The following is a 57,296-nucleotide window of genomic DNA, read 5'->3' as shown; positions in this document are numbered from 1 at the left end:
AGAATCCGAGCGCGCCGACCGCGCCGATCGCCACCGCGACACCCGACCGAAGCGGGCTCCGCGCCCAGATCCCCAGCACGAGAACCGTGTACAACGGCATCAGGGCGGTCAGCGACCAGATCAACAGCAGGCTCGCCTCGGGCCCGTTGGCCTGGAGATTCGCGTAGTACTCGGGGAACGGGGTGCCGTCCAGCGGGTCGAATGCGAAGAGCCACAGCACAGTCGGCCACCAGGCGAAGACCGGCAGGAACAGGGCGGCACTCACCAGCGACTGCTTGACCGCGTTCCCCCGGTCGGTGTGGCGGATCGCGACCATCGACGGACCGGACCCGGGTCCGAGACCGAACTCCCCACCAGCGAGCGTCTCGCTCATACGGGAATACTAGGGCGATCGTCCAACTCGCACGGCCGAAATCGCAGCAACGTCACGGATGTGACCCGAACGGATGACAGAAACGTTCGGGGGATTGACCGGTGGCTCAGCCGTTCCGGCGGCGTCGCCCGCCCCCGGACGTCTCGGCCTGCGAACGCAACTGGTTCAGGAGTTCCGAGACCGGCAGCCCCGCCGAGTGCGCCGATTCCGCGTCGTCGTCGGAGGCGCGTCGGCGGCGGCCGCCACCGTAGGACTCCGCGGCCCGGCCACCGGGCGGATTCTCGTGCCGGCCCGCGGCCGAGAGGAACGCGGGCGGTTCCACGTCGTCATCGGTGTCGGTGGCGTCTGGGGCCTCGGCGTCGGGTGCACCGGCGGGCGTGCCGGTTGCCCACTCATCGGTCGGGGTGTCGTCGGTGTACAACGGTTGATCCGCGGCGCCGACCTCGGCCGCCGTGTCGGCGGCCGGCGTATCGGCGGTCCGAGGTGCCGACTCCTCGGCGCCGTCACCGAGGTAGAAACCGCCGGAGAACGGGAGCGACGCGGACTCGGCGGTGCCCGTGCCGGCGGAACCGGCGGTCGGTGTGGCCGCCTCCGTGGCATCGGGAGCGTCGGTGTCGACGATCTCGGCGTCGGACACACCGGCGTCTGGCACGTCGGCGTTCGGGACATAGGTGCCGGGCGCCTCGTCACCGCCCGGCCTGTCACCGGCGCCGACCTCCTCGGGCGGGACCTCCGTCGCGATACGACCCGAGATCGGATCGTCGGTGACGATCGGGATCACCTCGGTCATCTCGTTGGGGTCGACCGGACCGGTGTGCCGCCCGTCGTCTGTGGTGGGAGCGGTGGCCGCGAAGTCGCGGGCGGCGAGCACCCCGTCGTCGGCGTAGGTCGCGCCGTAGGAGGACACGCCCCCCAGGTCGCCGGTGAAGTCACCACCGAAGGAAGCGCCGGCCCGACGTCCTGTCCCGGACTCGTCGTTCAGGCCCGAGGCCAGTTCGCGCATCTTCTCGCTGGACAACGCGACCCGCTGGTCCGGGAGCGGCTCGCCGAGGAGCATCTCCAGGCTGGAGCGCAGCGCCAGGACCTGAGCCTTCAGTTCGGACAGTTCTTCGTTGGACTCCGCGGTCACCTCTTTGCGGATGGTCGTCTCGACGTCGAGTTCGTACTGACGACGCGCCGCGATCTCGCGTTCGAGCTGCAGTTCGTAGACGAGACGAAGGTCCCGGCTCTTCGCCTCCGCACTCTCCGCCTGCCGTCGGAACTTCGTCACCAGGATCGCGCCGATGACGGCCGCCCACAGCGCCGCGATGACCGCCAGCGAGCCGGTGATCGACAATCGGTCGGTGAAGACCATGAGGATGCTGGCCACCAGGGCGAGCACGATCAACAGGCCGAGCAACCACTGAGCCGGTGACCGACTCGACCGGCGCGAGTCGGCGGCACGGCCGTTCGAGGTCGTCATGATCGTGAATTTACCCGCTGTGAGTACATTCGGACGTCAGGCGGGTGCGGAGTTTCTCAGATAGTCCGCATGTTAGGCGACACATCTGCGACCCCACCGCCGGTCGCGGCAACCGTCACGAATCGCCCACCGCAGACGGGTCGTCGGGGGTTCGGCAGCAGTACTCCAGCCACAGCGCCGCGGCGACGAGGACCACGCCGCCGACGAGTCCGACGATGGCACCCGGCCGGTCATGGTCGGCGGCGGCCAGGTCGTGTTGCCCGAGCAGGAACGCCAGCAACCCCAGCCAGACGCCGACGGCGATCGCACCGAGGATCGCAGAAGCCTTGGCCAGGGCCAGCACTCGCGCCGCCGTGAGCGGATGAAGCTGCCCCCGCGCGCGACCCACGTCTCGGGATTCGACGCGGGAGCGGACGACGAAGGCGATGACGATCTCGAGTGCCGCAAGCACATACAGCACCACACCGGCGAGCAACGGCAACGGCGGGAAATCGGAATAGTTGTACCGCACCAGGATCCACGCGACGACGGCGGTGACCGCCGCGATCGCGGCGAGATCGCGGACCCGGGTGGGACCGAGGCCGCTCTGCTCGTCGTCCTGATCCGGCCGCCGCGGCTCCGGCGCACTCACGAGTCGGCCCCGGTCAGACGGCCGACCGCGCGCACCGCATCCCGCTCGGTGGCGTCGAGCCCCGCGACGAGGTCGGCCACCGCACGGACACCCGCCGGTGTCCACAGGGTGGCGGCGGGCTCGATCTCCAGCCACGGGACGAGCACGAAAGCCCGTTGCGCCGCACGGGGATGGGGCAGCGTCAGGTCCGGGTCGTCGGCGACCACGACGCCGCCCGCGTCGGCCACGGTGATCACATCGACGTCGAGAGTTCTTGGCCCCCAGCGGATGTCCCGGGTCCGTTCGGCCGCGCGCTCGAGTTCGAAACCACGCTCGAGCCAGTGCCGGGCATCGTGCGGGCCCTCGACGACGAGCGTGATGTTGCGGAAATCGTCCTGTTCCACCCCGCCCCACGGGGGCGTCGAATAGACGGCGGACACCGCGATCAGCTCGTCGGCGAAACCCTCGACGACCGAACGCAGATATGCCATCGGGTCACCGACGTTGGACCCCGCCGAGAGGACCGCGCGGCTCATCGTGTCCCCATGCGGGAACGACGGGTCACCACCGCGACGTCGTCGAAGGTCAACGGGATCGGCGCCGACGGTTTGTGCACGGTCACCTCGCACGCGCTGATGCGCTCGTCGGTCATGATCGAGTCCGCGACCTCCGCGCCCACCGTCTCGATGAGGTTGCGCGGTTCGCCCCCGACGATGTCCGCGACCTGCTGCGCGAGCGCACCGTAGTCGACGGTGTCGGCGAGGTCGTCGGACTCCCCGGCGGCCTGCAGGTCCAGCCACAGCACGACGTCGATGAAGAAGTCCTGGCCGTCGGCCCGCTCGTGGTCGAACACACCGTGATTGCCACGGACCTTCAGGCCACGCAGTTCGATCCGGTCAGCCATTCGATTCTCCTACCGGTGATGAGGTTCGGGAACCGCCGGCGCGCCAGGCCGCGGCGACCGCAACCGCGTCGCGGCTGCCGGCGACATCGTGGACACGCACGCCCCAGGCGCCCGCGGCGGCGGCGAGCGCCGACACGGATGCGGTGGCCGCATCACGCCCGGCGGGCGGGCGGTCCGCGCCGTCGCGGCTCAGCAGCGTGCCGAGGAAACGTTTGCGAGAGGCGCCGACCAGAACCGGGAAACCCAGCCCGGTGAAGGTGGGCAGCGCGTGCAGCAGGGCCCAGTTGTGTTCGGCGGTCTTGGCGAAACCCAGACCCGGGTCGAGGATCAGGCGGTCGGCGTCCACACCGGCCGACACCGCGGCGTCGACCTGGGCGAGCAGCTCCCCGCTGACCTCGGCGACCACGTCCCGATAACCCCCGACATCGCCGCTGCGGTGGGTGAACCGGCGGTCGGGGCTGTCGCCGGCCGGACGCCAGTGCATCAGGATCCACGGCACCCCCGCATCGGCGACGACCCGCGCCATGTCGGCGTCGGCACGCCCACCCGAGACGTCGTTGACGATCGCCGCGCCCGCCTCCACCGCTGCGGCAGCCACCGGCGCACGCATCGTGTCGACCGAGACCGCCACGCCGCGAGCGGCGAGCTCGCTGATCACCGGTACGACGCGCGCCGCCTCGAGTTCGGGATCGACCCGGACCGCACCGGGGCGGGTGGACTCGCCGCCGACGTCGATGAGGTCGGCACCCTGCTCGATCAATTCGAGTCCGTGCGCGATCGCCGCATCGGCATCCAGGTACCGGCCACCGTCGGAGAACGAGTCCGCGGTGACGTTGAGGACACCCATCACGAGGGTCCGGTGCACTCCCCCGCGAACGAGGACCGGGTGCGCCGTCGTCACCGGGTGATCAGGTCGAGGGCTTCGCCGCGAGACACCGCACTGGTCTTGAAGATGCCGCGGACCGCGGACGTCGTGGTCGTCGCGCCGGGCTTGCGGATCCCCCGCATCGCCATGCACAGGTGCTCGGCCTCGATCACCACGATGACCCCGCGGGGTTCGAGCCTGCGCATCATCGCGTCGGCGATCTGACTGGTGAGACGTTCCTGGACCTGCGGGCGCTTCGCGTACAGGTCGACGAGCCGGGCCAGCTTCGACAGCCCGGTCACCCGACCGGAGGTACCGGGGATGTAGCCGACGTGAGCGACCCCGTGGAAGGACACCAGGTGGTGTTCGCAGGTCGAGTACATCGGGATGTCCTTGACCAACACCAGCTCGTCGTGGTCCTCGTCGAACGTCGTCGCGAGGACGTCGTCGGGCTCGGTGTAGAGACCGGCGAACATCTCGCGGTAGGCGTTCGCCACCCGGGTGGGCGTGCGGATGAGGCCCTCGCGGTCGGGGTCCTCGCCGACCGCGAGCAGCAATTCACGCACCGCGGCCTCGGCACGCGCCTGGTCGAACTCCGATCGAGGTCCGGCGAGTACGGCGTCCTGCCGCTCGTTGATGCTCATCCGGCCACTTTACGAACTCGGCCGCGAGTCGTCGTCATCGGCGCGGTGTCCCCACCCGTTGGTGTCGCCGTTGCGGCCCGGCCGCGGCTCGGGCTCGGGTGGCCAGCCGGGTGCCGACCAATCCCGCGGCGCACCGTAATCCGGACGCGTTCCACCGCCGTAGGACCCGCCCGATCCGCTGCGCCCCGCGCCCGGATCCGGGTACTGCGGGTTGGGGTAGTTCGGGTTCGGGTACTGGGGGTTGGGGTACTGGGGGTTCGGATACTGGGGTCCCGGATGAGCCGGCGGATACCCGTGGTCGGGGTACCGGGGTTCGGGGTTGCCGCCCTGCGCCGGCGGTGTCGGTCCGCCCGGTGTCCCCGGTTCGGGGTACATCGGCGGATAGTTCGGGACCTGACCCGGGACCTGCGGGGCACCCGGGTAGCCGGCTCCCACCGGTTCGGGGATCTTGGCCTGCTCCGGCGGCGGCCACGGCTCGCCCCGTTCGATGGCGAGCTCGCCCGGGGTCTTCACCGGCGGCTTGTCGCTGGGGGTGCGCTCGCCGAAATCGTTGAAGGTGGTGATCCGCGGACGCTTGTCGACGTCGGAGAAGATCTTCTCCAGATCCTTGCGGGTCAGCGTCTCCTTTGCGAGGAGTTCGGTGGCGAGGACGTCGAGGGTGTCCCGGTACTCGGTGAGGATGGCCCACGCCTCGGTGTGCGCGGCCTCGATGAGCCGGCGCACCTCGTCGTCGATCTCACTCGCGATCTCCGCGGAGTAGTCGGAGTGCGACCCCATGGACCGGCCCAGGAACGGGTCGCCCTGGTCCTGGCCGTAGCGCACCGCGCCCAGTCTGGAGCTCATGCCGTACTCGGTGACCATCGCACGCGCGATCTTCGTCGCCTGGTCGATGTCCGACGACGCGCCGGTCGTCGGCTCGTGGAACACCAGTTCCTCGGCGGCACGGCCGCCCATCGCCATCACGAGCCGGGCGATCATCTCCGAGCGGGTCATCAGGTCCTTGTCCTGCTCGGGAACGGCCAGCGCGTGACCGCCGGTCCGTCCGCGAGCCAGGATGGTGACCTTGTAGATCGGATCGAGATCCGGCATCGCCCACGCGGCCAGGGTGTGACCGCCCTCGTGGTACGCGACCACCTTGCGCTCGTGCTCGCTGATGATCCGGGACTTGCGGCGCGGCCCGCCGATGACCCGGTCGACCGCTTCCTCGAGCGCCTCCGCGGTGATCGTCTGCTTGTTCTCACGCGCGGTGAGCAACGCCGCCTCGTTGACGACGTTGGCCAGATCCGCGCCGGACATCCCCGGTGTTCGCTTGGCGAGACCGTCGAGATCGGCACCGGAGTCGATCGGCTTGCCCTTGGCGTGGACCTTGAGGATCGCCCGGCGACCCGCCATGTCGGGGTTGCCGACCGGGATCTGACGGTCGAAGCGGCCCGGTCGGAGGAGGGCCGGGTCGAGGATGTCGGGACGGTTGGTCGCCGCGATCAGGATGACGCCCGAGCGGTCGCCGAAGCCGTCCATCTCGACCAGGAGCTGGTTGAGGGTCTGCTCACGCTCATCGTGACCGCCACCGAGGCCCGCGCCGCGCTGGCGGCCGACCGCGTCGATCTCGTCGACGAAGATGATGCACGGACTGTTGTTCTTGGCCTGCTCGAACAGATCGCGCACACGTGACGCACCCACGCCGACGAACATCTCGACGAAGTCGGAGCCGGAGATCGTGAAGAACGGGACGCCGGCCTCACCGGCGACCGCGCGGGCCAGCAGGGTCTTGCCGGTTCCGGGCGGGCCGAAGAGCAGCACACCACGCGGGATCTTCGCGCCGAGCGCCTGGTAGCGAGCCGGGTTCTGCAGGAAGTCCTTGATCTCGTAGAGCTCTTCGACGGCCTCGTCCGCGCCGGCGACGTCGGCGAAGGTCGTCTTCGGCATGTCCTTGGTGAGCTGTTTGGCCTTCGACTTGCCGAAGCCCATGACCCCACCGCGTCCACCGCCCTGCATGCGGCTCATCACGAAGAAGAACAAGCCGAACAGCAGGATCATCGGCAGCACGAAGATCAGGATCTGCCACAGGACGGACTGCTCGTTGACGTTGGTCGTGTACGGGGTGCCGGTGCCCTGGACGGCCTCGAAGACCTGGTCGCCTGCCTGCGCCGGGTACTTGGCGCTGATCTTGTCGGCGTCGGCGTCGTTGACCTTGATCGGCGACTTGAGCTCGATCCGGAGCTGCTGCTCGCGATCGTCGATGCTGATGAACTTGGTGTTCTTGTCGTTGAGCTGCTGCAGTGCGACGGAGGTGTCGACGCCGCGGTACTCCCGACCGGAGTCGCTCATCACGCTCCAGCCCCAGAGGGCGAGCAGGATGAGCGCCAGGATGGCGAGGTTGCGGAAGACTGTCTTACGGTTCATGCCAGTTGGTGGGGGTCGAGCGGGCTCGCGGGTTCAGTCCCGGTGCCGACGCCGTTCCCATGTCCTTCCCGTCGACGTACACATTGAGGCTACCGGTCAACGATCACGCTGGTGAAACCGTTCCCTCGCAGGTCGGGCGCGTGAGTCACGCGGGAAGTCGCGTCAGTGCGTGTACACCGACGGCTTCAGGCGACCGATGTAGGGCAGGTCGCGGTACCGCTCGGCGTAGTCGAGGCCGTACCCGACGACGAACTCGTTGGGGATGTCGAAACCGACGTCGGCGACCCTGATCGTGGAGCGCACGGCGTCGGGCTTGCGCAGCAGGGCGCACACCTCGAGGCTGCGCGGCGAACGCGTGGCGAGGTTCTTCATCAGCCAGGACAGCGTCAGGCCCGAGTCGATGATGTCCTCGACGATCAGCACGTCACGTCCCTCGATGTCGCGGTCGAGGTCCTTGAGGATGCGGACCACACCCGACGACGACGTCGACGACCCGTAGCTCGACACCGCCATGAACTCCATCTGCGATGGGATCGGGAGCGACCGCGCGAAGTCGGTCATGAACATGATCGCGCCTTTGAGGACACCGATCAGGACCAGATCCTCGTCGATGTCGGCGTAGCGCGACGCCACGGACTGGGCGAGTTCGGCGGTGCGCTGCTTGATCTCTTCTTCGGTGATCAGGACAGCGTCGATGTCAGCGGCGTACGGATCGGCAAACTGCACGGTTCCAGCTTGTCATGTTTTCCCGACGCCGCGACGAACGGGTACCTCGGCGGGGCCGGCAGCCGTCGATCAGAGAAATGACGAAAGGCGACCTGCGGTTTTTCCAAGAATCACCTGCTCACACCATTCATCTCCTTTCACACCGACATTTCGCGAAATTGCTATGCGGATAACAGTCACATAACAACTCATCACACGGGCACCATTCCGCGGGGATGCGTTTCGATGTGGATCAAGCGTCTGACATTCTCGAAAGCAGAGAGCTGAGCACCAGACCTCTGAATCCCCTCCCTTCTCACGCCCTGTCCTGTGTGGACAAGAAGGAGCATTTAGTGTTCCCCACTTCGCGTACCCCCCTGCGCAAAAAACGCCTGAGCGCGATTCTGGTGCTGGTCACCGCTGTCGTCACAGCCTTTGCCGCGACGGCCGAAGCTGCACCTCAGCGGGCCCCGGCCGCGACATACGACGCGTCCTGGAATGCCTCGGCACTCACTCTCACCGTGCACAACGCATCGGTGAGCACGGACAACGGGAATCTGACGATCCGGGATATCGCCGGCGCGGAACTCTTCCGGATGCCGCTCACCTACCGCAACGAATTCCGGCAGTTCCCGATCGACACCCGGACCGCGGGGAACAAGGTCACGCTCATTCCGTCGCGGGACGCCGCACGTTCGTCGGCGCTCAATCCGACCGAGGTCGAGAAATTGCGCGGCGTGGCTCGGCACAATGTCGCGGCTCCGCAGACGCGGCAGGAACGCGACGATCAGGCTCTCGAGCGATTCCAGTCCCAACTCCGCACCGGCACATCGGTCGGGACATTGGTCGGAACGGTCGTCGGTGGAATCGTCGGCGGTGTGATCGGTTGCGTCATCGGACTCGTCGCCGTGGTGGTGGGCTGCCTCGTGGGCGTCGCGCCGGCAGCCGCGATCGGCGGCATCGCCGGCCTCGCACTGGGCGGTGGAGGCACACTGATCGGTGCCGGAATCCACTACTTCGAGACGATCAACTCGCCCTTCACGCCTCCGCGTCGATAGCCGCGGAACCCACGACGACGGTCCGTCTCACCTCGGGGTGAGGCGGACCGTCAGTGTGTCGCCGGACCGGATGACGACACGACGCACCCCGGGGTCGCCACCCACGGCGATCTGGGTCCGGTCGGCGGTGGCCGTCGCGTCCAGGAGGTCGGCGACGGCCGAGATGACCCGGTGGGTCGGTTCGGTCGCCCCGATGTCGAGCAGCCAGGCGCGCAGCACACGCGTCCGGATCGCCGGCGGCGCATCGAGCAGTGGCCCGATCGCCAGGCCGTCGTCGCGCCCGCACTCGGCCAGCACCCGGGCCGCCCAGTCGTCGAGCGCGTCGTTGTCGGCCCGAACCCCCGCGGCGGTACGACACAGCGCCTCGACGACCCCACCGTGCAACGTGTCCTCCAACAACGGGAGGACCTCGGAGCGAAGCCGGACGCGAGTGAATCGCGGGTCTCGATTGTGCGGGTCGTGGTGGGCAGCGAGTCCCAGTTCGGTGCACGCCGCCAGGGTCTGTTGTCTGCGGACCCCGAGAAACGGCCTGCCCCAGGGGTTTTTCCAGACGCGCATACCGGCGATCGACCGTGCCCCGGAACCACGCGCCAACCCGAGCAGCACGGTCTCGGCCTGGTCGTCGGCGGTGTGGCCGAGCAGAACCGGACGGTCACCGCGGGCCGCGTCGAGCGCCGCGTATCGGGCGTCGCGCGCGGCGGCCTCGAGACCTCCACGGCGTCCGACCCGCACCGGCAGGACCTCGACTCGGGCACCCAGGGCACCCGCCGCGTCGGCCGCGGTCCTCGCCACCTGGGCGGAGCCCGGCTGGAGCCCGTGATCGACGACCAGCGCGGTGACGTCGAGGCCCGCGCCGACGGCCGCCGCGGTCAGCGCGAGCGAGTCCGGACCGCCGGAGAGTCCCACGCAGACCTCGGAACCGAGCCGGTGAGCGGCCGCGAAATCCGCGACCGCCTTTCTCACAAGACCCGCTGAATCCATGCCCGCGGGTCGTCGATCTCGTTCGGCAGCGGCATCGTGTCCGGTGAGGTCCACACCGTGTTGAACCGTTCCATGCCGACGGCCTCGACCACCGCGTCGACGAAGGCCTTACCGCGGATGTACTGCGCGAGCTTGGCATCCATCCCGATGAGGGCCCGGATGAGTCGCTGCACCGGATTCTGCGGTGCGGTGCGTCGTTTGTCGAAGGCGGTGCGGATACGTGCCACCGACGGCACGTGCGCCGGACCGACCGCATCCATGACGTGATCGGCGTGCCCCTCGAGCAGGGTGCCGAGGACCATCATCCGCTGGAAGGCGGCATGCTGCTCCGGACTCTGCAGCAGCTGCATCGCCCCGATCACACCCTTCTCGCGCGGGCCGTCGGAACCCCTGAGCGCCTTGGTCATCCGCGTGACGATCTCGGTGGTCGACTCGCCGGCGTCGGAGGTGAGCACCGCGACGTTGTCCTGCATGTAGTCACGTAGCCACGGGTTGGCCGAGAACTGCACGCGGTGGGTGACCTCGTGGAGGCACACCCACAGCCGGAAGTCCGACGGGATCACCTTGAGCTGACGTTCGACGTTGATGATGTTCGGCGTCACCACCATCAGCACTCCGGGTTCGCCGGTCTCCGGATCAGGCGTGAACGGATCGTACTGACCGAGGATCGCGGTGGACAGGAACGCGAGCAGACCACCGGCCTGCAGTCCGCCGAATCGTGCCCCGAGTCCCGGGGAGCCCGCGTCGGCGGATTCCTCGTCGGAACCGAGCATCGATCGCATCGACAGGGAGGCGGCGTCGATCCAGCCGGCCCGGTCGAGGACCCGCGTGGTCGGTACGCGCAGGCCGTCGGCCAGACCCGTGACCTCTCGGACCGGGGCCTCGGCGCGGGTGGCGGCGTCGGCCAGTTCGGCGCGCGCCGCCTCGTAGGTGTACGCGGTCGTCTTCGGGCCGGGGCGGGCGAGTCGTTTCGCCGTGGACGCGGCCAGCGACCAGTCGATCTGCGAACCGATACCCGGTCGGCGTTCTCGCTCGACGGTGTCCTCGGCGCCCGATTCCGGCGTCGTCCCGGTCTCGGTTCCGGCTTCCGCTGCCGCCGGCCCGGCGATTCCTGACGTGGTCATCGGCACCCGCACTCTCTCAGTTGACCCACCACCGCATCGAGGGCGGGTCGCGCGTCCGCCGGCGAGGTGCCGCCGGACATCAGGGCGAACGACAGCACGCGGCCGTCGACTGTCTGCACTATGCCCGTCAACGAACTGACCCCGGTCAGTGTTCCGGTCTTGGCACGTGCCCACCCCGCGCCCGGGTTGTCGGCGGCGTCGAACCGGTCGGCGAGTGTGCCGGTGCCACCGGCGATCGGCAGCCCGTCGAGCATCGGGCGCAGGGCCGGTTTGGCGGGACCACTCGCGGCCGTCATCACCGCGTCGAGCAGTTCCGGCGTGGTCCGGTTCGCGTAGGAGATCCCGGACGCGTCGTGCAGTGTCGTACCGGCCCACTGGCCCGGGAACTCCGACGAGAGCACCTGCTCGATCGCCTCGACCCCACCCGCGTGGGTCGGCTGCCCGCCGCGATGCACGGAGAGTTCGACGGCGAGCGTCTCGGCGAGCACGTTGTCGCTGTAACGGAGCATGTCGTTGACCCGGGTGACCAGCGGGGCCGACTGGACCTTCGCGATCACGCGCTCGTCGCCGGATCCGCTCGAAGCGGTACCGCGTACCTCGGTGACCGGCCCCTCGACACCGAGCGCGGCGGCCAGCGCCTCGCCGGCCATGATGCCGGGGGTCGCGGTGCGGGGCGAGTACTCGTCCAGCGGCTCCAGCCGGGCACCGTCGACCATCAGTGATTCGATCGGCGCGATGTCGCCGCCCTGGATGTCCCGCCGGTCCCAGGTGGTGTCCATCGTCGGCCCGGAGAACGCGCCGAGGTCGACGGCCACCGAGGTCACCGGGATCTCGGTCTCCTCGATCTGGCGCGCGAGGTCGGCGATGCGTCCCGGATCGGTGTAGAAGGTGTCGGTTCCGGCGGGCTGGGCGGACAGGGTGGGGTCACCCGCGCCCCGGAGGACGACCTGCCCGTTGCTGCCGGCCACCACCGTCGTCGTCAGTCGCTGATCGTGCGGCACGGCCTCGAGGACGGCGGCGGCGGTCAGGATCTTGGCGTTCGAGGCGGGAATGCGGGGACGGTCGGGGGTTCTCGTCCAGAGGACCTCACCGGTGAGCGAATCGCTGATCTTGCCGCTGAGCTCGCCCAGCGCGGGATTGCGCAGTGCGGGCGTGATCGCTCGCAGGACCCCTGGCGGCGTCGGCTCCGGCGCGGTGTCGACCACCGGGTCGATCCGCGGGTCGACGGCGACCGCGGCGGGTTGCGGCGGCACCCCGGGCGGGAGTTCCGGCGCCCGGTCGATGCGGAGCGCGATCACGACCGACGCCGTGGCGACGAGGGCCAGGATCACCACCGCGGTGATCGTCCACCACAGAAGTCTCCGACCGCGACGACCGCCGTTTCGGGTGGATGCGCCCACAAAGCCTCCGGGTCTCTCACGGTTCACGGTCGATGGAACGGGCCCGGATGTACGCACAACGAGGGGTACGAACATCGAGGTCGCCGGACCAACAGTATCGTTGGGGCAGCGTGCGGGCGTTTCGGCCCGACGCGGCATCCCCGATCAAGACTGCCAGGAGGAACTGTGGAATTCGATGTGACCATCGAGATCCCCAAAGGTGGCCGCAACAAGTACGAGGTCGACCACGAGACGGGCAAGGTCTACCTCGACCGCTACCTGTACACCTCGATGGGCTACCCGGCCGACTACGGCTACATCGACGGCACCCTCGGTGAGGACGGCGACCCGCTCGACGCGCTGGTCCTGCTCCCCGAGTCGGTGTTCCCCGGCATCATCGTGCGCGCACGGGTCGTCGGCATGTACACGATGACCGACGAGGCCGGCGGTGACGACAAGCTCCTGTGCGTCCCGGCCAAGGACGTGCGCTGGGACCACATCAAGGACATCTCCGACGTGTCCGAGTACGAGCTGGGCCCCATCGCCCACTTCTTCGAGCACTACAAGGACCTCGAGCCCGGCAAGGAGGTCCAGCCGGGCGGGTGGGTCGGTCGCGACCAGGCCGAGAAGGTCGCTCAGGAAGCGATCGACCGCCTCGCCTCGCATCCCGACGCGGCCAACGAGCCCTCGCGGGGCTGACGCCGTCCCGCGTCGCACCATCGTTACGACGGCGGCACCCGGGTGGTCTCCCAGGAGATCCCGCCCGGGTGCCGTCGTTTCCGGTCACCGCGCCTGCCGGCAGCCGTCAGTCGATATGAGGGAAAGCCTTCGTGCGCTTGCCTTCCCGGATCAGAATGGTCTTCACTTCGGTGAACTCCTCGAAACCGGCGTTGCCCATCTCGCGGCCGTAGCCGGACTGCTTCATCCCGCCCGCGGGGAGTTGCGGCCCACCGTCGATCGTGGTGTTCACCCAGACCCGCCCGCTGCGCAGTTTCTTCGCCACCGAGAGCGCCCGGTCGATGTTCTTGGTCCACAACGAGCCCGAGAGTCCGTATTCGGTCGCGTTCGCGAGCGCCACGGCCTCCGCGGCGTCGGCGAACCTGGTCACCGTGAGCACCGGACCGAAGATCTCCTGGTGGAATTCCGGCGAGACCTCGGTGACGTCGAGCACGACCGTCGGCTCCACGAAATGCCCGGACGCGGTGTCCTCTCCGAGCGGAACCCCGCCGCCCACCGCGATCCGCCCGCCGTGGGATTCCGCAGAGGCGATGTGGGCCCGGACCTTCTCGAGGTGACCGCCGTGGATCATCGGGCCGACGTCGGTGGACCCGTCGAGCGGATCACCCACCCGAACCTGCCGCGCGGCCGCGACCAGTCGCTCCACAAACTCGTCGGCGATCGAATCCTGCACGAGCAGACGCGATCCCGCGACGCAGCATTCGCCGTTGTTGAAGAACGCACCGAACAGCACCCCGTCGAGGGCGTCGTCGAGGTCGGCGTCGTCGAAAACGATGTTGGCGGCCTTGCCCCCGAGTTCCATCGACAACCGTTTGGCCGTTCCCGCCGACGCTGCGGTGATGGCGTGACCGGTCGCGGTGCTCCCGGTGAACGACAGCAGGTCGACGTCGGGACTCTCGGCCAACACCGCCCCCACATCGGCGCCGTAGCCCGTGACGACGTTGACGACGCCGGCGGGCACACCCGCTTCGACGAGGATGCCCGCGAGTTCGAGCGCCGTGCCCGAGGTGAACTCGGACGGTTTGACGACGGCGGTGCATCCCGCCGCGAGTGCGAACGGCAACTTCTGGGCGAGTAGGAGCAGCGGGAAGTTCCACGGCAGGATCATGCCGGCCACCCCGGCGGGTTCACGGACCACCAGCGCGGTGGCCCCTTCCCCCAGTCCGGTGTGCGCCTCCCCGTGCGCCGCCATCGCGAGCCCGGCCGCGTATTCGAAGAGCTCAGCGCTTCCGGCGACATCACTCTCCGCATAGCGCAACGGTTTTCCGGTCTCTTCGGCCTCGATGCGTGCGAGACGTTCGGCATTCGCCCGCATCAGGTCGGCGACCCGCAGCAGGGTGCGGGCCCGGTCCATCGACGTCGACGCCGGCCACGGACCGTCGTCGAAGGCGCGCCGCGCCGCCGCGATCGCGCGCAGGGTGTCGGTGCGGTCGCCGGCGGCGTAGACGGCGAGCTCGCGTCCGTCGACCGGGCTGTGCCGGACGATCGTGGATCGATCGTCCGCGTCGTCGAAGGCCCCGTCGACGAAGATCCCGTATCGACGGATGGTCGCGGGGTCGGCGGCGGTGGTCATCTGCATGTGGAACTCCTGGTCGAGAGGGTCGAGATGAGGGGAACGGTGCGACGGGCCCTTGTCAGTGCTCGTGGATCAGCACGCCGCGCAGGTTCTTGCCCGCGTGCATGTCGACGTAGGCCTCGTTGATCTGGTCGATCGTGTACCGCGCGGTGATCAGTTCGTCGAGCTTGAGCTGACCTGCCTTGTAGTAGTCCAGCAGCGCCGGGATGTCGCTGGTCGGGTTGCAGTTGCCGAACAGCACGCCGCGGATCGTCTTGGCGTAGGTGACGATCTCGAGCGGACTGATCGGGATGCCGGGCTCGTTCTGGCCGATCGAGACGAGGGCCACGCGGCCTTCCTTGCGGACCGCCGAGAAGGCCTCGGCGATCAGCGCGCCGTCGACGACGCCGACCGTGATGACGGCCGAGTCGGCGCCCTGCCCGTTGGTGACCGATTCGACGAACGGGACGGCTTCGGCGATCGAGGCGAAGGCGTGCGTGGCACCCAGTTTCATCGCCTGCTCACGCTTGAAGTCGACGGGGTCGACGGCGACGACGTAGGCGGCACCGGCGTGGTGTGCGCCCTGCACCGCGTTCATCCCGACTCCGCCCGCCCCGATGATCATCGCGGTCTCGCGCGGCCGGACATGAGCGGCGTTGACGGCGGCGCCCCATCCGGTGGCGACGCCGCAGGAGACGAGGCAGGCGATGTCGAAGGGCAGGTCGTCGTCGATCTTCACCGCCTGCGACTCGTCGGTGACCAGGTGGTCGGCGAAGGTGCCGAGTCGCTGCATGGCGCCGATGGGCTGACCGGACGTACGGCTGAAGCGCGGATTGCCCTCGAGGCCGAACCCGTTCTCCATCCCCGCACCGGTGTCGCAGATGTACTGCATGCCTTGGGAGCACCACCGGCAGCGACCGCACGCCGGCAGATAGGCCGTGGCGACATGGTCACCGACGGCCAGTCGCCGCACACCCGGACCCACGGCATCGACGATGCCGGCGCCCTCGTGCCCGCCGACCATCGGCAGCGCGTTCGGGATGTCGCCGGTGACGAGGTGGTCGTCGGAATGGCAGAGACCGGATGCCATGACCTTGATGCGGACCTCGCCCGGACCGGGCTCGGCGAGGTCGAGGTCCTCGACCTTCCACTTCCCGCCGATGGCGTCGATGACGGCTCCGCGAACTGTTCGAGACATGGTGTGTACCTCCAGAGATGGTCTATTTGATGATGGCGAGTTTGCTGCGATCGAGGGTGAGAACGACGATCGCGATGACCACCGCGCCGTACACGATCTGTTGATAGTTGGGATCGACGCCGGCCACCGAGCCCCCGACCCGGAGCACCGTCACGATGAGGGCACCGACGATGACCTTCCACGCACTACCGATTCCGCCGGTGATCGCACATCCCCCGACGAGGACGGCTGCGATGGCGGGCAAGAGCAGGGCGTCGGCGAGTTGCGGTGCGGCACTCTGCTGCTGAGAGGACAAGACGATCGCCGCGAGACCCGCGAAGAGCCCCGACAGCGCGAAGGCGAGGACGCGAACACCCCGGGTGCGGATACCTGCCATGAGGGCCGCCCGCTCCCCGAGTCCCACAAGGTGAAAGATGTTGCCGCGCGGGTGGTAGTGCATGAAAGCCCAGATCGCGGCAGCGATGAGCACTCCGATCCACACCGCGAGCGGCATGCTGAGGAAAGTGACCGAACTGAGCCAGAAGATCGCGCCGTAGTTGGTGTCGATGTAGATCGTGGTGGACCCGGACAGAGCGAGCGCGATCGCCCCCCAGAAGCCGAGGGCGCCCAGGGACACCACAAAGGACGGCACCTGTCCGATCGTGGTGAGCAGACCGGTCAGGGCGCCGATGGCTGCCGTCGCGGCCGCGGTGATCAGCATCGCCAGCGGACCGGTCGCCCCGATCGTCTGCGCGAGGATCACGGTGCCCAGCGAGCACACGGCGGCCACCGAGAGGTCGATGCCGCCGGTGAGGATGACGAACATCTGCCCCAGTCCGAGCAGCAGGATCGGCAGCGCTTGGGCGGTCACCACCGAGAGGGCGGTCGTCGAGAAGAAGTTGGGTTCGGCGATCGTGACGAGTCCGAGCAGGACAAGCAGCAGCGCCGGCGGCCCGGCCGTCCGCATCGCCGCCGCGGACGGGAGTCCTCCGGGCATTGTGAGGCTGCGCGACGGGAGCGGTGAGGTCATCGTTGTCTCGGCCATGTCACATCATCTTCTCGAGTAGCTCGATCTTGGTGGGTGGTTCGGTGGCGACTGAGTCGTATTCGGCCGTGACCCGCCCATCGCGGAGGACCACGATGCGGTGCCCGAGGCCGATCGCCTCGTCGAGGGTGTCGGCGAGTACGAGGACTCCCACGCCGCGCGCGGACAGGTCCCGGATCAGCCGGTAGACATCTTCTTTCGCGCCGATGTCCAGTCCGCGAGTCGGGTGGTCGAGGATCAACACCGACAATCCGTCATCGCGTATCCATTTGGCCAGCACAGCTTTCTGCTGGTTTCCGCCGGACAGCCTTGCGATGTCGAGGTCGGGGTCGTCAGGTCGGATGTGCAGCTGCCGAATCCACTCGCGGGCCTCGTGCCGAGTGGCCGCGGCCCGTCCCCGGCGCCCGCGCGCGGGATGACTGAGGCAGATGTTGTCGGCGACCGAGGCGCCCGCGACCAACCCCTCGGAACGGCGCTCGGCCGGGAGATAGGCGACTCCGGCTGCCACTGCTTGTCTGGGTGACGCCGGGAGCAGACCGGAACCGCCGATCGACACCGTGCCCCGCGCCGGCTCGGCGCCGAAGATCGCCCGAGCGAACTCCTCTCGGCCCGACGACGCGACGCCGACCATGCACACGACCTCGCCGGGCCGAACGGCCAGGGAGACATCGTGGACACTGCCGGACACCGTGACGTTCCGGGCGTCGAGGACCGGGGGCGCCTCCTTCACGGGTTCACGTCTTCCGGTGCAGTAGATCTCGTCCGCGGCCTCCTTGCCGATCATCATCGCGTAGAGCTCTCGCTCATCGACGTCCTTCGTCGTGCGTTCGCCGACGAGTTTGCCGTCTCGCAGCACGTAGACGCGGTCGGAGAACCGCAAGACCTCGTCGAGCCGATGTGACACGAAGATCACCGAGCCGATCTCACGCAGCGCCATCACGCGACGGTGCAGGATCTCGATGTCGGCCGGCTGCAGCACCGACGTCGGCTCGTCGAGGACGAGAAGGGGTGCGTGTCCCGACGAACGATCGCTCACCGCACGGGCGACCTCGATCATCTGCCGCTCGGCGAATCCCACGTCCTCGGTCGGGGTATCGGGAGCCACGGTGGAATCGACCAGGTCGAGCATGGCCTGCGCCGCCCGGCGACGGGCGCCCCGGCGGATCAGCCCGAGCCGGGCGAACTCCGATTCCGATCCGAGCGTGAGGTTTTCGGCGACGGTCAGGTTCGGCAGGAGTGACTGTTCCTGGTGGACGACGCCCACGCCGTGACGGGCGGCATCGGCCGGGTCGGCGAAGACGAGCTCGGTGCCGTCGACCCGCATCACACCGGCGTCGGGACGATGTACCCCGGCGAGGATCTTCAGCAGAGTGGACTTGCCCGCGCCGTTCTCTCCGATGAGGCCGATCACCTCGTGTTTGTGCACGGTCAGCGACACATCGTCGAGGACCACATTCGGTCCGTAGCGCTTGGTGATTCCGTCGAGTTGGAGCAACGGTGTCATTTCACGACCCTCAATCGGTTGCGGGCGGGCCATCCGGTCGCGATCACCGCGGCGATGATGATCACACCTTGAGCGCCCTGCTGGATGTAAGGACTCGCACCTGAGAGCAGCAACCCGTTGCCCAGGACCACGAGGAGCAGGATTCCGACGAGTGAGTGCAATGGTCCGCCGCGGCCGCCGCTGAGGAGCGTGCCGCCGACCACGACCGCCGACAGGGTGAGGAACAGATTGCCCGAGCCGACACCGACGTCGCCGACACCGAGGCGGATCGTGGCGAGCACTCCGGCCAGTCCCGACATGAGCCCGGCGATGGTGAACAGCACGATCTTCGTCCTGGTGACATTGATGCCGGTCACCTTGCTGACCCCTTCGTCGCCGCCGACCGCGTACGTCTGCGTTCCGAGGGAGGTGCAGCGACACAGGAACCAGGTCAGCAGGAGCGCAGCGACGGCGAAGACGACGATGATCGGGATGCCGAGCCAGGCGCCCTGCGCCCACTCCCCCAGCCCCGCGTCCGCCAGTTGCGGTGTGCTGGTGCCGAACAGCACGGTCGCGACGCCGAGCCCCACGAACCAGGTGCCGAGGGTGACGAGAAACGAGGGCACCTTCGCGACCGCGTGGAGGACACCGTTCACGAGGCCGAAGAGCGCTCCCACCCCGATGGCGATGATCACCGCGAACAGGCCCAGATCGTTCCCGTTCACGCTGTTGGCCGCCAGCAGGACGAACGTCAGTCCGCTGGCCGCCATCACGCCCTCGATCGAGAGGTCGACGCTGCCGATCAGGACGACGAGCGTCGCTCCCATCGCGAGGATCAACGGGATCGCGGCCTGCTGGATGATCGCGTTCAGGTTGCCGAGTGTGAAGAACGAGTCGGCGGTGAACGAGAAGACGACACACAGTGCGACGAGCGCGACGAGCGGACCCACCGAACGCCCCCAGCGGGACAGCAATACCGACTTCTGGTCGTGCTCATCGGGAGCCGGCGGTCCGGCCTCCCCGGTCTCCGGCGGCACCGAAGTTGACGTGGTCATGTCGGGTCACTCCTCATTGCTCAGTGAGTCGGGATCGATCGGTCCGACGATGCGCGAGAACGGATCTCGAACCGATTCCACGATCTCTTCGTCGGTGGGGCGCTCGAGGTACCGAGCAGCGTTGTCGCTCGTGATCAAGGTCTGGTCGACATAGAACTCACGCTGCAGGCGCGACAGGTCGGACACCTTCAGCTGCCCGGTCGCCACCTGGTGGCAGATCGCGAGTCCCATCGCGCCGTTGAAATAGGGGTCGGTGGTGTAGGTCGAGACCATCTCGCCGGCCTCGATGGCCTGGAGCCCCTCGGGTGTGGCGTCGGCGGCACTGGCGACCTTGATCTGGCCGGCCTTGCCCTTCTCGCGGACGGCCTGGAGTGCCCCGAGCGCCATCGAGTCGGTGGCGGCCCAGATCCCGTTCACCTTGTCCCCGTACTTGTTCAAGAGAGTCTGGGTGGTCGTGTAGGCCTTGTTCCGGTCGAAGTCGGCCGGTTGGTTGTCGAGCACCACGACACCCGGGTGCCGCGCGATGCCCTCGGTGAATCCCTGGTAGCGCGTCTTGCTGATGTCGTTGGCCAGCAGCCCCTGGATCGCGATGACACCACCCTGGCCGCCGATGCTCGCTCCCAGGACGTCGCCCGTGTCAGCCCCTTCTTTCACGCCGTCGTAGCTCACGTACGACGCCCATCCGTCGCCGACGTCCCAGGGATGCAGGTCGGCCGGCTTGCTCCACTGGGTGACCGCACAGCCGCCGCTGTTCTGGACCGCGCGCACGATCGCCGGGGTGTCGGCACTGGTGTTGGGGTTGATGTTCAGCAGGACCTTCTTGCCGGTGGCCAGTACGGACTGCAGCTGCGACAGGGCGTTCTGGGAGTCGCCGCCGTACACGATCACCTTGAGATCGACGCCGACCGATTCGGCGTAGGCCTTGCTTCCCTCCACCCAGGCGGCTTCGTACGGATTGGTGAGCGAGCGCACCTCGGACACCATCAGCAGATCGTCGGCACCCGTGGTCGACCCGTCCTGCGAGCCGCAGCCGACGAGGGCGGCCGCGCCCAGGGCGGCCGCGACGACGAGGGTCGCACATCGCCGCAGTGGTCGAACGTGGTGAGTGTGTGGCATGAAGACTGCACCTCCTGTAAGCGTTTTCTACAGTGATCGGGAACACATGTCAAGATCGTGGGGATGCCGACCACTCAACCGTGCAGATAGCGACATCGACGCTGTTCAGCCCGGTTCGGCGACCGCCGGTCGGCATGGGCGGACGCACCCTCGCGGCAGACGCGCACGACCGCTCCCCAGGTCGCGCTGATAGCGCTTTCTCGACGCTGTCGCCGGTGTCTCGCCGAACGCTCAGCCCGCGGACCGGAGCAGCGACCGGCTGATGATCAGGCGCTGCATCTCGCTGGTGCCCTCGTAGATCTTGGTGATCCGGGCATCGCGATACAGCCGCTCGACCTCGTAACCGCGGATGAACCCGTTGCCGCCGAACACCTGCAGCGCTGCGTCGGCGTGCCGAACACACGATTCGGAGGCGTTGAGCTTGGCCATCGAGCACAGCACCTCGGCGTCGTCGTCACCGGAGTCGATGGCCCGGGCGGCAGAGACCGACAACGCCGTGGCGGCCTGCAACTCGGTGGCGATCGACGCCAGGGAGAAGGAGATGGCCTGGTTGTCGGCGATCGCCCTGCCGAACTGTTGCCGGTCGAGAGACTGTCGCACCGCGGCGTCGAGCGCCGCACGACTGATACCCAGGGCCAGACCCGAGATCCCGAGCCGCCCCTTGGCCAGGACCTTCATCATGTAGCCGAATGCCTGCCCCTCCTCACCGAGCAGCGCGGACTCCGCGAGTTCGGCATCGTCGAAGACGAGGCCACCGACCTGGGAAGCGCGTTGTCCCATCTTGTGTTCGTGGTATGCCCGACTCACCCCGGGAGTGTCGACATCGACGAGAAAGACCGAGATCCCGCCGCGCTTCCCCCGCTCCGGATCGGTCACGGCCAGCACCACCGCGAAGTCGGCGACCGGTGCGTTGTGGATGTAGATCTTCTCGCCGCGTAGACGCCACCCGGTCGAGGTTCGTTCCGCTCGCGTCGTGATGGACCCGAGATCCGACCCCGACCCGGGCTCGGTCAGCGCGTAGGCGCACCGCTTCTCGGCGCTCAGCATCGGGAGCAGGTACTCCTTCTTCTGATCATCGGTGCCGTAGGTGTTGAGGAGTGTGCCGAGGATCTCGACGAGACCGCATTGGTCGGCGATCGAGGCGTACCCGTACGAGAGGGATTCCATGACGAACAGGTAGTCGAGGGCGGTCCCTCCCGCGCCGCCGTCATCGTGCGGAACGGTGATGCCGAAGAGACCGATCTTACCCATTTCGGCGTAGATCTCTTCCGGAAAGCGTTCGGTCTCATCGAGTTCGGCGGCGATCGGGCGGATGCGTTCGTCCACGAACTCGGCGACGAGCGCACGTTCGTCGGGTCCGAACACAGAGGTCGGGATGCGGCTGTGCGCCGTGCCGGGTGCGAAGGTCATGTACTCACTCCTTGGTGTGATGGGCGATGCGGCCGTCGGTCAGGAGACCGCGCAGGCCGCGACCGACTCGAGCAGGTCCGGGTCCATCTGGGCCGGGGAGTCGATCAGCGGAACAAAATCCATGTGGGACAGGATGTCCCGTTCGATGTCGACACCGGGTGCGACCTCGACCAGCTCGAGGCCTCCGTCCACCAGACGGAACACGGCACGCTCGGTGACGACGAGGACGCGTTGCCCTCGGGCAGTGGCATGCGGACCGGAGAACGTCACCTGCTCCACGGTCCGGACGAACTTGCGAAGCCGGCCCTCCCGGCGGATGCACAATCGCCCGGCGACGACGTCGACGTCGAGGCCATCGGCAGTGAACGTGCCGCAGAAGATCACGGAGTCGGCACTCTGGGAGATCTCCACGAATCCCCCGGGACCGTTGATCTCACCGGCGATCCGACTCACGTTGACCGATCCGGACGCGTCGATCTGCGCCATGCCGAGACACGTCGTGTCGATCAGCCCGCCGTTGATGAGATCGAACTGGGTGGTCGACGAGTGTACGACTTCGGGATGGATTGCGGCGCCGAATAAGTCACCGGACAGGGGCCGTCCGCCGATGATGCCCTGTTCGATGAGGACCGTGTTGTCGTCGGAGCGGCCGGCCGCAACCAGCGCGTCGATGACGAGCGACGGGATACCGAAGCCGACATTGAGGACTCCACCCCTACCGACCTCGGCAGCCGCGCGACGGGCGATGATCGCTCGCGCCCCAGACCGCGACGACGCCGAGATCGCATCCGGAGCGGGCGCCCCGGACCGGCAGAGCCGGTCGTCGTACTCCCCGGCGTGCGTCTGCCACTGCCCCGGGACCTCGACGACCATGTCGACGAGCGGTGCCGGCAGGTGGACCACATGGGGGTCCAGTACGCCGTCGCTGATGTTCTTGACCTGTGCGATGACCAGTCCGCCGGAGGCGCGAGCGGCCTGCGCCACCGATGTCGCGTCGAGCTGAGCGGCCTCGCCGGCCCATCCGATATTGCCGTTCCGATCCATCGTGTCGCCGCGCACGAGTGCAACGTCCACCCGAAACGGCTTGTAGCGCAGATATTCCTGTCCATCGAACTCGACCAGCTCGACGAGTTCGGCGGCCCCCCGCGCGGTGAACCGCCCGCCGCCGCACCGGGGATCGGCGAACGTCCCCAGGCCCACCGTGGTGATGAGGCCCGGCCGACGGGCTCCGATCTCGCGGAACAGCTGACTGATCACCCCACCGGGCAGCGCGTAGGCCTCGAGTTGCTCACGGCGCGCCAGCTCGCGCAGTTCCGGCGACCAGGTCCACAGACCGCCGATGACCCGGGACACCATGCCGGGGTGCGCGAACCTTCCGGTCCCGCCACCCATCCGATCACCCATGCCCAGGGCGTAGACCACGGTGAGGTCGCGCGGTTCGCCGGCGCCGAGGAATCTGGCCTCGAGGGCGGCCAGGAGCGCCTCGGGTTCGAGGATTCCCCCGCCCGCGCCCGTCATCGCCACGGTGGCGCCGGTCGGGATCGAGGCTACCGCCACATCTGCGGAAGTCACCACCGGCCGACGTGTGCCTCTACTACGCATTGATGAACGCTTTCTGTGTGGTGCCGCAACATACATACTGCTCGATGTTGTGAAGCGTATCTCACTGTAAGCGCTTTCTCAAGAGGTCCGCTGGGTTTGTCGGCGGTCCCTCGCAGCTCAGCCGCGAAGGATGCGCGCCGGGCCGGTCGAGTGTCGGAGTACGACCTGCGCCGACAACGGTTCAGGCGAATCGGGCCGCGCGTCGGAGTCGAGCATGATGCGCATCAGATCCCACGCGCGCCGCCCGAGCTGCGCCTTGGGAGACGTGACCGTCGTCAACGCCGGAGCAATGTGGCGCGCCAGGACGATGTCGTCGAAACCGGTGACCGAGATGTCCTCCGGCACCGACAGGCCGGCGTCGCGCAAGGCCGAGATGGCACCGATCGCACTCAGATCGTTGAAGCAGATCAACGCCGTCGGATCATGCTCGAGCGCTTCCGGAACCGCCGCATGTGCACCTTCGACCGTGCCGTCAGCGCTGACGTGCGTCACCTGCAGACCGAATCCGACCGCGCTCTGCACCGCGCGCCACCGTTCCCTGTTCTGCCAGGCGAATTCCGATCCGCCCAGGTAGACCGCACGGGTGTGCCCGAGCTGAGCCAGATGACTGCACAGCTGCATCATCGGACTGAAGTTGTCGGCGACGACCATCGGCAGGTCGACGCCGAGTTCGATGCGGTTGACCAGGACCGCAGGGGCCTCCCGGCGTGCGAGCTGCTTGAGCCCCGCGGTCGGGATGCGACTGGACAGGAGCATCAGCCCGTCGACCTGTCCGAGCAGGTCGAGAGCTGTGTTCAACTCCTCGTCGGGGTCACCGTTGGAGTCCGCGACGAGCATCCGGTAGCCGTTCTCCGCGGCGCCGCGGTGCATCTCGTTGACCACGTCGAAGAAGTAGGCATTCGTCAGGTCCGGCAGGATCACGCCGATGTTCCGCAGACTGCCGAGCGCCAGACCTCGTGCGGCGCGGCTCGGGCGGTAGGCCAACTGATCGGCCGCCTCGTGGACCCGGTCGGCGAGCTCCTGCTTCACCTTGGAGGAACCGCTCATCACGCGAGAGACCGTGGCGATGGAGACACCGGCGGCCTCGGCCACCGTCGCAATTGTCGGCCGCGACCGAGACCCCTCCGGGCGCTGTGTGGACATGGTGGTGTCGTCCTCCTGATCGGCAGAAAATGGCGGGTGGTGCTGATCGATCCGAGAAAGCGATTCCTGATGCTCAGGAGGATGGTAGCGGTTCACCGATCGAGGTCAGGGCTGCCGCCGCGGCGGCAACCGTCTCGGCAGCGGGCATCTTCCACCAGCGACTGCTGAGCACCTCGACCTCGACCAGGCCGGGGTAGCCCGCCGCTCGGCAGTCGGCAACGAAGGCGGCGATGTCGATCGCCCCCTCTCCCGGCATCCCCCGGCTCGTGAGCTCGTCGTCGATGGGCGTACACCAGTCGGCGAGCTGCACCGACAGCATGCGGTCGCCGGACCCGATGATCTGTTCGCGCAGATCGGTTTCCCACCACACGTGGTAGGAGTCGACGGCGAGGCCGACCAGCGGATGCCCGATGCTCTCGGTCAGGGCGGCAGCCTCCCGAAGCGAGGTGATCGCCGAACGCGTCGCCGCGAGCATCGGATGGAACGGCTCGACCGCCAGGGCGACCCCCGCCTCGACCGCGTGCGGGATCAACTGCTCGATACCCTCGCGGATCTGCCGCCGCGCGGAATCGAGATCTCCGGTGAGCGGTGGACCGCACACGAGCACAAGACAGTCGGCACCCAGCGCTTGGGCCTGGTCCACGGCACGGCGGTTGTCGTCGAGTCTCTCCCGACGCAGCGATTCGGTCGGCTGGGGGAACATGCCACCGCGGCACACGCTGGTCACTCGTAGCCCCGCGTCGTCCAGCCGGCCACGAGCGTCGCGGAGATCAGGGCCCTCGAGGACATCACGCCACAGGCCCACGCCGCCGAACCCGTACCGGACGGCGAGGTCGAGCACCTCGTCGAGCGACGAACCGCGGATGGTCGCGGAATTGAGGCTGCACTCCGACAATCGCACGGCGTCAACCGATCCCGTGGACGCCGAAGTACGCGGCGGCTCGGCGTGCGGTGCTCTCGGGATCGACGAACAGTCCGATCCCGTCGGCCTCCCGCACGAGGTCGGCCAGATGGACCAGGGTGCGCCCGACCTCGAAGCCGCCGATCATCCGGAAGTGCGACTGCTGACCATTGAGGTACGCGAGCCATGCAACACCGACCTTGTAGTACTGCGTGGGCGCGGCGAAGATCAGCCGGGAGAGCGGCTCGGTCGGGGCGAGGATCGTCCGGAAACCCGCGACGTCACCGGCGTCCAGGCGTGCAAAGGCCGCCGACGCGTACGGCCCCAGCGCCGCGAATGCGCCCAGCAACGCGTCGCTGTGCCCGTCGTCGTCGCCGGCGATCATGTCGACGTAGTTGTAGTCGTCGCCGGTGTAGACCCGCACGCCGTCCGGGAGCCGTTGTCGCAGCCTGACCTCGAGCGCCGGATCGAGCAGTGACACCTTGATGCCCCGGACCCGCTCGGCGTGCGCGACGATGACGTCGACGACGGTGTCCATCGCCGTATACGGGTCTCGGTGTCCCCAATAACCGTCCAGTGCGGAATCGAAAACCGCTCCCAGCCAATGCAAGACGACCGGACGCCGCGCCTGCGCGAGCACCTTGTCGTACACGGCGAGGTAGTCGTCGGGTCCACTCGCCGCGGTCGCCAGGTGTCGGCTCGCCATGAGCACGCAGTCACCTCCGGATGCTTCGATCGCCGAGAGCTGTTCGAGGTAGGCATCGGCGATCTCCGTGGTGGAGGGTCGCTCCGTGGTGATCTGATCAGTGCCGATCCCGACCACCACACGTCCACCGAGGTGCCGGGCCTCGTCCAGTGTCCGCGAGGCGAGTTCCCGCGCGCCTTGCCAATTCAGGCCCATGCCGCGCTGCGAGGTGTCCATCGCCTCGGCGACCCCCAATCCGAGAGACCACAGGTCACGCCGTAACCGCAGGGTTGCATCCCAGTCGATCTGGTCGCCACCACCGGCCGCGGACGCCCGTCGGGGATCGGCGACGACGTGGGCTGCTGCGAAGACGTCGCGACTCCGTGGCGGGGTCGCGACCGTCGCGAGGGTCGCCGGTGCTCCGAGGAGATGCACCGAGGTACCCGTGGCCGTCGGCAGGGTCAGCGTGGTCATGACACTCCTGTAATCGCTTTCTTGCGGATTGACACACGAAGCCTATACCCTCTGAATATCGAGGTAAAGACCGTTCGTCTTCGCAACCTCGGTCCAGAAAACAGTTTCTAGGCGGTGTGCCGAACCCACCGCCATCCCCCGACGAAAGGGCTTCGATGGCCGACACGCAGAGGGGCGGGGCTCGCGAGAGCCTGGCCGGTAAGACAGCGATCGTCACGGGCGCCGCGGGCGGCATCGGATCAGCGATCGCGGCCGGTCTGACCCGCGAAGGGATGCACGTCGTGGGCCTCGACGCCGACGGGCGGGTCGACGACCTGATGGGATCGATGGGCGGCTCGGCGGTGTGCGGTGACCTGACCGACGCCGCGGTCAGCCAGGCCGCGATCGACGCCGCGATCACCCGCACCGGGCGGCTCGACGTGATCGTGAACGCAGCCGGGATCCAGAAGCGGACCGACGCGATCGACATCTCCGACGACGACTTCGATCGGCTGCTCGAGGTGAATGTGTCGTCGGCGTTCCGGCTGATCCGCCAGGCCACCAAGAGCCTTGTCGAGACGAAGGGCAGCGTGGTCAACGTCGCCTCCCTGTCCGCCGACCGCGCCGTACCCGGGATCGTCCCCTACGGCGCGACGAAATCCGCACTGACACAACTGAGCAAGGGGCTTGCCGTCGAACTGGGCAAGTACGGAATCCGGGTCAATGCCGTGGCCCCGGGTTACATCGAGACCGCGATGACCGCAGATGTACTCGGCGAGGCCGAGTTCCGCGATGCCAAACTCACACGCATTCCGCTACAGCGCTTCGCCGACGGTGACGACGTGGCCGACGTCGTGACGTTCCTCGTCTCGGACGCCGCACGGTACGTCACCGGCGTCGTCCTGCCGGTCGACGGCGGCTACTCGATCACGTGAACCGACAGGTCCCGGCGGCCACGCCACCGGCTGAGGCCTCGCGAGCCCCGGCACCGTGGCACGTCGTCGTCGCGCCGGATTCGTTCAAGGGCAGTGCATCCGCGCACGAGATCGCGACGGCGATCACCACCGGCTGGCAACAGGCCCGCCCATCCGACCGTCTGACCGTGCTGCCCCAGGCGGACGGTGGCGAAGGGACGCTGTCGGCGATCGCCTCGTCGACGGCGGACTCGCGCTGGCACGTCGTCGGCAGACCGGTGTGCGGACCAGACCGCCGGCCCGTCGAAGCCCGCTGGCTCGAACTGCCCGGTTCGGTCGCCGTCATCGAACTCGCGGAGTCGAGCGGCCTTCCCCTGATGGCGCACCCGGCACCGACCCGGGCGACGACCCGCGGGCTGGGACAGGTGATCATGGCCGTTCTGAGCACCGGCGCACGTCGAATAGTCGTCGGCCTGGGCGGATCGGCATCGACCGACGGCGGGGTCGGGGCCCTGCTCGAACTGGGCCTGCGCCTCTATGACGACGACGATCGGCCGGTCCACGTCGTCGATGCGCTCGATCTCGAACGCGTGACCCGAATCGACTCCACCGGACTCGCCGCCCTCCCACCCGATGGGGTCGAGATCCTGACCGACACGACGGCCACATTGTGCGGACCGGCCGGGGCGGCACACACGTTCGGCGCACAGAAGGGCGCCGACCAGCCGACGCGTCGGGCTCTGGACCGTGCGTTACACCACTTCGGCGGTGTCATGGCAGACCATTTCGGGATCAGCGCAACACAACCCGGCGCCGGCGCCGCGGGCGGAACCGGCTTCGGACTCCTGGCGTGGGGAGCGACGCAGGCCCCCGGGGCACTGCGGGTCAACGAGCTCACCGGATTGACCGCGGCACTGCCCACCGCAGATCTCGTCATCACCGGCGAGGGCTGCTACGACCGCACCTCGTCGACCGGGAAACTCGTGGGAACCGTCCTCCGGCACTGCGCCGAACGAGGTGTGCGTTCGCTGGTTGTGGCCGGACGGTTCGACGCCCGCCCGCCGGACCTCGCGGTGGAACTGTCGGCGGTGGCCGGTTCGGCGGAGGCCGCCATGGCGGATCCCACCGCGCACGCGGCCGCGGCGGTCAGGGGGGTGGCCACGTCCGTCAACGAAGCGAAACCGATTTCTTGATTCCCGTTGCAGCCGGCCCGACGCCGGCGGCCGCCGGGCCGAGCCGATGAGGAGTACGACGACATGACCGACCCGATCGCAACCAACTCCACTCCCCTGAGTCTGCACGTAGGGGACACCGCGACCTTCACCAAGACCGTCGGCGAATACGACGTATACGGATTCGCGGGCATCACCGGCGATTTCGCGCGCAATCACATCGACCGCTCGTACATGGAGGCCGGTTCCTACGGCGAGCGCATCGCCCACGGAGTCCTGATCCTGGGTCTGTCCTCGACTGCGTCGACCGAGATCGCGGCACGTGCCGGCGAGCGCGCGGTGTCCTACGGCTACGACCGTGTCCGCTTCGTCGCGCCGGTCTTCCTCGGGGACACGGTCACCATCACCTACACAGTCGACCGGATCGATGATGCCGACCAGAAGTCGTACTCGTCGATCGTCGCGACGAATCAGCGCGGCGAGACCTGCATGGTGGCCACCCATGTCCTGAAGTTCCTGCCGCACAACGATTCCGCATCCTGAGCCGTCCGCCTCGACGACCCACCCCGACCACCCGATCCGTCCGTCCCACCAGGAGAGCTCGTGCACACACCTCGAATCCTCACCGCCCGCCAGGCTGCCGACCTGATCCACGACGGCGACACCATCACGGTCAGCTCTTCGTCGGGTCTCGGCTGCCCGGACGCCGTCCTCGCCGGTATCGGCACACGGTTCGACGAGACCCGTTCGCCCGCCGGGATCACCAGCGTTCACAGCATTGCCGCGGGCGACATGTGGGGGATCAAGGGCATCGACCATCTCGCCCGTCCCGGCCTGCTCCGCCGCGTCGTCGCCGGTTCCTATCCGTCCGGTCCGTCGAGCGCCGACCCCCCCGCGATCTGGCAGATGATCGAGAACAACGAGGTCGAGGCCTACAACCTTCCGTCGGGCATTCTGTTCCAGCTCCATCGGGCCGCGGCCGCCAAGCAGCCCGGGGTGCTGTCGCAGGTCGGCATCGACACCTTCGTCGACCCCCGCGTCGGAGCCGGACGGATGAACACCATCACGCCGAACGCCTACGTCCGGGTGCAGGAGATCGACGACCAGGAGTGGCTGTTCTACGAGGCGCTGGTTCCCGACGTCGCCGTCATCCGCGCGACCACCGCCGACACCCACGGCAACCTCACCTTCGAAGAAGAGGCCTCGCCCCTGGGTGCGCTCGACCTCGCCTACGCCGCACACAACAACGGCGGGGTGGTCATCGCGCAGGTGAAGTACCTGGCCGAGGGCGGCAGTCTCGCACCGCAGGCGGTCCGGGTACCCGGCATCCTCGTCGACGCCATCGTCGTCGTGCCCGATCAGCTACAGACCACCCAGACCCCGTACGACCCCGCCATCTCGGGTGAGCTGCGACGCCCACTGAGCACCCTCGACCCCGTCCCCTTCTCCTTGGAGAAGATCATGGCGCGTCGCGCCGCTGCGGAGTTGCGATCCGGCGAGATCGCCAACATAGGCTTCGGCGTCTCGGCACTCGTCCCCCACGTTCTCGTGGAAGAAGGTCTTCCACAGGCAGTCTCGTGGGTGATCGAACAGGGCGCGGTCGGCGGTGTCCCGCTGCTCGACTTCGTTTTCGGCGTATCGCAGAACCCCGACGCGATCATGCAGAGCTCGGATCAGTTCACGCTGTTGCAGGGAGGCGGGTTCGAGCATTCGCTGCTCTCCTTCCTCGAGATCGATCGGCACGGCAACGTCAACGTGCACAGCCTGCCCAAGCGGCGTCATGTCACCGCGGGCCTCGGCGGCTTCGTCGACATCACCACGGGAGCACCCTCGATCGTCTTCGTTGGCTCGTTCACCGCGGGCCGTCGTGACATCGGGATCGGGAACGGCCGGCTGGACATCCGAGCCGACGGTCCGCACACCAAACTGGTCGCCGACGTCGACTCACCGACCTTCTCGGGCCGGCGAGCGATCGAGAAGGGTCAGCGGGTCCTCTATGTCACCGAGCGTGCGGTCCTCGAACTCCGGCCGGCAGGCATCACCGTCGTCGAGATCGCCCCCGGCGTGGATCTACAGCGCGACGTACTCGACCGCTCGGAGTTCGAGCTCCTCGTCGACCCCGACCTGCGCACCATGGCCTCGGGCCTGTTCTCGCCGGACCGCATGGGGCTGATCCTCGACCTCCAGCCTGCGCATTCGCGCATCCGCGCGCTGGACTGAGGACACCCGGACCGAGGCCGGGCCGTCAGGCCACGCGGTGCCGCTGCTCGGCGAGAACCGGCAGGATCTGTTCGCGGATGCGCACTTCGGTGGCCGCGCCGTCGATCGGGACCAGGATCACCGCGTCGGCGACCTCGGCCGCGTAGATGTCGCGGACCAGCGTGATCAGTCCGTGGGTGGTCCCGATGTAGCGGATGGTCCCGGAGCTCGCCTCCGACGACGCGACCACCGCGTCAGCGGCCGCCGCACGCGCCGACGCGGCATCCGGCGCGACGGCCACCTCCACCTCCAGAGCGACAACGAATCTCGCTTGATCGTGGCTGCCGGCCCGGAGCAGGGAACGCGCCCGCTGCGCATCGCGAAGGGTCTCGCGTCGCACGACGATCGGAAATGTCTGTGCCAGTTCGTCTCCGGCGACGGCGACCTGAAACCCCGGCCGGCCGATGCTGATCGGGGCCGTCGGTGCGGATGTCGGTGCGGGGACCACGGTGCCGCGGTCTGCACGTGCGTCGAGTTCGATGGTCATCGTGTCACCCCTCGTTCGAGTTCGGTCGGATCGTCTGTTCGGTCAGTGCTTGCGGTCAGGGCGCGTAGCGCGTCGAGCAGCCGGTCGATGTCATCGGAGGTGGTTCCCGCGCCGAAACTCGCGCGAACCGCGCCGGCCGGATGACCGAGACGTCTGAGCAGCGGGTGGGCACAGAACCGGCCGTCGCGCACACCGATGCCGTGTTGTGTACTCAGATACTCCGCGACGACCCGCGGTGCGATGCCGTCGACGGTGAAGCCCGCGATGCCGACCCGATCGGTGGAGTCGGCGAAGATCCGCAACGGCCGCACCCCGTCGATCGCGGCCAGTCCCCCGTCGAGACGCTCGGACAGGCGCGCCTCGTGCAACCCGATCGCCTCCGGCCCGAGGTCGGCGAGTGCGCGACAGGCCCGGGCGATCGACACCGCGCCGAGCACGTTCGGCGATCCGGCCTCGTGGCGGGCGGCCCCGGTGTGCCAGGTGACCCCACCGGCACTCGGACCCAGGTCGACGTCGGCGGTCGCACCGCCGCCGGCAAGGTAGGCATCGGCGGCGTCGAACCAGTCCCGGCGGCCGATCAGGACTCCGGCGCCGAAGGGCGCGTACGCCTTGTGTCCGGAGAAGGCCAGGTAGTCGATGCCGTGACTGACGATGGACACGGGTCGGTGCGCGACGAGCTGCGCGGCGTCGACCAGGATGCGGGCCCCGTGCCGGTGGGCGATCGACGCGAGCCGGCCGATCGGCAGCACCTCGCCGGTGACGTTCGACGCCGCGGTGACCGCGAGCAGCGAGGCCGGCGCCGACGCGAGCTCGGCCTCGAGCGCGACCAGGGTGTCCTCGATGGTGTCGCAGGCCGGGACGACCCGGGCCCGGTTGCGACCGTCGCGCGGCGCGCACCACGGCAGCAAATTGGCGTGATGCTCGATGTCGAGCACCACGACGTCCCCGGGGGTGATGTGGGCGGCGAGGTTGATGGCGTCGGTGGTGTTGCGGGTGAAGACGACGGTGTCGTCGACCCGCCCGCGGACGAACTCGCGCACGGTCTCCCGAGCGGCCTCGTACCGGGCGGTCGTGACCTGCGACAGATGGCCGGCACCGCGGTGAACACTCGCGTACTCGCCGAGCCCCTCGGCGACCGCGGCGGCCACCGAACTCAGTGCCGGCGCACTCGCCGCGTAATCGAGATTGACGTATCGCGTCGTCCCGCCGCCCGCCAACGGTACGGTCACGTCGGCGCCGACGACCGGGGCGAGACCGGGAACGGCCGGGCGCGCACGGTGGTCGAGACCGACGACGTGGGCATCGACAGACTCGCGGCCGACAGTTCTCGGTGCTGACAGGACAGCGGTCATGGCAGGAGCTCCTCTGAATTTCCGCGCTTGCCGCGTCCGGTCGGTACGCGGCCAGGTCGTCACCCGGAGCACCCCACCGCGGAGGAGGGTTGCCGACCAGCGAGCCGGGGCTTGTCACTGGCACTCATGACCTACGAACCAGAGTCGTCGATGCCGCGCAGACGTGTCAATTTTCACTCAGCGTGATCCGAAGTTAGGGCACACTTACCTGTAGCGTGTCAGGGGTGTCAGCGACTGATGTGTTCGTGTTGTCCCGCCCGCACGGCACCGTGCGGGGCCGGGGCGCCGTCCGGGGTTTCACCGATGTCGATGCGGCCTCGGCCGCGCTGCGTTCCGGCGAGGTCGGCGCGCTGACCGGCGCGATCCCGTTCGATCTCGCCGACCCGGCCGCGCTGGTGGTGCCCGAGGTCTTGGACCTCGACGACGCACCGCTGGCCGGCGGACCGCCGCTGTCGCGAATCCCGCTGTCGACCACCCTGCACCCCACCGCGGATGAACACCGCGAACGGGTGGCGCACGCCGTCAAACGCATCGTCGCCGGCGACGTCGGCAAGGTGGTCCTCGCCCGCAGCGTCGACATCGTGCTCGACCGAGAGGTCGCGCCAGGCGAACTCCTCGACGCCCTCGCGGGCGGGAACGCCGGGCACAATGCGTTCGGCGTCGACCTCGGCGCGGCCACCGGCTCCGGGTCGTGGTTGTTCGGTGCGAGTCCCGAAGTGCTGCTGCGGAAGTCGGGATCGGTCGTCACCTGTCACCCGTACGCGGGGTCGGCGCCCCGATCGCCGGATCCGGTCGTCGACCGCGCGGTCGCCGACGGATTGTTCTCCTCGGCCAAGGATCTCGCCGAACACGCGTTCGTCGTGGATCATCTGCGGGACCGGCTGTCGCATCTGTGCGACGACGTCGACGCGCCGTCGACCCCGCGCCTGCAGTCGACCGGTGAGGTGTGGCATCTCGCCACCCCGATCCGCGCGACGCTCCGCGACCCCGCCACCACCGCACTGGATCTCGCGCTTCTGCTCGGACCAACCCCCGCCGTCTGCGGCACACCGAGTGATGTTGCGGCACAGATCATCCGAGAGGTCGAGGGGGAACGCGGCTTCTATGCGGGAGCCGTCGGCTGGTGCGACGCCGCCGGCGACGGCGAGTGGATGGTGACCATCCGGTGCCTCGAACTCGAGGCAGATCGTCGCAGCCTCCGCACGTGGGCCGGGGGCGGCATCGTCGAACACTCCGATCCCCAGGGCGAGCTCGAGGAGACCGCGTTCAAACTCCGGACGGTGTTGAACGCGTTGGGGATCGACGGCCTCGACTAGCCGCGCCGGCTCAGCCCAGCGCCTGGTCCAGATCCCCGAGCAGGTCGTCGACCCCTTCGAGCCCGACCGACAGCCGCACCACCGAGTCGCTGAGGCCGATCGCCGCGCGTCCGTCGGGCCCCATCGCACGATGCGTGGTGGTCGCCGGGTGGGTGATCAGCGACTTCGAGTCACCGAGATTGTTGGAAATGTCGACGATCTGCAGGCCGTTGAGCACCTCGAAAGCGCGCTTCTTGCCGTCGATGCCGTCGTGGTCGTTGAGCTCGAAGGTCACCACGGTGCCGCCGCCCGACATCTGCGACTTCGCGAGATCGTACTGCGGATGTGATTGCAGGAACGGGTATTTCACCCACCGCACGCGCGGGTCGGCCTCGAGGAACTCGGCGATCCGGAGCGCGGAGGACACCGAGGCGTCGACGCGTAGGCGCAGTGTCTCCAGACCCTTCACCAGCGTCCAGGCGTTGAACGGACTCAACGCGGGACCGGTGTGGCGCATCAACTGCTGGACCGGCCCGTCGATGTACTCCTTGGCGCCGAGCACGGCGCCGCCCATGACGCGGCCCTGTCCGTCGATGTGTTTGGTGCCCGAGTACACGATGACGTCGGCGCCAAGATCGAGACCACGCTGCAGCAACGGCGTGGCGAAGACGTTGTCCAGCACCACCTGTGCGCCCGCGGCGTGCGCGAGTTCGGAGACCTTCACGACGTCGACGAGGCTCTGCATCGGGTTCGACGGCGTCTCGAAGAACACGGCGTCGGTGGGCTTGGACAGCGCCCGCTCCCACTGTTCGAGGTCTTCACCGTCGACGAATTCGGTCTCCACACCCCACCGCGGCAGGATCTCGTTGCACACGACGAAGCAGGAACCGAACAGGCTGCGTGCGGCGACGAGCCGGTCACCGGCCTTGAGCAGCGCCCCGAGTGCGACGAACACCGCGGCCATACCGCTCGCGGTCGCGAAACACGCTTCCGCACCCTCGAGTTGACGCAGACGCTCCTGGAACATCTCGACGGTCGGATTGCCGTAGCGCGAGTAGACGAATCGCTGGTCCTCCCCGGTGAAGGCACGTTCAGCCGCCTCGGCGGAGTCGTAGACGTAACCGCTCGTGAGGTAGAGGCCCTCAGAGGTCTCGTGGAATCCGGAGCGCGACAATCCACCGCGTACCGCGATGGTGTCGGCCGACAACCCTTCGGGCAGCGGGCGACCCACGGGCAGATCAGGACTCACGATTGCCTCCACGGCAGGTTCTCGGCACGCCAGCCCGACGCGCCGCGATGGTCGTTCTCGTCGAGGGCACCCTCGAAACCGTCGACGATGTTGTAGGCCTTGCCGATTCCGTCGGCGGTCGCGGCTTGCGCAGCGCCGATCGACCGATGCCCGGAGCGGCAGATGAAGATGACCTCTTGGTCGTCGGACACGCCCGAATCGCGCAGCTGTGCGACGAAGTCGTCGTTACGACGCCCCTCGGGAAAGGTGGTCCACTCGGCGAAGATCGTGCGCTTGCCCAGGATCTCGAGGTCGGGCACGCCGACGAACGACCATTCGGCTTGCGTCCGACAGTCCACCAGCACCGCGTTCGGATTGCTCTCGAGCTTCTCCCACGCCTCACGGGGGGTCAGGTCACCGGCATAGGTCATGAGGAACACACCTTCCATTCGCCGTTCTCGCGCACCACGATCGTGTCGACGACGTTCACGTCGTCGGGTGTCTTGTCATAGTGCCAATGAACCTTCGCGGTCGCCCGGTCACCGTCGACGACCAACTCCGTGATCTCCGGGATCTCGATGTGACCGTTGCGGGTCAGGGTTTCCCGGTTGTCCTGCACGAACCGCTCTTCGGAGATGAAATCGGCCGCCTCGACGTCGGCGGCGCAGGTGTTCGCCCGGTACTCGGCATAATTCGGGCCGTTCCGCGCGGTGTAGACGTCGTTGATCGCGTACTGGACCTGGGCCGAGTCGCCGGCCCGGTCCTCGGCGGGACGGGTCACATTCGACAGCACGACGCCGAGCACGACGAGGCCCACGACGCCCGCCGCGACGAAGAACGGCCATGCGTTCTTCCACGACGGGGGCCTCTGGTCACCCTCACCTGCAGCTTCGGCCATGGCGGGCAGTCTATCGAGCGTCCCGGGACCGGTTGAGACCGGCGTCGCCGGCCGTGCGGTGCCCGACGAGCGCACCCGCGCGTCGTCGGCAATCGGAACACCGTGAGTAAGGTGGCCCTAAGTACTTGAGTACCTGAGTACCTGAGTACCTGAGTACCGAAGTACAGCGGAGAACGACGACGCCGAACGCAACGACCAGCGAGGACCCCGGATGCGCTCTACCACCCGCCGCACACTCACCCTTCTCGTCGGGCTGCTCGCGGCAGCTCTCGTGGCGACCTCGTGTTCGCCGCCGGATGAGACCGTCGACTCCGGGATGGCGCAGGCGCCCGCCCCCGAGGCCGGCGCGATCCCGGTGACCGTGCAGCAGGTCTATGCCCCCGCGACGGTCGCACAGGCGCCGAAACGCGTCGCGGCGATGGGCGTCGGCGACGGTGACACCCTGCTCGCGCTGGGGATCACCCCCACCACGATCGCGCCCTTCGCCGACCCCGACCAGGCGTCGGCACCGTGGAATGCCGAGCTGCTCGCGGACTCGAACCCGGTCGTCCTCCCCAATTCCTCGGGTGCGTTCGGCGACGAGATTCCCAAGACCCTCGCCACCGAACCCGACCTCATCACCGCGGTCGGCGCCGACCCCACCCGCGATCAGTTCGACCTGCTGAGCAAGACCGCACCGACGATCCTGCGGCCCGCGCAGTTCCAGCCCTGGCAGGTGCCGTGGGACGCGCAGACCCGACAGATCGGCACCGCCGTCGGGCTGCCCGAGCTGGCCGACCGGAAGGTGGCCGAGACCGAGCAGTTCCTCGCACGAGTCCGCGAGCAGAATCCGCAACTCGCGGGCAAGACCGCTGTGGTCGTGACCGCCAGCCCGACCGGCGGCGTGTCGATCTACGGCCCCGGCGACGGCCGCGGGCAGACCGTCGCCGGATACGGACTGACCTTCCCGCCGGCGCTGCAGCCATCGCTGACCAGCGGATTCTACGGCGACCTCCCGGCCGAGAGCCTGAACCTGCTCGACTCGGCCGACGTCGTCGTCGCCGTCGACTGGGAGGGATCCAACGACCGGCTGAAGTCGAACGCGGCATTCAACCGCCTGGCCGTTGCGCAGTCGGGCCGCGTCGTCTACCTGCCCCAAGAGGTCGGCAGTGCCATGTCGGTGCCGACTGTTCTGACCATCCCATGGGTCGCCGATCAGGCCGTCGAACCGATCGCGGCCGCCGCGGGCAAGGCCTGAGCCTGCCGCGGCCCCGCCGCCGATCACCCGTCGAGGTGAGGGTTACCTCACAGATGGATTTTGGTCGGGGACAGCAAGCGCCTACCGTAGAAGGGATAGGCCTTATCCATACGCGCGGACCCGGGGGTCACCGAGATTGCTGGCCGGCGCGTGCTGAGCAACGGAAGACACCTACTCCATGAGCGACAACAGCCGCCCGCTGCGGGTTGCGATCGTCGGTGCCGGTCCCGCCGGGATCTACGCCGCCGACGCGTTGATGAAGTCCGACACCGCCAAGGACCGCGGCGTCAGCATCGATCTGTATGAGCGGATGCCCGCTCCGTTCGGTCTGATCCGCTACGGCGTCGCACCCGACCACCCGCGCATCAAGGGCATCATCACCGCCCTGCACAAGGTCCTCGACAAACCACAGGTACGCCTGCTCGGCAACGTCGACTACGGCACCGACATCACCATCGACGAACTACGCGCCCACTACGACGCGGTCATCTTCTCCACCGGCGCCACCGACGACCGCGTCCTCGACATCCCCGGCATCGACCTCGACGGCAGCTACGGCGCCGCCCAGTTCGTCGCCTGGTACGACGGCCACCCCGACTTCCCCCGCACCTGGCCCCTCGAGGCCGAGAAGGTCGCAGTCATCGGCGTCGGCAACGTCGCCCTCGACGTCGCACGCGTACTCGCCAAGACCGGCGACGAACTGCTGCCCACCGAGATCCCCGCCAACGTCTACGAAGGACTCAAAGCCAACAAGGCCATCGAGGTCCACGTCTTCGGCCGCCGCGGCCCCGCCCAGGCCAAGTTCACCCCCCTCGAACTCAAAGAACTCGACCACTCCCCCAACATCGAAGTCATCGTCAACCCCGAAGACATCGACTACGACGAGGGCTCGGCCGTCGCACGCCGCGGATCGAAGATCACCGACCAGGTCGCCACGATCATCGAGAACTACGCGATCCGCGAACCCAAACAGGGCGCGATCCACAAGCTGTTCCTGCACTTCTTCGAAAGCCCCACCGAAATCCTCGGCGAAGACGGCAAAGTCGTCGGTCTGCGCACCGAACGCACCCAGCTCGACGGCACCGGCAACGTCAAACCCACCGGCAAGACCACCGACTGGGAAGTCGGCGCGGTCTACCGCGCGGTCGGCTACCTCTCCGACAACCTGCCCGAGATCCCATTCGACTCCCAAGCCGGCGTCATCCCCAACGAAGCCGGACGCGTCTTCGACGAAGGCCAACAGCTCACCGGCATCTACACCACCGGCTGGGTCAAACGCGGCCCCGTCGGCCTCATCGGCCACACCAAGGGCGACGCCAACGAGACCGTCGACTGCATCCTCAAAGACATGGAAGCCGGGGCCCTCAACCAACCCGGCAAACCCGGCGAGGACGCCATCATCGAACTCCTCGAGTCCAAGAGCATCCCCTTCACCACCTGGGACGGCTGGTACCGACTCGACGAACACGAACGCGCACTCGGCGCGGCCGAAGGCCGCGAACGCGTCAAAGTCGTCGAACGCGAAGACATGCTCGCCGCGTCGGAGCCCGACAAGGTGTCCCGCCCCTCCGCGTGACGAACGCACAAGAGCGGCGGCCGAGATCTCTCGGTCGCCGCTCTTTCGCATGCGCCCGGCGGGTGCGGGGGCGTCCTCCCCGCACGCCGCCCGGCGCGAAATGCTTCAGTTGTTCATCGACTGGGGATCGCGGGAACGCCCGCGACGTCGGTGCCGCCGCCGGTCAGGACCGTCGACGCCGATGCCGAGGAGCCCGTGCCGAGCCGGTCCAAGGGGTTGTCAACGCGCCGGACGTTCCACCAGAAACCGGCATTGTCGGTCAGGTTCTCGGCGTAGTCGGAGATCGCGTATCCGGCGATCGATGACGGGAAGCAGCCGAACCAGGTGGTCTTGATCGTGAGCGATTCGTTCTTCTTCAGCTGCGACTTGAACTTCGTCGCGCCGTTGATCTCCTGCAGGGTGACGTTGCGGAACTCGCCGTCACGCGCGGTGACCCGCATGAACCGGGTCATGCTCCACGCCTGGTTCCACGGAGTGCCCGGAGCAGCGAACTGGCAGTAGACCCCGCCCGTCATCTGGAGGTTGGGAACGGCGGCGTGGGCGGGTGCAGCACCCACCAGCGTTCCACCGGCGATTCCTGCGGCGACCAGAACCCCTGTGAGAGCCCGTTTCAGCGATTTCATCGATCCTCCTCGTTCGTAGGCGACACTGTTGTGTTTCCCGACGTCGCCGTCGTGGGGCGGTTCATCCCATCCCACCGGCGACCGGTCTGCTGCTGTCGGTCCGAGATGCCCACCGACACCGGGACTATCGACCCAGCCTGAGCGAAGTGTTACCGCGCGCACAGCCTTCCCTCAGTATTCGTCGGCATTTCGTTATCCGAACGACACCCGGCTTGTCTGCTCCGCACACGGCGCGGAGGCGTCCCCGCGCAAGGTTGGTAAGGTTTACCTTCGTGCGCCGATCTGTCCGAGTTCTCGGAATCCCGCTGCTGCTCGCGACCCTTGCAGCGCTGGTCGTCGCGTCCGTGCTCTTCGGGACCCGACCGGTCCCTCTCGACGAGATCTGGCCGAGCTTCACCGCCGGCGCCCAGGAGATCTGGAACGCGTTGATCAATCTGCGGATGCCGCAGGTGCCGAAGGACACCGACGTCGACGGGATCGTGTGGGACCTCCGTGTGCCGCGCACCCTGCTCGGCCTGTCCGCCGGACTCGCGATCGGTGCGGCCGGCGCCATCACGCAGGGCCACACCCGCAACCCGATCGCCGACCCCGGAATGCTGGGCGTCAACGCCGGAGCCGCATGCGCTGTCGTGGGCGGCATTTATCTGCTGGGGATCACCAGCCCGATCGCGTTCATGTTCTTCGGCCTCGTCGGCGCGATCATCGCGTCTACCGTGGTGTTCGGGTTGTCGTCGCTGAGTGGCTCGAGTCCGCTGACCCTGGTGCTCGCGGGTACCGGCCTGACCGCGATGCTGACCGCCATCACGTCCGCGATCGTGCTCGTGGACACCAATTCGCTGGACCAGTGGCGCTTCTGGAGTGTCGGGTCCACGGCGGGCCGGGGCATCGACGTGTTCTGGGCCAGCCTGCCGTTCATCGGCGTCGGACTCGTCCTCGCGCTGGCGAGCGGATTCTTCCTCAACGTCCTGAGCCTGGGCGACGACATGACCAAGGCACTCGGTTCCCGGGTCGTGCTGATCCGCGCCCTCGGCGTGCTGACGATCACCCTGCTCATCGGAGCCGCCACCGCGGCCTGCGGCCCGATCGTGTTCCTCGGTCTGGTCGTTCCGCACATCGCGCGCGCGATGGTGGGCGCCGACTACCGGTGGATCATCCCGTACTCCGCTCTGCTCGGCGGCATCCTCCTCGTCGGCTGCGACATCCTCGGCCGCGTCGTCGCCCGCCCCGGCGAAGTCCAGGTCGGTGTGATGCTGGCACTGGTCGGGGCGCCGTTCCTCATCGTCATGGTCCGCCGACAGAGATTGGGGACCGTGTGAACCCGCCGACCTCCATGAAGACCGCGACCGGTATCGCCGAGAAGACCGGGCTCCGGGCCAAGACCCGGATCGCACCTCATCCCGGCGGCTACCGGATCGCCATCGAACCGATGTCGATGGTCGTCCGCCCGCGCATGCTCGCCGTGGCACTGGTGTCCACCACCGTCACCGTCCTCCTGTTCCTCACGAGCGTCGGGGTCAGCGACTTCCCGCTGACCCCGATCGACGTCGCGCGCATCCTCCTCGGCGGCGGCACCCGGGTCGAGAACGTCGTCGTCTTCGACGTCGCCCTGCCCCGCGCGCTGGTCGCGCTACTGGTGGGATTCGGTCTGGGCCTTGCCGGTTCGCTCACCCAGCTGATCGCCCAGAACCCGCTGGCCACGCCGGACATGCTCGGCATCACCGCCGGTGCCAGCGTGGCGGCGGTGACCGCGATCGCGTTCTCGACCACCAGCTGGGGCGCATGGCTCGGCGGTCTCGGCGTCCCCGCGTCCGCCATGCTCGGCGGGTTGCTCACCGCCGTCGTCATGTACGTCTTGGCATGGCCGGGACGCAAGGCCAACAGCGGCATCAACCCGTTCCGGCTCGTGCTGATCGGTGTCGGGATGACGTGGCTGCTGCAGGCGCTGACCCAGTTCCTGCTGTCCCGTGCCGACATCCGGGATGTCGGTCGCGCGCAGGTCTGGATCGTCGGATCGGTGGCGAACGTGGGCTGGTCGAATGTGTGGCCGGTCGTCGCGGGTGTGTGCGCGAGCATCGTCGTCGTGGTCGCCCTGGCCCGCCAGATCGGGATGCTCAGCCTCGGACCCGATCTCGCCCGCGGACTCGGTGTCCGCACCGGTGCGGTGTCGACGACGCTGCTCCTCACCGCGGTCCTGGTCGCCGCGCTGAGTGTGTCCGCGGCCGGCCCGATCGCCTTCGTCGCCCTGCTCGCCCCGCAGATCGCCCTGCGGCTGGCCGGTACCGCCGTGCCCACACCTCTGGTGTCCGGGGTCATCGGTTCGGCGCTGGTCCTGGGCGGCGACCTACTGTGCCGCACGGTACTGCCCGGTGGTCTGCCGGTCGGCATCGTCACCGCCGCGATCGGCGGGCCGTTCCTGATCTACCTGATGGTCGTCATGTCCCGAAAGGCGAGCGTATGACCGCGTCCTCCCTCGAAAACCCGACCGCCACCGCGCGATTGCGCGGCGTCGGGCTCACCGTCGGCTACGACGACCGGATCGTCATCGACGGCCTGGACATCGACATCCCCGACGGGCAGGTCACCACGATCATCGGCTCGAACGGATGCGGCAAGTCGACGCTGCTGCGGTGTCTCGCCCGGCTGCTGCCACCGCGGGCCGGCACGGTGTACCTCGACGGCGACGACATCTCGTCGGCCCGGCCCAAACAGGTCGCGCGCACCCTGGCGATCCTGCCGCAGAATCCCATTGCGCCCGAAGGTCTCACCGTCGCCGACCTGGTCGGGCGCGGACGACACCCGCACCAGCGCTGGTTCGCGCAGGCCAGCGCCGCCGACGAGGCGGCGGTCGCGCAGGCGATGGAGATGACCGACACCCTCGACCTCGCCGACCGCACCCTCGACGCGCTCTCCGGCGGACAGCGACAACGGGTCTGGATCGCGCTGACCCTCGCCCAGGACACCGACCTCATCCTGCTCGACGAGCCGACCACCTACCTCGACCTCGCCCACTCCATCGACGTCCTCGACCTGGTCCGCAGGCTCCGCGACGAGCACGGCAAGACCGTCGTCATGGTGCTGCATGATCTGAATCTGGCTGCCCGTTACAGCGATTCGCTCTTCGTCATGCGCAACGGCGCCATCGTCACCACCGGTTCCCCCACCGAGGTCATCGACGCCGAGACCCTCGATGCGGCGTTCGGCCTGCGGGCGCACGTGATGACCGATCCGGTCACGGGCGGCCCGCTCATCGTGCCGCTGGACTCACGGACGAACGCGACCCCCGCTGCCCCCTGATCCGAAAGCGCGACCCCTGGTGCCCCTGAGATCAGGGGTCATCCCGCCGAGCCGAATTCGCGAGCATCCGCTCGCGGAGCGAGTCGTACACCGGCGGTGACCCGGACAGGTGCGCGACGAGCACCGCGGCAGCCGTCGCGGCCAGCATGGGAAGGGCGACCGTGGTGGTCGCGGTCATCTCCATCACCACGACCATCCCGGTGAGCGGCGCCCGGACGACCGCGCCGAACAGCGCTGCCATCCCGGCCAGGATCATCGCACCCCGGAATCCCGACCCAGCCGAGTCCGGCTGCTGGACAACGATGTCGGCGACCTCGGCGAAGGTGGCACCCCACAGCGCGCCCAGTGCGAGCAGCGGCGCGAACAGACCACCGGGCGTGCCCGCGGCGTACGAGAGCGGACCTGCGACGAACCGGACGAGGAAGAGCGCGGCGAGTGCGGGGAGCACGACACCGCCGTCGACGACCGCCTGGGTGAGTCCGTCCCCGCCGCCGGCTGCGCGCGCGTCGAGGGCGAGCAGTGCACCGATCACCGCACCGATGAGAGCGGCGCGACCGATCGGGGGCACCCGCGAGAACCTGCCGACCCAGCCGAGGGTCCCGAGAACCATTCGGCTGTAGGCGATCCCGATGAGGCCGGAGACGAGGCCGAACACCACGAAGACGGGCAGCACCGTCACCGACGGCACGTCGAGATCGGGTACGTCGAATTCCGGACGGTCGCCGAGGATCACCCGGCCGGCGGCGACCGCCGCCACCACGGCGAACACCGTCGGCACCACGAGTCGCAGCCGGACCGAACGGCCGACCTCCTCGAGCGCGAACAGGGCACCACCGATCGGCGCGGTGAACGCCACCGCCAGCCCCGCGCCGCTCAGTGACGTCTGCATCACCCGGACGTCGGCGTCGTCCAGCCCTCCGCGCCTGCCGGTCTCGGCACCGACGACGGCGCCCATGTGCACCGTCGGCCCTTCTCGCCCGAGCACGAGCCCCGATCCGATCGCGGCGAGCGCGCCGACGAACTTGGCCGGGATCAGGCGCAGCGGCGCCGAGGACACCTCACCGCGCTCGACCGCCTCCACATGCTGGATTCCGCTGCCCGCGGCGGTCGGGACGACCCGAACGGCGAGCGCGCCGAGCGCCGCGCCGGCCGCGGTGACCGCGATGGGTACCAGCCACCCGGGAACACCGAATCCCGCCGACCAGTCGAGCATCTCGACGCGCCAACGGTCCAGGTGCCCGAGACACCAGCGGAACGCGCCGCCCAGCACACCGGTCACGAGCCCCGCCACGACGGCCAGCACACACAATCGCACCAGGCCCCGGTCGGCATGTGGTGGCGAGGTCACACGTGGACGCTACCCTGCATCGCGCATCACACCGGCTGGATCAGCCGTCCCTGCACCACAAGCGAGGCGTTCTGCTTGAGCCGGCGCATCCGGATGCTGACCGAGTACCCGGTGACGCCCTCGATGGCGGCAACCCGGGTCCGTAGATAGTCGTAGAAATGAGCGGTGTCCCGGCAGATCAGCGACACCATGAGGTTCCGCTCGCCACTGATCGCCGCGGCGAACGCGACTTCGTCGTGAGCTGCGAGTTCGGTTCCCGCCCGGTCGAGAGCCGCCGGGGTGACCGTGAGCCAGAGGGTGGCACTCAGGTCGAAACCGAGACGGTCGGGCAGGATCTCGACGTCGTAGAACAATGCCCCGGCGCGTTCGAGTGCGCGGAGCCGACGGCGGACTCGTCCGACCGTCCAGCCACAGATACGGGCGAGCTCGCGGTGCGCCCGGCGGCCGTCCTGGACCAGGGCCTCGATCAGCATCGCATCGTCGGCGGTCAGGCGCCCGCCGCCCGCCGTGTCGTCCTGTTCCGGCTCCTCCGGCGTGTCATCGCCCGCTCCGGTCGCTGCGGAGGCGAGGAGGTCCCGGTCGCGGTCGGCGAGATGGCCGCCGAATCCCGTCCATCTCGACGCCGGGTGGCCGGGGTCGAAGGCGTGCAGGATGAGATCGATGCTGACGTCGGTCACCGCGGCGCGCGCCGGGAACGTCTTCGCGATCGCTTCCTCGCCCGCCACACCGAGTGGCGCCCGGATGAGGCAGATGATCTCCGCACCCCCCGATGCGACGTAGGCGAAGGCGACTTCCCTTCGGCGGGCGAGTGAGGATGCGAGCGGTTCCATCCGATCCGGGCGGCACCGCACTCGTGCCACCCACTCCGACTGGCCGCGCACCGAGGGTTTGATGATGCCGACGACCTTCATCACCCCGGCCCGCCGCAGCGCCTGGTAGCGACGCGCCGCGGTCTGCTCCGAGATGCCGGCCACATCGCCCAGCTGCCGGAACGTCGCCCGCGGCGACACCTGTAGTGCGCGGAGGATCGTGCCGTCGATGTCGTCCATGATGGAGGAAGTGTACCGATGACGAGTCTCGGTGGCCGGAATCGTACCGCCTCAGGGAATCCGTACGCGATTTCGGGGCATGGACTCCGACAATGGATCTCTGCGCCGTGCGGCGCCCCCTTCCTCCAAGACCGAAAGCGAGCGCGTGACCGCGACCACCTCCCCCGTCACCACCGGTGTATCGACAGTTCCCGAACGCCGCACGGCAACCATCGTCATGGCCTGCCTCGGCGTCTTCGTCGCCTACCTGCCCATCACGAGCGTTGCCGTGACCCTACCGGCGATCGGCACCGCGTTCGGCGCGTCGACCGCTCAATTGTCCTGGGTCCAGGATGCTTTCGTCCTGCCGATGGCGGCGTTCATCCTCACCGCGGGGGTCTTCGGCGACGTACACGGCCGACGCAAGGTGTACCTGGTCGGACTGTCCCTCACCGCACTGGGCGCACTCGTGGCGTTGTCCGCGCAGTCGATCAGCATGGTGTGGATCGGACAGGCGCTCGCCGGCACAGGCGCGGCCGCGCTGCTCCCCACGACCCTGGCTCTGATCAGCCATGCCGTCCCCGACGTCCGCGAGCGCGGCAAGTTCATCGGCATCTGGGCATCGGCGCTGATGCTCTCACTGACGGTCGGGCCGTTGGTCGCGGGCCCGGTCGCCGAGTCGGCGGGCTGGCGCTGGATCTACCTGCTGCCGATCCCGGTGGCGCTGATCGCACTCGCGGTCGCGGCGGTGACCCTGCCGGAATCCCGTGCGCCCCATGCCCGTCGCCTGGACTGGCCCGGTCAGATCTCCGCCGCGGTCGCGGTCACCGCGCTGGTCTTCGGCGTCATCGAGGCCGGCGTCTACGGCTTCGGCGACGCCCGGGTCATCGTCGCGCTGGTGGTCGCCGTCATCGCCGCGGTCGTGTTCGTCATCACCGAGAAGCGTTCGGCGAGTCCGATGCTCGACCTCGATCTCTTCCGGAGCCGCGCCTTCACGGCCACGACCCTGGTCGCGATGATCACGTTCCTGGCGCTCATCGGCTTCATCTTCGTGCTCAGCATGTATTTCGGTCTGGTGCAGCAGCTCGGCACCATCGAGGCGGGCTGGCGGTTGGCCCTCATGAACGGCGCGTCGATGCTGGTCGGGGCGCTCGCCGGCAAGATGATGCACCGTATCCACGCGCGGTTCCTGATCGGCGGCGGTCTGATCATGGTCGCCGTTGCCCAGTTCGCACTGCTGACCATCGACGCCGAGACCTCGTTCGCATCCATCTCCTGGCGTCTGGTCGTGCTCGGGCTCGGGATGGGCCTGGTGATGGCACCGATGACCGCGACCGCGGTGTCGGCGGTGCCCTATCACCTGTCGGGGATGGCCGCGGCCGGCAACAACGCCTTCCGTCAGGTCGGCGGCGCGCTCGGTCCGGCCGTACTCGGTGCCCTCCTGACCGCCGGCGCGGTGAACTCGTTGCCGCAGAAGCTCATCGACGCCGGTGTCGAGGAACCGGTACGCGACCGGGTGGTCGGCGCGGTCGACACCGAGGGCCTGGCCGCCGCGAGCGGCCTGAACCTCGGCGCCGACACCCCCGCCGTGATGGGCGCCGTCGGCGACGCCTTCCTGGACGGCATGCACCTGTGTCTGACGTTCTCGGGCGTCCTCACCGCGGCCGCCGCGATCCTCGCACTCGTGATGCTGCGTCCCGGTCGGGCGGTCGAGGAGCAGCCGGTCGGCTGAGCCGCGGGTCGATGATCTAGGACCCGACAGGCGGCGCCCCGCCGAGCCCGTCGGTGACCGCGGCCGCGGCGGTCCGCACCCGGCGGCCGAGCTCGATGACATCCTGCCCGAGCATGGACGTGCGCGCGTCGACGACCGCGACGATGACTGCGGGCACTCCGCCGGGTGCGAAGGCGACGGCGTTGACAGAGATGGGCCGGTAGTCGGCGGCCGGATCGATCTCACCGACCACGACGTCGGTGGACAGACGACGCTGCGCCTCGCGTAGCGCGGAGACCGCACGCTGCCCGGCGATGCCCGTACCGCGCAGCCCGGCCACGGTGGCCGACAGCGACTGCTCTCGTTGATCAGCACACTCCACCGCGTACCCACGGGCGCGGATCACCTCGAGCATCGGCCGGTACATTTCGCGCAGTTCGGCATGGTCGATCCCGACATGGTCCGCACCGAGGAGCAGCCACTCGTTGAGCCGATCGGGCGGGTACCACGCGGCCAGTCCCGCGCCCAGCGGGGGCGCGATCTCCAGGGTGTCGCCCAGCCGCAGGCCGAGCGTGCCGCGGCGGCCGGCCACGGGTTGCACGATCTCACCGATCGCCAGGTCGGCCCCCGAGGGTACGAACGCGATTGCCGCCATGCCGCTTTCGTCGGCCAGATCGCGCATCAGCGGACGAGCGACCTCCACCGGGGCCATCGCCCGCGACGCCGCCTCACCGATCGGGACCACCGCGGGCCCCAGGCGGTAGCCCTTGGTGACCGGGTCCCGCAGGAGCCAGCCCGCCTCGGTCAGCGCGATGACCATCGGATAGCACGTGGGCTTCGAGACCCCGAGGTGCCGCGCGATGTCGGCCAGGCTCCGGGCCGTCGTCGGCTGGTCGGTCAGCAGCTGCATCAGCATGACGATGCGTTCGGTCTGCGGGGAGGAGCGCGCCATGCGCCCATCGTGCCACCGACGGATGTGTTCGCATAATGCGACTCTGGCGTCGCACTGTGATCGCAGTTACTCTCAGCCGCACACGTTGGACGGCTCTCGAAAGGTCCCCACAATGGCAACTGTCAACGGCGGTCAACTTCTTGCCCGCGCACTCGCCCAGGCCGGCACGACGGAGGTCTTCACCCTCCACGGCGGACACCTCGACGCCTTCCTGATCGCCTGCGCGGGAGAAGGAATCCGGCTCACCGACACCCGCCACGAGGCGAGCGCCGGCCACGCCGCCGATGCGTACGCACGCGTCACGGGCGGCTTCGGCGTGTGCGTGGTCACCTCGGGCCCCGGGTTCACCAACGTCTACACCGCGCTGGCCAATGCCTACCTGGACCGCTCGCCGACACTGTTCGTCGTCGGGGCGCCTCCGCTGCGCGAGACCGAGACCAATCCGCTGCAGGGCGGCTTCGATCAGATCGCCGCCGCCGACCCGGTCACCAAGTGGGCCTACCGGATCACCGACGCCGCCCGCGTCCCGGAGATCGTCGCGCTGGCCATCCGCAAGGCCACCAGCGGCGTGCCGGGCCCGGTGCTGCTCGAACTGCCCATCGACGTCATGTTCGGCGAGGCCGACGACGATCAGGTGCGCTTCCCCACCAACTACCGGGTCTCGACGCGGTCCGGAGCGGATCCCGACGCCGTGACCCTGGCCCTCGACCTGCTGCAGACCGCATCGAACCCCGCGATCGTGATCGGCGGCGGGATCACCTTCTCCCGTGCCGAAGAAGCGCTCGTTGCCTTCGCCGAGACCGTCGGCGTGCCCGTGTTCTATCCGGGCAAGGCCGATGGTGCGATCCCGGCCGACCACCCGCTCGCCGGTGGCGGACTCCTGTCGATGGGCACCATCCCGGCCCTCGGGGCGCCCACACCCGACGTCGTCGTCATGGCGGGCACGCGAGCCGGGATGTTCACCGGCGGGCGGGCCAGCATGTTCCCGGGCGCCAAGATCATCCAGATCGACATCGACCCCGCCGAGATCGGCCGGATCTACGACGTCGAGGTCCCGATCGTCGCCGACTGCCGCGCCGCTCTGGAGCAACTCACCGCTGCGGCCGCCGGACGGACCTGGCCGGACTGGACCGAGTGGGCGAGCACCGTGAAGGCCGCCAAGGGCGCGCACGCCGCCGGATTCCCCGACGCGACCACCGACACCGGCAAGATGCACCCCTACTTCGCGGCCAAGGCCATCGTCGAGGCCTGCCCGCCGGACACCATCTTCGTGCTCGACGGCGCCGAGGCCCCGTCCTGGGCAGAGTTCTTCGTCGCCGTCGGACGTCCGGGAAGCGTCCTGCGGCTGGGTTATCTCGGATGCTTGGGCGTCGGACCGGGATTCGCGATCGGAGCGGCCCGGGCCCGGCCCGGCGCACCCGTCGTGCTGATCACCGGAGACGGCGCAGCCGGTTTCCACCCGCAGGAATTCGACACCATGGCCCGTCATCACCTGCCGGTGACCACCGTCGTCTTCAACAACGCCGTCTGGGGTATGTCGATCCACGGGCAGGAGGCCGTCTTCGGGCCCGAGGGCGTGGTCGTGTCCGAGCTGGCCGACAGCGACTACGAGAAGATCGCGGAGGCCTTCGGCGGAATCGGAATGCGCGTCAAGCATCTCGACGATCTCGCGCCCGCCGTCGAGAAGGCTCTCGGCGCCGATGTCCCCGCGTGCATCAACGCCGAGATCGAGCCGGGCGTCGTCCACCCGATCACGACCATGATGCTCGGCGACGTCACGAGCACCGACGAGATCGTCGTCCCCTACTACGAGAACCTGCCCCGGTGACCACCGATCACACCCGGCGAGAGGGAGAGACCATGACGGACAAGCGTGTCGACGGCAAGATCGCCGTCGTCATCGGCGGCGGCTCGGGCATCGGCGAAGCCGCGGCCCGGACGCTGGCCGTCCACGGTGCAGCGGTGACCGTGGCCGACGTGAATCTCGAAGCCGCCGAGGCTGTTGCCGCAGACCTCGGCGGAGACGCACAGGCGCGGTGGGTCGACGTGACCGACGAGGAGTCGGTGGCCGCGCTCTTCACCGGGGTGACGGACGACCTCGGCGGTGTGGACATCGCGGTGAACTGCGCCGGGTTGAACATCCCGGGGTTCATCGTCGACCTCGACGCGCAGCAGTGGCAGACGACCATCGAGTTGTGCCTCACCGGTTCGTTCCTGGTGACCAAGCACGCGGGACGAACGTTGAACGACGGCGGATCGCTCATCGGCATCGCCTCTCTCAACGCCCGCCAGCCTGCGGCCGGCTTCGCGGGCTACTGCGCGGCCAAGGCGGGCATGGTGATGCTCGCCGAGGTCGCCGCACTCGAGCTGGCCCCGCGCGGCATCCGGGTCAACTCGATCTCCCCCGGGCTCGTGGACACCCCGCTGGTGCAGACCCTCACCTCGATCCCGGTCATCCAGGACGACTTCACCGAGAACACCCCGCTCGGGCGGAACGGCCGGCCGGACGAGATCGCCGACGCGGTCCTCTATCTCGCCTCCGACGACTCGCGGTGGGTCACCGGGGAGACGATCAACATCAACGGCGGTGCGCACCTGCGCCGGTATCCCGACGTGATGCGCCACCTCGCCGACCTGGCGGCTGCCGAATGACGACGCCGACCGACTATCGTCTGGCCGAGCAGACCCGGCTCCGCGCACGCCTCGACGGAGACGCCCCGGCGCTGTCGGGGGCCGGGGTGCAGCTCACCTACCGGCAGCTCGACGACCGCGCCAACCGTCTGGCGAACGTGTTGCGCGACCGCGGTATCCGAGCCGGCGATCGGATCGCCGTGTTGGGGAAGAGCTCTCCGGAGATCATCGAGACGGTACTCGCCGCCGCGAAGATCGGCGCGGTCACCGTGCCGCTGAACTGGCGGCTCTCGGTCCGCGAGCTCGGCGAGGTCGTCGACGACGCACGGGCACGTCTGATCGTCTGCCACCGCGACTTTCTCGATGCGGTGACGGAGATCCTCTCCGGTGCAGACACTGTCATGGAACCGATCGCGTTCGGCGATCCACGACAACCGCTCTCGTACGAACAGTTGCTGGCCGCGGCGTCCCCGAATGATCCGGGCCACGTCGGCGACGCCGACGACGTGGTCCTCCAGCTCTACACCTCGGGTACCACCGGCCGGCCCAAGGGCGTGCTCACCTCCAACACCAACCTGGGCGCCTGCACGCAGGCCGGCGGGCCGTGGGGGTTCGACGACTCGTCGGTCAGCCTCTGCGCCATGCCTCTCTTCCACATCGGCGGACTGGGCTGGGCGCTGGTGGGGCTGGCCAACGGCGCACACAACGTGGTCATCGCCGACTTCACCCCGGAATCCCTCCTGGACACCCTTGTGCGCGAACGCATCACGAACGTCTTCCTGGTACCGACCGTCATCGGCATGCTCGTGGACGTACCGGGCGCCGACCAGGCCGATGTCGGGGCATTGCGGTCGATCGCGTACGGGTCCGCGCCGATCACCCCCGCACTCCTGCGACGGACGCTGCGCACCTTCGGCACCCCGCTGTTCCAGGTGTACGGACTCACCGAAACCCACGGCGCGGTCACCCAACTCGACGCCGCGGACCACAGCACCGACCCCGAGCGCGCACATCTGCTCCGCTCCGTCGGCCGCCCGTACCCCTGGGTGGAACTGACCATCAGAACCGCATCGGGCACCGAGGCGACGTCCGGCGAGCAGGGCGAGATCTGCGTCCGGACACCGCAGGCGACCCGCGGCTACCACCGGCGCGACGCCGAGACCGCGGCGGCCATCGACGCCGACGGCTGGCTGCACACCGGCGACATCGGCCGCGTCGACGCCGACGGTTACGTGTACGTCACCGACCGGCTCAAGGACATGGTCATCACCGGCGGTGAGAACGTCTATCCCACCGAGGTCGAGGCGGTTCTCGGCGACCACCCGGACGTCGCGCAGGTCGCGGTGGTCGGGCTGCCGCACGACACCTGGGGCGAAGAGGTGACGGCGTTCGTCGTGCCCGCCCCGGGGCACGAACCCACCGAAGCCGATCTCCGCGCCTTCGCCCGGTCCCGGCTGGCCGGCTACAAGGTCCCCAAGACCGTGCACATCGTCTCGGCGCTTCCGCTCGGCGCGACCGGGAAGATCCTCAAACGCTCTCTGCGAGAACAATTCGCAGCACGACGCGGGCCGGTCGCGTCAACTCCGGCGACCGCCGACGAGTGACGTCACATAGCGCGCGGGGACATCGAACCACACCTCGCGCGCCGGCGTCCGCTGCAGTACCGATTCGGGCAGCTCGGTGGAGTAGGTCAGACTCAGCGTCCCGGTGAAGTCGGGATGGACGCGATCGAGCGCCGGGATCTCGATGACGAGACCGCCGGGGTCGATGACCGCGCGGACCATCGACCCCGGCGGGGCCGCCCACTCGTGGTCGACGGCCCGGCCGGCGCGCCCGGGAACGGTCGACATCGTCGCCAGGACTCGACGAGGCGTCAAGACGAGGGCACCGGTGAAGGGCCGGACGGAGCCCTGCGCCGATCGGCCGGGTACGCGGCCGCTGAATCGCAGTGTCACGGGCACGAATTCGACGATGTGGTGGGCCTGCTCGGAAGCGGCTTCGGCGCGAAGGTCATCGGGGAGCTTGCCGATGCCGAGCATCCGCCGCAGGGAGGCCATGGCAGCACCCTAGATCCCGCGGCGACGCTCCGTCAGGAGAATGCCGCGGCCACGTCCGCGGCTCGCCGCAGTTGATCGGGGTCCGAACTCGTCGGGATGAGTTGGACCTCGTCGGTGCCGATGTCGGCGAAGCGCCGTAGGATCTCGGCCAGCTCGGCCTCGGTGCCCGCCCACCCGGTGGTGGGTGCGATCGCGTCGACGAACTCCGAGGGGATCCAGTTCATGTAGTGGTGCAGGTGCCGGGTGACCTGCGCGCGCGGACCGTCGCCGTCGCCGATCGCGAACCAGAACGACGTCGCAAGATGCGGTGCCGCCCGCCCGGCCTCGGCCCACGCCGACCGGGCGACGTCGAAGAGTTCGTTCTGCTTGACGGTGTCGAGATCCAAGGTGACCCCGGCGATCCCGTCCGCCCAGTCGACCGCGCTGCGGATGGTCTTGGGTCCGGTGGTGCCGACATGCAGTTCCGGCCCACCCTTGCGGTGCGGCGGCGGACCGACCGGCAGGACCGACTCGGTCAGCTTCTCTCCGGCCCATACCCGTTTCATCGTCGCCGCGCGGTCGGCGAGTTGACGCATCGTCTGCGTCGACGGGTCCGCGCCGACCGCCCGATAGTCCTCGTGTCGCCCGCCGACGCCGAGGGCCACGGTGAGGCGGCCGGCCGACAGCATGTCGCCGGTCGCCAGTGACTTGGCGAGCATCACCGGGTCGTGCAGCTGCGGCACGACGACCGTCATCACCAGCGGTACCCGAGCCGTCCAGGCCGCCAGCGCCCCGAGAAAGGTCAGGCATTCCGGGTTGTCGAACGCGATGCGTTCACCCCAGCACAGGGAGCTGAACGGACCGTCGTCGATGGTGGTGGCCCAGGAGTGGAGCATCTCGGCATCGAGATCGGGCTCCATCACGGGCATCGTCATCCCGATGCGCACGAGCGCCATTCTGGCACGGACGACCCACGACCGGACGTGGTTTCGCAGATGCCGCGCATCGTTGCGGCAAACGCAACGATGCGCGACATCGGTTCTGTCAGTGCTGGTTCCGCCCCGGAGCACCGGACGCGGCCCGGCCGACATGCGCTGCCCGCACCGGCGAATTCTTCAGTTCGCGCAGCGCGGTCCGCAACCCCCGGCGCTTACCGGTCTCCGGGTCGACGCCGAAGTGGTCACTCATGCCCTCGCGGATCGCGAACCGCAGCTCCGACGCCGTCTCGGGCGCGTCGTCGGACGTGGCCTTCAACAGCGAGTTCGGCAATGCCAGCTTCGCGATGGTCCGGAACGACTGCGCATACTGGCCCAGGAGGGTCCCGGTCGTGTACGGCAGGTCGTACTTGTCGCAGAGCTCACGGACGCGCACACCGATCTCCTCGTACCGGCTGCTCGGCAGGTCGGGGAACAGGTGGTGCTCGATCTGGTGACTGAGGTTGCCACTCATGAACCGCATCAGCGGGCCCGCCTTGAAGTTGGCCGATCCCAACATCTGCCGCAGGTACCAGCGCGGCTGATCCTCGTTCTCGAACTCCTCGACCGTGAACTTCTCGGCGCCGTCGGGGAAGTGACCGCAGAAGATCACCATGTACGCCCAGTAGTTGCGGACGATGTTCGACGTGAAGTTCGCCGTGAGCGTCGTCTTCCAGTTCGGTCCGGCCAAGGCGGGGTAGATCAGGTAGTCCTTGGCGGCCTGCTTGCCGACCTTGGTGCCGATCACCCGGAGATCCTTGGCCGCCTGGCGGTAGGTCTTCTCCTTGTTGCGCAGCTTCTCCGTCTCCAGATGGTGCAGTGCGACACCGTATTCGAAGAATGTTCCCAGCGTCAGGTTGTAGATCGGGTTGCCGACGTTCCACCACTCCCAGGGCTGGTCCCGGGTGACGCGGAGGATACCATAGCCCACGTCGTCGTCCATCCCGACGACGTTCGTGTACTTGTGATGGACGAAGTTGTGCGAGTGCTTCCACTGCACGCTCGGGCAGGTGGTGTCCCACTCCCACGACGCCGAGTGGACCTCCGGATCGTTCATCCAGTCCCACTGACCGTGCATCACGTTGTGGCCCAGTTCCATGTTCTCGATGATCTTGGCCAGCGAGAGCATCGCGGTACCGGCCGCCCAGGCGACCTTCTTGTTGCTGAACATCAGGGCGAGCCGGCCGCCGGCCGCGAGACTCCGCTGGATGGTGATGGCCCGCCGGATGTACTTGGCGTCGGCCTCGCCACGCGACTCCTCGATGTCACGGCGAATGGCGTCGAGTTCGGCGCCGAGGGTCTCGACGTCGCTGTCGGTGAGATGTGCGTACTGATCGATGTCGGTGATGGCCATGAAGCCTCCTACAGATCGAGGGTGCATTCACCAGACACGGCGCTGATGCATGTCTGGATTCGTTCTCCTTCGCGACGCTCCTCGCCGGTGCGCAGGTCACGCACGTAACCCCCGGCGAGTGGCACGACGCAGGTCTGGCAGATGCCCATCCGGCATCCGAACGCCATCTGGATGCCCAGGTTCTCGCCCGCCTCGAGCAGCGTTGTGGCGCCGTCGATCTCGGCCTCTTTGTCCGAGATCGCGAATTTCACGGTGCCACCCTCGCCGCCGTGGTCGGTGCGCGCGATGGCGAACCGCTCCACGTGCAGCCGCTCGCGGAGACCACCGTCCTCGTAGTGGCTCTCCATCGCGTCGAGCAGCGCCACCGGCCCACAGGCCCAGCATTCGCGCTCGCGCCAGTCCGGCGCCCACTCGTCCATCCGGGAGACGTCGAACTTCCCCATCTCCTTGGTCAGCTGGAGGTTGAGGTCGTAGTCGTCGGCCTCCTCGGCCAGTTTCTCCATCTCGTCGAGGAAGATCACGTCGTCGCGCGTGGGCGCGGAGTGGATGTGCACGATGTCGGGCGTCTCACCGTGCGAACTCAGCTGTCGCAGCATGGCCATCACGGGGGTGATGCCGCTTCCGGCGGTCACGAACAGGATCTTGCCCGGCACCGGTTCGGGCAGATGGAAATCGCCCTTCGGGGATTGCAGCCGGATGATCGTCCCGGGGCTGACGCCGTCGACCAGGTGCGACGAGAGGAACCCGTCCGGGTTCGCCTTCACGGTGATCGCGATGGTCTTGTTCTCGTTGGCCCCGATGGATGTCAGTGAGTACGACCGCCAGTGCCACTTGCCCTCGATCTGCAGACCGATGCCGACGTACTGGCCCGGTTTGTACGAGTCGGGGAAGCCCCAACCCGTCCGGATGGTGACGGTCGCGGTGTCGTCGGTCTCCTTGGTGACGTCGAGCACCTTGCCGCGGAGTTCCCGTGCGCTCCACAGCGGATTGATCAGGTGCAGATAGTCGTCCGGCAGGAGCGGAGTGGTCGCTCGCGCCACCAGACCGCGGATGATGTTGACCTCGGGCTTGCGGGCCTCGACCCCCGCTGCCGGCCGCTTGCTCCACTTCAATAGGTTCACACAAACTCCTCCCCTGGAATCCCCTCGGCTGGAGTTACTGGCGGGTATTTACCCTTCGGTGCACGACTGTACACATGCAATTGGTGACCGCGGTCACAAGCTTCGATATTGCCAGTTCAGACGCGGATCGGCGACCCCGCAGGTCACCAGACGAAGGCGCCGCCGGTCCAGATGCCGGTCGCGATCAGCGCGAAGAGCAGCTCGATGCCGATCGTCTTGACGGCGGCTCTGAGTGCCGAGAACGCGCCGCGCCAGGCTCCGTCGAAGCTCCGCGTGCGGACCAGTTCTGACGCCAGTGCGCCGACGATGAACCCGAGCAGCAGACCGATGACCGGCACGACGAAGAAGCCGACGATGCCGACCAGGCCGCCCACCACGATCGTGCGGTTCGGGATCGCGTCCGCGCGCAGGGACCGCCCGGCGACCAGGTACTTGAGCACCTCACCGATCGCGATCACGACGAGGGCCAGCGCGAACACCGACCAGGCCCAGCCCCCGACGATCAGCGCCCACACGAACAGCGCGCCGACGATGAGCAACGTCCCGGGCAGGATCGGCACGACGATGCCCACCAGTCCGACCATGATCACCGCTGCGACCAGCAGCTCACCCCAGAACGGCACCCGCGTGTCGTCCGGTCACTCGCCGGGTGTCGACGACGCGTCGGGGCGTACGTCGGTGGTCCGGCCACCGGTCTTGACGATCGAGGTCATCGCCGGAGCCGGTTCGTTCGGGGACTGGTCCTTGGGGGCCGTCCGCGGCGGCGGGCCCGCGGGACGCGGGGGCGTTCCCGGCGGGGGTGTCGAGGGCGGGGGTGTCGAGGGCGGGGGCACCGGGCGTGGACCACCGGCCGGCCGAGGGACCGGTCGAGGCTGCGGCGGCGGGCCCGGTCGGCGGGGCGGCGGACCCGGCGGTCCACCCGCAGGCTTCGGCAC

The 57,296-nt window shown here is 68.5% G+C and carries 53 protein-coding genes, 1 pseudogene and 1 riboswitch (1 of these 55 running past the window's edge); of the genes and pseudogenes, 16 read left to right on the top strand and 38 right to left on the bottom strand.

Annotation, left to right across the window (positions count from 1 at the left end; genetic code table 11):
* From MHN80_RS22935 to hpt, 9 genes are all read right to left on the bottom strand, one after another.
* Positions 1-373, bottom strand: the 5' end (the start) of a protein-coding gene (locus MHN80_RS22935; RefSeq protein ID WP_239403788.1) for a hypothetical protein. It extends 410 nt beyond the left edge of the window; 373 of the gene's 783 nt are visible here — the first part of the coding sequence; its start codon is at positions 371-373; its stop codon lies beyond the left edge, outside the window.
* A 106-nt stretch (positions 374-479) separates the two neighbouring features.
* A complete protein-coding gene (locus MHN80_RS22930; protein ID WP_239403787.1) occupies positions 480-1,835 on the bottom strand; it encodes a DUF6779 domain-containing protein in 1,356 nt (451 codons plus the stop codon).
* Positions 1,836-1,950: 115 nt separating this feature from the next.
* Positions 1,951-2,466, bottom strand: a complete 516-nt coding sequence (locus MHN80_RS22925; protein WP_239403786.1) for a DUF3180 domain-containing protein — start codon at positions 2,464-2,466, stop codon at positions 1,951-1,953.
* Positions 2,463-2,981, bottom strand: a complete 519-nt coding sequence (folK, locus tag MHN80_RS22920) for a 2-amino-4-hydroxy-6-hydroxymethyldihydropteridine diphosphokinase (RefSeq protein WP_239403785.1) — start codon at positions 2,979-2,981, stop codon at positions 2,463-2,465. The genes MHN80_RS22925 and folK overlap by 4 nt, the downstream gene beginning before the upstream one ends.
* On the bottom strand, positions 2,978-3,349 hold the full coding sequence (gene folB, locus MHN80_RS22915; RefSeq protein WP_239403784.1) for a dihydroneopterin aldolase: 372 nt from the start codon (positions 3,347-3,349) through the stop codon (positions 2,978-2,980). The genes folK and folB overlap by 4 nt, the downstream gene beginning before the upstream one ends.
* Entirely contained in the window at positions 3,342-4,196 is an 855-nt protein-coding gene (folP, locus tag MHN80_RS22910; RefSeq protein WP_239403802.1) for a dihydropteroate synthase, read from the bottom strand. Before folP ends, folB begins: the two co-directional genes overlap by 8 nt.
* A 50-nt stretch (positions 4,197-4,246) precedes the next feature.
* On the bottom strand, positions 4,247-4,858 hold the full coding sequence (gene folE, locus MHN80_RS22905) for a GTP cyclohydrolase I FolE (protein ID WP_004020808.1): 612 nt from the start codon (positions 4,856-4,858) through the stop codon (positions 4,247-4,249).
* Positions 4,859-4,867: 9 nt separating this feature from the next.
* Complete coding sequence (ftsH, locus tag MHN80_RS22900; RefSeq protein ID WP_004020807.1) at positions 4,868-7,261, bottom strand: ATP-dependent zinc metalloprotease FtsH; 2,394 nt, start codon at positions 7,259-7,261, stop codon at positions 4,868-4,870.
* 162 nt (positions 7,262-7,423) lie between these two features.
* Positions 7,424-7,987 carry a hypoxanthine phosphoribosyltransferase gene (hpt, locus tag MHN80_RS22895; protein WP_004020806.1) on the bottom strand — a complete coding sequence of 188 codons (564 nt, stop codon included), beginning with the start codon at positions 7,985-7,987 and terminating at the stop codon, positions 7,424-7,426.
* A 332-nt stretch (positions 7,988-8,319) separates the two neighbouring features.
* Between hpt and MHN80_RS22890 the strand changes: the two genes are divergently transcribed.
* On the top strand, positions 8,320-9,024 hold the full coding sequence (locus MHN80_RS22890; RefSeq protein WP_239403783.1) for a glycine zipper family protein: 705 nt from the start codon (positions 8,320-8,322) through the stop codon (positions 9,022-9,024).
* A gap of 27 nt (positions 9,025-9,051) precedes the next feature.
* Here MHN80_RS22890 and tilS read toward each other — a convergent pair whose 3' ends face one another.
* The 3 genes from tilS to dacB are packed head-to-tail and all read right to left on the bottom strand — an operon-like array spanning position 9,052 to position 12,529.
* Positions 9,052-9,987, bottom strand: coding sequence for a tRNA lysidine(34) synthetase TilS (gene tilS / locus MHN80_RS22885; protein ID WP_374206407.1), 936 nt, complete (start codon positions 9,985-9,987; stop codon positions 9,052-9,054).
* Positions 9,984-11,129 carry a zinc-dependent metalloprotease gene (locus tag MHN80_RS22880; RefSeq protein WP_239403781.1) on the bottom strand — a complete coding sequence of 382 codons (1,146 nt, stop codon included), beginning with the start codon at positions 11,127-11,129 and terminating at the stop codon, positions 9,984-9,986. The genes tilS and MHN80_RS22880 overlap by 4 nt, the downstream gene beginning before the upstream one ends.
* Positions 11,126-12,529 carry a D-alanyl-D-alanine carboxypeptidase/D-alanyl-D-alanine-endopeptidase gene (gene dacB, locus MHN80_RS22875; protein WP_239403780.1) on the bottom strand — a complete coding sequence of 468 codons (1,404 nt, stop codon included), beginning with the start codon at positions 12,527-12,529 and terminating at the stop codon, positions 11,126-11,128. Before dacB ends, MHN80_RS22880 begins: the two co-directional genes overlap by 4 nt.
* 165 nt (positions 12,530-12,694) lie before the next feature.
* Between dacB and MHN80_RS22870 the strand changes: the two genes are divergently transcribed.
* Positions 12,695-13,207 carry an inorganic diphosphatase gene (locus tag MHN80_RS22870; RefSeq protein ID WP_004020801.1) on the top strand — a complete coding sequence of 171 codons (513 nt, stop codon included), beginning with the start codon at positions 12,695-12,697 and terminating at the stop codon, positions 13,205-13,207.
* Between the two features lie 106 nt (positions 13,208-13,313).
* On the opposite strand, the gene MHN80_RS22865 is transcribed toward MHN80_RS22870, so the two are convergent.
* The 11 genes from MHN80_RS22865 to MHN80_RS22815 form a co-directional block, all read right to left on the bottom strand.
* Positions 13,314-14,825: an aldehyde dehydrogenase family protein gene (locus MHN80_RS22865; RefSeq protein WP_239403779.1), complete on the bottom strand. Its 1,512-nt coding sequence runs from the start codon at positions 14,823-14,825 to the stop codon at positions 13,314-13,316.
* Positions 14,826-14,880: 55 nt separating this feature from the next.
* On the bottom strand, positions 14,881-15,999 hold the full coding sequence (locus tag MHN80_RS22860) for a Zn-dependent alcohol dehydrogenase (protein WP_004020799.1): 1,119 nt from the start codon (positions 15,997-15,999) through the stop codon (positions 14,881-14,883).
* Positions 16,000-16,021: 22 nt separating this feature from the next.
* Entirely contained in the window at positions 16,022-16,975 is a 954-nt protein-coding gene (locus MHN80_RS22855; RefSeq protein ID WP_374206408.1) for an ABC transporter permease, read from the bottom strand.
* 49 nt (positions 16,976-17,024) lie between these two features.
* A complete protein-coding gene (locus MHN80_RS22850; RefSeq protein ID WP_239403778.1) occupies positions 17,025-18,527 on the bottom strand; it encodes a sugar ABC transporter ATP-binding protein in 1,503 nt (500 codons plus the stop codon).
* Positions 18,524-19,561, bottom strand: coding sequence for an ABC transporter permease (locus MHN80_RS22845; protein ID WP_239403777.1), 1,038 nt, complete (start codon positions 19,559-19,561; stop codon positions 18,524-18,526). Before MHN80_RS22845 ends, MHN80_RS22850 begins: the two co-directional genes overlap by 4 nt.
* Positions 19,562-19,567: 6 nt before the next feature.
* On the bottom strand, positions 19,568-20,677 hold the full coding sequence (locus tag MHN80_RS22840) for a sugar ABC transporter substrate-binding protein (protein WP_239403776.1): 1,110 nt from the start codon (positions 20,675-20,677) through the stop codon (positions 19,568-19,570).
* Between the two features lie 231 nt (positions 20,678-20,908).
* Positions 20,909-22,087: an acyl-CoA dehydrogenase family protein gene (locus tag MHN80_RS22835; protein WP_004020794.1), complete on the bottom strand. Its 1,179-nt coding sequence runs from the start codon at positions 22,085-22,087 to the stop codon at positions 20,909-20,911.
* 39 nt (positions 22,088-22,126) lie between these two features.
* Entirely contained in the window at positions 22,127-23,662 is a 1,536-nt protein-coding gene (locus tag MHN80_RS22830; protein WP_239403775.1) for a CoA-transferase, read from the bottom strand.
* Positions 23,663-23,806: 144 nt separating this feature from the next.
* On the bottom strand, positions 23,807-24,832 hold the full coding sequence (locus MHN80_RS22825; RefSeq protein ID WP_239403774.1) for a LacI family DNA-binding transcriptional regulator: 1,026 nt from the start codon (positions 24,830-24,832) through the stop codon (positions 23,807-23,809).
* A 73-nt stretch (positions 24,833-24,905) separates the two neighbouring features.
* Entirely contained in the window at positions 24,906-25,733 is an 828-nt protein-coding gene (locus MHN80_RS22820; protein WP_239403773.1) for a sugar phosphate isomerase/epimerase, read from the bottom strand.
* Positions 25,734-25,737: 4 nt separating this feature from the next.
* The gene (locus tag MHN80_RS22815) at positions 25,738-26,892 is read right to left on the bottom strand and encodes a dihydrodipicolinate synthase family protein (protein ID WP_239403772.1); all 1,155 of its coding nucleotides are present in this window, start codon (positions 26,890-26,892) and stop codon (positions 25,738-25,740) included.
* Between the two features lie 155 nt (positions 26,893-27,047).
* Here MHN80_RS22815 and MHN80_RS22810 point away from each other — a divergent pair, with 155 nt between their 5' ends.
* The 4 genes from MHN80_RS22810 to MHN80_RS22795 all read left to right on the top strand — a co-directional run bounded on the left by MHN80_RS22810 (position 27,048) and on the right by MHN80_RS22795 (position 31,177).
* The gene (locus MHN80_RS22810; RefSeq protein WP_239403771.1) at positions 27,048-27,806 is read left to right on the top strand and encodes an SDR family NAD(P)-dependent oxidoreductase; all 759 of its coding nucleotides are present in this window, start codon (positions 27,048-27,050) and stop codon (positions 27,804-27,806) included.
* A complete protein-coding gene (locus tag MHN80_RS22805) occupies positions 27,803-28,978 on the top strand; it encodes a glycerate kinase (protein ID WP_239403770.1) in 1,176 nt (391 codons plus the stop codon). Before MHN80_RS22810 ends, MHN80_RS22805 begins: the two co-directional genes overlap by 4 nt.
* A gap of 63 nt (positions 28,979-29,041) precedes the next feature.
* Positions 29,042-29,500, top strand: coding sequence for a MaoC/PaaZ C-terminal domain-containing protein (locus tag MHN80_RS22800; protein ID WP_239403769.1), 459 nt, complete (start codon positions 29,042-29,044; stop codon positions 29,498-29,500).
* 60 nt (positions 29,501-29,560) lie between these two features.
* A complete protein-coding gene (locus MHN80_RS22795) occupies positions 29,561-31,177 on the top strand; it encodes an acyl CoA:acetate/3-ketoacid CoA transferase (RefSeq protein ID WP_239403768.1) in 1,617 nt (538 codons plus the stop codon).
* Between the two features lie 25 nt (positions 31,178-31,202).
* On the opposite strand, the gene MHN80_RS22790 is transcribed toward MHN80_RS22795, so the two are convergent.
* Positions 31,203-31,703: a hypothetical protein gene (locus tag MHN80_RS22790; protein ID WP_239403767.1), complete on the bottom strand. Its 501-nt coding sequence runs from the start codon at positions 31,701-31,703 to the stop codon at positions 31,203-31,205.
* Entirely contained in the window at positions 31,700-33,055 is a 1,356-nt protein-coding gene (locus MHN80_RS22785; protein ID WP_239403766.1) for an aminotransferase class V-fold PLP-dependent enzyme, read from the bottom strand. The genes MHN80_RS22790 and MHN80_RS22785 overlap by 4 nt, the downstream gene beginning before the upstream one ends.
* An 18-nt stretch (positions 33,056-33,073) precedes the next feature.
* Positions 33,074-33,187, bottom strand: a riboswitch (SAM riboswitch).
* Positions 33,188-33,294: 107 nt separating this feature from the next.
* On the opposite strand from MHN80_RS22785, the gene MHN80_RS22780 reads away from it, so the two are divergent.
* Positions 33,295-34,371 carry an isochorismate synthase MenF gene (locus tag MHN80_RS22780; protein ID WP_239403800.1) on the top strand — a complete coding sequence of 359 codons (1,077 nt, stop codon included), beginning with the start codon at positions 33,295-33,297 and terminating at the stop codon, positions 34,369-34,371.
* Between the two features lie 10 nt (positions 34,372-34,381).
* On the opposite strand, the gene MHN80_RS22775 is transcribed toward MHN80_RS22780, so the two are convergent.
* The 3 genes from MHN80_RS22775 to MHN80_RS22765 are packed head-to-tail and all read right to left on the bottom strand — an operon-like array spanning position 34,382 to position 36,476.
* Positions 34,382-35,599, bottom strand: coding sequence for an O-succinylhomoserine sulfhydrylase (locus MHN80_RS22775; RefSeq protein ID WP_239403765.1), 1,218 nt, complete (start codon positions 35,597-35,599; stop codon positions 34,382-34,384).
* Entirely contained in the window at positions 35,596-36,009 is a 414-nt protein-coding gene (locus tag MHN80_RS22770) for a rhodanese-like domain-containing protein (protein WP_033205106.1), read from the bottom strand. The genes MHN80_RS22775 and MHN80_RS22770 overlap by 4 nt, the downstream gene beginning before the upstream one ends.
* Positions 36,006-36,476, bottom strand: a complete 471-nt coding sequence (locus tag MHN80_RS22765) for a hypothetical protein (protein WP_101819793.1) — start codon at positions 36,474-36,476, stop codon at positions 36,006-36,008. The genes MHN80_RS22770 and MHN80_RS22765 overlap by 4 nt, the downstream gene beginning before the upstream one ends.
* A 211-nt stretch (positions 36,477-36,687) precedes the next feature.
* Between MHN80_RS22765 and MHN80_RS22760 the strand changes: the two genes are divergently transcribed.
* Positions 36,688-37,713 carry an ABC transporter substrate-binding protein gene (locus MHN80_RS22760; RefSeq protein WP_239403764.1) on the top strand — a complete coding sequence of 342 codons (1,026 nt, stop codon included), beginning with the start codon at positions 36,688-36,690 and terminating at the stop codon, positions 37,711-37,713.
* A 178-nt stretch (positions 37,714-37,891) separates the two neighbouring features.
* Positions 37,892-39,289, top strand: a complete 1,398-nt coding sequence (locus MHN80_RS22755) for an FAD-dependent oxidoreductase (protein WP_239403763.1) — start codon at positions 37,892-37,894, stop codon at positions 39,287-39,289.
* Positions 39,290-39,402: 113 nt separating this feature from the next.
* On the opposite strand, the gene MHN80_RS22750 is transcribed toward MHN80_RS22755, so the two are convergent.
* Positions 39,403-39,912 carry a hypothetical protein gene (locus MHN80_RS22750; RefSeq protein ID WP_239403762.1) on the bottom strand — a complete coding sequence of 170 codons (510 nt, stop codon included), beginning with the start codon at positions 39,910-39,912 and terminating at the stop codon, positions 39,403-39,405.
* Between the two features lie 272 nt (positions 39,913-40,184).
* On the opposite strand from MHN80_RS22750, the gene MHN80_RS22745 reads away from it, so the two are divergent.
* Genes MHN80_RS22745 through MHN80_RS22735 form a run of 3 tightly spaced genes read left to right on the top strand, consistent with a single transcriptional unit; the run spans position 40,185 to position 43,206 of the window.
* Positions 40,185-41,228, top strand: a complete 1,044-nt coding sequence (locus tag MHN80_RS22745; RefSeq protein WP_239403761.1) for an iron ABC transporter permease — start codon at positions 40,185-40,187, stop codon at positions 41,226-41,228.
* A 14-nt stretch (positions 41,229-41,242) separates the two neighbouring features.
* A complete protein-coding gene (locus tag MHN80_RS22740; RefSeq protein ID WP_239403760.1) occupies positions 41,243-42,370 on the top strand; it encodes an iron chelate uptake ABC transporter family permease subunit in 1,128 nt (375 codons plus the stop codon).
* Complete coding sequence (locus MHN80_RS22735) at positions 42,367-43,206, top strand: ABC transporter ATP-binding protein (protein ID WP_101819788.1); 840 nt, start codon at positions 42,367-42,369, stop codon at positions 43,204-43,206. The genes MHN80_RS22740 and MHN80_RS22735 overlap by 4 nt, the downstream gene beginning before the upstream one ends.
* Before the next feature lie 31 nt (positions 43,207-43,237).
* On the opposite strand, the gene MHN80_RS22730 is transcribed toward MHN80_RS22735, so the two are convergent.
* Together MHN80_RS22730 and MHN80_RS22725 are read right to left on the bottom strand one after the other, a co-directional pair.
* Positions 43,238-44,554: a ClC family H(+)/Cl(-) exchange transporter gene (locus tag MHN80_RS22730; protein WP_239403759.1), complete on the bottom strand. Its 1,317-nt coding sequence runs from the start codon at positions 44,552-44,554 to the stop codon at positions 43,238-43,240.
* Positions 44,555-44,580: 26 nt separating this feature from the next.
* Positions 44,581-45,603 carry an Lrp/AsnC family transcriptional regulator gene (locus MHN80_RS22725; protein WP_004020772.1) on the bottom strand — a complete coding sequence of 341 codons (1,023 nt, stop codon included), beginning with the start codon at positions 45,601-45,603 and terminating at the stop codon, positions 44,581-44,583.
* A 145-nt stretch (positions 45,604-45,748) separates the two neighbouring features.
* Between MHN80_RS22725 and MHN80_RS22720 the strand changes: the two genes are divergently transcribed.
* Positions 45,749-47,314 (top strand): MFS transporter, encoded by a 1,566-nt coding sequence (locus MHN80_RS22720; protein WP_239403758.1) that lies wholly within the window; start codon positions 45,749-45,751, stop codon positions 47,312-47,314.
* A 16-nt stretch (positions 47,315-47,330) separates the two neighbouring features.
* Here MHN80_RS22720 and MHN80_RS22715 read toward each other — a convergent pair whose 3' ends face one another.
* On the bottom strand, positions 47,331-48,245 hold the full coding sequence (locus tag MHN80_RS22715) for an IclR family transcriptional regulator (RefSeq protein ID WP_239403757.1): 915 nt from the start codon (positions 48,243-48,245) through the stop codon (positions 47,331-47,333).
* A 112-nt stretch (positions 48,246-48,357) separates the two neighbouring features.
* Between MHN80_RS22715 and MHN80_RS22710 the strand changes: the two genes are divergently transcribed.
* Genes MHN80_RS22710 through MHN80_RS22700 form a run of 3 tightly spaced genes read left to right on the top strand, consistent with a single transcriptional unit; the run spans position 48,358 to position 52,480 of the window.
* Positions 48,358-50,073, top strand: coding sequence for a thiamine pyrophosphate-binding protein (locus MHN80_RS22710; protein ID WP_078112657.1), 1,716 nt, complete (start codon positions 48,358-48,360; stop codon positions 50,071-50,073).
* A 32-nt stretch (positions 50,074-50,105) separates the two neighbouring features.
* A complete protein-coding gene (locus tag MHN80_RS22705; RefSeq protein ID WP_239403756.1) occupies positions 50,106-50,897 on the top strand; it encodes an SDR family NAD(P)-dependent oxidoreductase in 792 nt (263 codons plus the stop codon).
* The gene (locus MHN80_RS22700) at positions 50,894-52,480 is read left to right on the top strand and encodes a long-chain-fatty-acid--CoA ligase (RefSeq protein ID WP_239403755.1); all 1,587 of its coding nucleotides are present in this window, start codon (positions 50,894-50,896) and stop codon (positions 52,478-52,480) included. Before MHN80_RS22705 ends, MHN80_RS22700 begins: the two co-directional genes overlap by 4 nt.
* Here MHN80_RS22700 and MHN80_RS22695 read toward each other — a convergent pair.
* The 6 genes and pseudogenes from MHN80_RS22695 to MHN80_RS22670 all read right to left on the bottom strand — a co-directional run.
* Positions 52,454-52,933: a hypothetical protein gene (locus tag MHN80_RS22695; RefSeq protein ID WP_239403754.1), complete on the bottom strand. Its 480-nt coding sequence runs from the start codon at positions 52,931-52,933 to the stop codon at positions 52,454-52,456. The genes MHN80_RS22700 and MHN80_RS22695 overlap by 27 nt on opposite strands.
* Before the next feature lie 32 nt (positions 52,934-52,965).
* Positions 52,966-53,868, bottom strand: coding sequence for an LLM class flavin-dependent oxidoreductase (locus tag MHN80_RS22690; RefSeq protein ID WP_004020765.1), 903 nt, complete (start codon positions 53,866-53,868; stop codon positions 52,966-52,968).
* Between the two features lie 88 nt (positions 53,869-53,956).
* Complete coding sequence (locus tag MHN80_RS22685) at positions 53,957-55,240, bottom strand: fatty acid desaturase (protein ID WP_101819781.1); 1,284 nt, start codon at positions 55,238-55,240, stop codon at positions 53,957-53,959.
* An 8-nt stretch (positions 55,241-55,248) separates the two neighbouring features.
* Positions 55,249-56,361, bottom strand: coding sequence for a ferredoxin reductase (locus tag MHN80_RS22680; protein WP_064569728.1), 1,113 nt, complete (start codon positions 56,359-56,361; stop codon positions 55,249-55,251).
* Positions 56,362-56,504: 143 nt separating this feature from the next.
* Entirely contained in the window at positions 56,505-56,984 is a 480-nt protein-coding gene (locus MHN80_RS22675) for a DUF456 domain-containing protein (RefSeq protein WP_064569727.1), read from the bottom strand.
* Positions 56,968-57,296, bottom strand: a pseudogene (locus MHN80_RS22670) (hypothetical protein); the annotation flags it as partial. The pseudogene MHN80_RS22670 and the gene MHN80_RS22675, both read right to left, overlap by 17 nt.

The sequence above is a fragment of the Gordonia sp. McavH-238-E genome, assembly GCF_022348225.1.
GTDB lineage: Bacteria > Actinomycetota > Actinomycetes > Mycobacteriales > Mycobacteriaceae > Gordonia > Gordonia terrae.
This window is presented reverse-complemented; position numbering and strand designations above follow the sequence as displayed.

Excerpts from the sequence above, each read along its gene's own strand:
- MHN80_RS22840 (WP_239403776.1), bottom strand. The coding sequence starts at position 20,677 with ATGCCACACACTCACCACGTTCGACCACTGCGGCGATGTGCGACCCTC.
- MHN80_RS22810 (WP_239403771.1), top strand. The coding sequence starts at position 27,048 with ATGGCCGACACGCAGAGGGGCGGGGCTCGCGAGAGCCTGGCCGGTAAG.
- MHN80_RS22760 (WP_239403764.1), top strand. The coding sequence starts at position 36,688 with ATGCGCTCTACCACCCGCCGCACACTCACCCTTCTCGTCGGGCTGCTC.
- folP (WP_239403802.1), bottom strand. The coding sequence starts at position 4,196 with ATGGGTGTCCTCAACGTCACCGCGGACTCGTTCTCCGACGGTGGCCGG.
- ftsH (WP_004020807.1), bottom strand. The coding sequence starts at position 7,261 with ATGAACCGTAAGACAGTCTTCCGCAACCTCGCCATCCTGGCGCTCATC.
- folB (WP_239403784.1), bottom strand. The coding sequence starts at position 3,349 with ATGGCTGACCGGATCGAACTGCGTGGCCTGAAGGTCCGTGGCAATCAC.
- MHN80_RS22860 (WP_004020799.1), bottom strand. The coding sequence starts at position 15,999 with ATGTCTCGAACAGTTCGCGGAGCCGTCATCGACGCCATCGGCGGGAAG.
- MHN80_RS22755 (WP_239403763.1), top strand. The coding sequence starts at position 37,892 with ATGAGCGACAACAGCCGCCCGCTGCGGGTTGCGATCGTCGGTGCCGGT.
- MHN80_RS22815 (WP_239403772.1), bottom strand. The coding sequence starts at position 26,892 with ATGACCACGCTGACCCTGCCGACGGCCACGGGTACCTCGGTGCATCTC.
- folK (WP_239403785.1), bottom strand. The coding sequence starts at position 2,981 with ATGAGCCGCGCGGTCCTCTCGGCGGGGTCCAACGTCGGTGACCCGATG.
- folE (WP_004020808.1), bottom strand. The coding sequence starts at position 4,858 with ATGAGCATCAACGAGCGGCAGGACGCCGTACTCGCCGGACCTCGATCG.
- MHN80_RS22715 (WP_239403757.1), bottom strand. The coding sequence starts at position 48,245 with ATGGCGCGCTCCTCCCCGCAGACCGAACGCATCGTCATGCTGATGCAG.
- MHN80_RS22800 (WP_239403769.1), top strand. The coding sequence starts at position 29,042 with ATGACCGACCCGATCGCAACCAACTCCACTCCCCTGAGTCTGCACGTA.
- MHN80_RS22850 (WP_239403778.1), bottom strand. The coding sequence starts at position 18,527 with ATGACACCGTTGCTCCAACTCGACGGAATCACCAAGCGCTACGGACCG.
- MHN80_RS22700 (WP_239403755.1), top strand. The coding sequence starts at position 50,894 with ATGACGACGCCGACCGACTATCGTCTGGCCGAGCAGACCCGGCTCCGC.
- MHN80_RS22725 (WP_004020772.1), bottom strand. The coding sequence starts at position 45,603 with ATGGACGACATCGACGGCACGATCCTCCGCGCACTACAGGTGTCGCCG.
- MHN80_RS22825 (WP_239403774.1), bottom strand. The coding sequence starts at position 24,832 with ATGTCCACACAGCGCCCGGAGGGGTCTCGGTCGCGGCCGACAATTGCG.
- MHN80_RS22765 (WP_101819793.1), bottom strand. The coding sequence starts at position 36,476 with ATGGCCGAAGCTGCAGGTGAGGGTGACCAGAGGCCCCCGTCGTGGAAG.
- MHN80_RS22705 (WP_239403756.1), top strand. The coding sequence starts at position 50,106 with ATGACGGACAAGCGTGTCGACGGCAAGATCGCCGTCGTCATCGGCGGC.
- MHN80_RS22785 (WP_239403766.1), bottom strand. The coding sequence starts at position 33,055 with ATGACCGCTGTCCTGTCAGCACCGAGAACTGTCGGCCGCGAGTCTGTC.
- MHN80_RS22750 (WP_239403762.1), bottom strand. The coding sequence starts at position 39,912 with ATGAAATCGCTGAAACGGGCTCTCACAGGGGTTCTGGTCGCCGCAGGA.
- MHN80_RS22735 (WP_101819788.1), top strand. The coding sequence starts at position 42,367 with ATGACCGCGTCCTCCCTCGAAAACCCGACCGCCACCGCGCGATTGCGC.
- MHN80_RS22790 (WP_239403767.1), bottom strand. The coding sequence starts at position 31,703 with ATGACCATCGAACTCGACGCACGTGCAGACCGCGGCACCGTGGTCCCC.
- MHN80_RS22770 (WP_033205106.1), bottom strand. The coding sequence starts at position 36,009 with ATGACCTATGCCGGTGACCTGACCCCCCGTGAGGCGTGGGAGAAGCTC.
- MHN80_RS22880 (WP_239403781.1), bottom strand. The coding sequence starts at position 11,129 with ATGACCACGTCAGGAATCGCCGGGCCGGCGGCAGCGGAAGCCGGAACC.
- MHN80_RS22855 (WP_374206408.1), bottom strand. The coding sequence starts at position 16,975 with ATGCCCGGAGGACTCCCGTCCGCGGCGGCGATGCGGACGGCCGGGCCG.
- MHN80_RS22710 (WP_078112657.1), top strand. The coding sequence starts at position 48,358 with ATGGCAACTGTCAACGGCGGTCAACTTCTTGCCCGCGCACTCGCCCAG.
- MHN80_RS22835 (WP_004020794.1), bottom strand. The coding sequence starts at position 22,087 with ATGACCTTCGCACCCGGCACGGCGCACAGCCGCATCCCGACCTCTGTG.
- MHN80_RS22865 (WP_239403779.1), bottom strand. The coding sequence starts at position 14,825 with ATGCAGATGACCACCGCCGCCGACCCCGCGACCATCCGTCGATACGGG.
- MHN80_RS22845 (WP_239403777.1), bottom strand. The coding sequence starts at position 19,561 with ATGACCACGTCAACTTCGGTGCCGCCGGAGACCGGGGAGGCCGGACCG.
- MHN80_RS22740 (WP_239403760.1), top strand. The coding sequence starts at position 41,243 with ATGAAGACCGCGACCGGTATCGCCGAGAAGACCGGGCTCCGGGCCAAG.
- MHN80_RS22930 (WP_239403787.1), bottom strand. The coding sequence starts at position 1,835 with ATGACGACCTCGAACGGCCGTGCCGCCGACTCGCGCCGGTCGAGTCGG.
- MHN80_RS22685 (WP_101819781.1), bottom strand. The coding sequence starts at position 55,240 with ATGGCCATCACCGACATCGATCAGTACGCACATCTCACCGACAGCGAC.
- MHN80_RS22690 (WP_004020765.1), bottom strand. The coding sequence starts at position 53,868 with ATGGCGCTCGTGCGCATCGGGATGACGATGCCCGTGATGGAGCCCGAT.
- MHN80_RS22695 (WP_239403754.1), bottom strand. The coding sequence starts at position 52,933 with ATGGCCTCCCTGCGGCGGATGCTCGGCATCGGCAAGCTCCCCGATGAC.